The 56403-nt window shown below is 71.6% G+C and carries 51 protein-coding genes (2 of these 51 only partly in view); 25 read left to right on the top strand and 26 right to left on the bottom strand.

Annotated features, from left to right (window positions below; genetic code table 11):
• On the bottom strand, positions 1 to 831 hold the 5' portion of the coding sequence (locus ABD269_RS10270; protein ID WP_344117464.1) for a class I SAM-dependent methyltransferase. Its footprint begins 27 nt before the window's first position; only the first 831 of its 858 coding nucleotides appear in the window; its start codon is at positions 829 to 831; the stop codon falls past the left edge of the window.
• A 336-nt stretch (positions 832 to 1167) separates the two neighbouring features.
• Complete coding sequence (locus ABD269_RS10265; protein ID WP_344117463.1) at positions 1168 to 3060, bottom strand: helix-turn-helix domain-containing protein; 1893 nt, start codon at positions 3058 to 3060, stop codon at positions 1168 to 1170.
• Between the two features lie 228 nt (positions 3061 to 3288).
• Between ABD269_RS10265 and ABD269_RS10260 the strand changes: the two genes are divergently transcribed.
• Complete coding sequence (locus tag ABD269_RS10260) at positions 3289 to 3810, top strand: hypothetical protein (RefSeq protein ID WP_344117462.1); 522 nt, start codon at positions 3289 to 3291, stop codon at positions 3808 to 3810.
• Positions 3811 to 3894: 84 nt separating this feature from the next.
• Complete coding sequence (locus ABD269_RS10255; protein WP_344117461.1) at positions 3895 to 4512, top strand: TetR/AcrR family transcriptional regulator; 618 nt, start codon at positions 3895 to 3897, stop codon at positions 4510 to 4512.
• Between the two features lie 35 nt (positions 4513 to 4547).
• Here ABD269_RS10255 and ABD269_RS10250 read toward each other — a convergent pair whose 3' ends face one another.
• On the bottom strand, positions 4548 to 5768 hold the full coding sequence (locus ABD269_RS10250; RefSeq protein ID WP_344117460.1) for an FAD-dependent oxidoreductase: 1221 nt from the start codon (positions 5766 to 5768) through the stop codon (positions 4548 to 4550).
• 207 nt (positions 5769 to 5975) lie between these two features.
• On the opposite strand from ABD269_RS10250, the gene bla reads away from it, so the two are divergent.
• The gene (bla, locus tag ABD269_RS10245) at positions 5976 to 6893 is read left to right on the top strand and encodes a class A beta-lactamase (RefSeq protein WP_344117473.1); all 918 of its coding nucleotides are present in this window, start codon (positions 5976 to 5978) and stop codon (positions 6891 to 6893) included.
• Positions 6894 to 6980: 87 nt separating this feature from the next.
• Here the strand turns inward: bla and ABD269_RS10240 are convergent, their stop codons facing one another.
• Positions 6981 to 7718, bottom strand: a complete 738-nt coding sequence (locus tag ABD269_RS10240; protein WP_344117459.1) for an SAM-dependent methyltransferase — start codon at positions 7716 to 7718, stop codon at positions 6981 to 6983.
• Positions 7719 to 7915: 197 nt separating this feature from the next.
• Between ABD269_RS10240 and ABD269_RS10235 the strand changes: the two genes are divergently transcribed.
• Entirely contained in the window at positions 7916 to 9121 is a 1206-nt protein-coding gene (locus ABD269_RS10235) for a PP2C family protein-serine/threonine phosphatase (RefSeq protein ID WP_344117458.1), read from the top strand.
• On the opposite strand, the gene ABD269_RS10230 is transcribed toward ABD269_RS10235, so the two are convergent.
• From ABD269_RS10230 to ABD269_RS10215, 4 genes are all read right to left on the bottom strand, one after another.
• Positions 9060 to 10421, bottom strand: a complete 1362-nt coding sequence (locus ABD269_RS10230; RefSeq protein ID WP_344117457.1) for a sensor histidine kinase — start codon at positions 10419 to 10421, stop codon at positions 9060 to 9062. The genes ABD269_RS10235 and ABD269_RS10230 overlap by 62 nt on opposite strands.
• Positions 10422 to 10456: 35 nt before the next feature.
• Entirely contained in the window at positions 10457 to 11140 is a 684-nt protein-coding gene (locus tag ABD269_RS10225) for a response regulator (protein WP_344117455.1), read from the bottom strand.
• A 316-nt stretch (positions 11141 to 11456) separates the two neighbouring features.
• The gene (locus ABD269_RS10220) at positions 11457 to 12065 is read right to left on the bottom strand and encodes an NADPH-dependent F420 reductase (RefSeq protein WP_344117454.1); all 609 of its coding nucleotides are present in this window, start codon (positions 12063 to 12065) and stop codon (positions 11457 to 11459) included.
• Positions 12066 to 12122: 57 nt separating this feature from the next.
• Positions 12123 to 12611, bottom strand: a complete 489-nt coding sequence (locus tag ABD269_RS10215) for a MoaF-related domain-containing protein (protein WP_344117453.1) — start codon at positions 12609 to 12611, stop codon at positions 12123 to 12125.
• A gap of 148 nt (positions 12612 to 12759) precedes the next feature.
• Between ABD269_RS10215 and ABD269_RS10210 the strand changes: the two genes are divergently transcribed.
• Complete coding sequence (locus ABD269_RS10210) at positions 12760 to 13494, top strand: 3-keto-5-aminohexanoate cleavage protein (protein ID WP_344117452.1); 735 nt, start codon at positions 12760 to 12762, stop codon at positions 13492 to 13494.
• 48 nt (positions 13495 to 13542) lie between these two features.
• Here ABD269_RS10210 and ABD269_RS10205 read toward each other — a convergent pair whose 3' ends face one another.
• Complete coding sequence (locus ABD269_RS10205; RefSeq protein WP_344117451.1) at positions 13543 to 16068, bottom strand: bifunctional lysylphosphatidylglycerol flippase/synthetase MprF; 2526 nt, start codon at positions 16066 to 16068, stop codon at positions 13543 to 13545.
• Positions 16065 to 17381, bottom strand: coding sequence for an alpha/beta hydrolase (locus tag ABD269_RS10200; RefSeq protein ID WP_344117450.1), 1317 nt, complete (start codon positions 17379 to 17381; stop codon positions 16065 to 16067). Before ABD269_RS10200 ends, ABD269_RS10205 begins: the two co-directional genes overlap by 4 nt.
• A 285-nt stretch (positions 17382 to 17666) precedes the next feature.
• On the opposite strand from ABD269_RS10200, the gene ABD269_RS10195 reads away from it, so the two are divergent.
• The 4 genes from ABD269_RS10195 to ABD269_RS10180 all read left to right on the top strand — a co-directional run bounded on the left by ABD269_RS10195 (position 17667) and on the right by ABD269_RS10180 (position 21429).
• Positions 17667 to 18614 carry a hypothetical protein gene (locus tag ABD269_RS10195; protein WP_344117449.1) on the top strand — a complete coding sequence of 316 codons (948 nt, stop codon included), beginning with the start codon at positions 17667 to 17669 and terminating at the stop codon, positions 18612 to 18614.
• Between the two features lie 37 nt (positions 18615 to 18651).
• Positions 18652 to 19743 carry a PP2C family protein-serine/threonine phosphatase gene (locus ABD269_RS10190; protein WP_344117448.1) on the top strand — a complete coding sequence of 364 codons (1092 nt, stop codon included), beginning with the start codon at positions 18652 to 18654 and terminating at the stop codon, positions 19741 to 19743.
• Positions 19744 to 19748: 5 nt separating this feature from the next.
• Positions 19749 to 20399: a gamma subclass chorismate mutase AroQ gene (gene aroQ, locus ABD269_RS10185; RefSeq protein ID WP_344117447.1), complete on the top strand. Its 651-nt coding sequence runs from the start codon at positions 19749 to 19751 to the stop codon at positions 20397 to 20399.
• A gap of 94 nt (positions 20400 to 20493) precedes the next feature.
• Positions 20494 to 21429, top strand: a complete 936-nt coding sequence (locus tag ABD269_RS10180; RefSeq protein ID WP_344117446.1) for an MBL fold metallo-hydrolase — start codon at positions 20494 to 20496, stop codon at positions 21427 to 21429.
• Between the two features lie 55 nt (positions 21430 to 21484).
• On the opposite strand, the gene ABD269_RS10175 is transcribed toward ABD269_RS10180, so the two are convergent.
• From ABD269_RS10175 to ABD269_RS10155, 5 genes are all read right to left on the bottom strand, one after another.
• On the bottom strand, positions 21485 to 22501 hold the full coding sequence (locus tag ABD269_RS10175; protein WP_344117445.1) for a hypothetical protein: 1017 nt from the start codon (positions 22499 to 22501) through the stop codon (positions 21485 to 21487).
• Between the two features lie 277 nt (positions 22502 to 22778).
• The gene (locus ABD269_RS10170) at positions 22779 to 24191 is read right to left on the bottom strand and encodes a SufS family cysteine desulfurase (RefSeq protein WP_344117444.1); all 1413 of its coding nucleotides are present in this window, start codon (positions 24189 to 24191) and stop codon (positions 22779 to 22781) included.
• On the bottom strand, positions 24178 to 25560 hold the full coding sequence (locus ABD269_RS10165) for a family 2B encapsulin nanocompartment shell protein (protein WP_344117472.1): 1383 nt from the start codon (positions 25558 to 25560) through the stop codon (positions 24178 to 24180). Before ABD269_RS10165 ends, ABD269_RS10170 begins: the two co-directional genes overlap by 14 nt.
• 318 nt (positions 25561 to 25878) lie before the next feature.
• Complete coding sequence (locus ABD269_RS10160; RefSeq protein WP_344117443.1) at positions 25879 to 26601, bottom strand: DUF998 domain-containing protein; 723 nt, start codon at positions 26599 to 26601, stop codon at positions 25879 to 25881.
• An 85-nt stretch (positions 26602 to 26686) separates the two neighbouring features.
• Entirely contained in the window at positions 26687 to 27700 is a 1014-nt protein-coding gene (locus tag ABD269_RS10155) for a DUF6777 domain-containing protein (protein WP_344117442.1), read from the bottom strand.
• A gap of 417 nt (positions 27701 to 28117) precedes the next feature.
• Between ABD269_RS10155 and ABD269_RS10150 the strand changes: the two genes are divergently transcribed.
• Positions 28118 to 29392: a streptophobe family protein gene (locus tag ABD269_RS10150; RefSeq protein WP_344117441.1), complete on the top strand. Its 1275-nt coding sequence runs from the start codon at positions 28118 to 28120 to the stop codon at positions 29390 to 29392.
• A 12-nt stretch (positions 29393 to 29404) separates the two neighbouring features.
• Here the strand turns inward: ABD269_RS10150 and ABD269_RS10145 are convergent, their stop codons facing one another.
• From ABD269_RS10145 to ABD269_RS10135, 3 genes are read right to left on the bottom strand one after another with little or no spacing between them, the layout of a single operon-like run.
• On the bottom strand, positions 29405 to 30406 hold the full coding sequence (locus tag ABD269_RS10145) for a serine/threonine-protein kinase (protein ID WP_344117440.1): 1002 nt from the start codon (positions 30404 to 30406) through the stop codon (positions 29405 to 29407).
• Positions 30406 to 30978: an SH3 domain-containing protein gene (locus tag ABD269_RS10140; RefSeq protein WP_344117439.1), complete on the bottom strand. Its 573-nt coding sequence runs from the start codon at positions 30976 to 30978 to the stop codon at positions 30406 to 30408. The genes ABD269_RS10145 and ABD269_RS10140 overlap by 1 nt, the downstream gene beginning before the upstream one ends.
• 17 nt (positions 30979 to 30995) lie before the next feature.
• Positions 30996 to 33320: an ABC transporter ATP-binding protein/permease gene (locus tag ABD269_RS10135; RefSeq protein WP_344117438.1), complete on the bottom strand. Its 2325-nt coding sequence runs from the start codon at positions 33318 to 33320 to the stop codon at positions 30996 to 30998.
• Positions 33321 to 33390: 70 nt separating this feature from the next.
• Here ABD269_RS10135 and ABD269_RS10130 point away from each other — a divergent pair, with 70 nt between their 5' ends.
• The 3 genes from ABD269_RS10130 (at position 33391) to ABD269_RS10120 (ending at position 37032) form a co-directional block, all read left to right on the top strand.
• Complete coding sequence (locus tag ABD269_RS10130; protein ID WP_344117437.1) at positions 33391 to 33804, top strand: gamma-glutamylcyclotransferase family protein; 414 nt, start codon at positions 33391 to 33393, stop codon at positions 33802 to 33804.
• Positions 33805 to 34215: 411 nt separating this feature from the next.
• On the top strand, positions 34216 to 35982 hold the full coding sequence (locus ABD269_RS10125; RefSeq protein ID WP_344117471.1) for a M4 family metallopeptidase: 1767 nt from the start codon (positions 34216 to 34218) through the stop codon (positions 35980 to 35982).
• Between the two features lie 189 nt (positions 35983 to 36171).
• Positions 36172 to 37032, top strand: a complete 861-nt coding sequence (locus ABD269_RS10120; protein WP_344117436.1) for an SCO6745 family protein — start codon at positions 36172 to 36174, stop codon at positions 37030 to 37032.
• A gap of 6 nt (positions 37033 to 37038) precedes the next feature.
• Here ABD269_RS10120 and ABD269_RS10115 read toward each other — a convergent pair whose 3' ends face one another.
• Positions 37039 to 37902: a helix-turn-helix transcriptional regulator gene (locus ABD269_RS10115; RefSeq protein ID WP_344117470.1), complete on the bottom strand. Its 864-nt coding sequence runs from the start codon at positions 37900 to 37902 to the stop codon at positions 37039 to 37041.
• 60 nt (positions 37903 to 37962) lie between these two features.
• Here ABD269_RS10115 and ABD269_RS10110 point away from each other — a divergent pair, with 60 nt between their 5' ends.
• From ABD269_RS10110 to ABD269_RS10075, 8 genes are all read left to right on the top strand, one after another.
• Positions 37963 to 38967 carry a recombinase family protein gene (locus tag ABD269_RS10110; protein WP_344117435.1) on the top strand — a complete coding sequence of 335 codons (1005 nt, stop codon included), beginning with the start codon at positions 37963 to 37965 and terminating at the stop codon, positions 38965 to 38967.
• A gap of 178 nt (positions 38968 to 39145) precedes the next feature.
• The gene (locus ABD269_RS10105) at positions 39146 to 39670 is read left to right on the top strand and encodes a GNAT family N-acetyltransferase (RefSeq protein WP_344117434.1); all 525 of its coding nucleotides are present in this window, start codon (positions 39146 to 39148) and stop codon (positions 39668 to 39670) included.
• Between the two features lie 141 nt (positions 39671 to 39811).
• Positions 39812 to 40105: a hypothetical protein gene (locus tag ABD269_RS10100; protein WP_344117433.1), complete on the top strand. Its 294-nt coding sequence runs from the start codon at positions 39812 to 39814 to the stop codon at positions 40103 to 40105.
• Entirely contained in the window at positions 40074 to 40604 is a 531-nt protein-coding gene (locus ABD269_RS10095; RefSeq protein ID WP_344117432.1) for a DUF6879 family protein, read from the top strand. Before ABD269_RS10100 ends, ABD269_RS10095 begins: the two co-directional genes overlap by 32 nt.
• Positions 40605 to 40628: 24 nt before the next feature.
• On the top strand, positions 40629 to 41480 hold the full coding sequence (locus ABD269_RS10090; RefSeq protein ID WP_344117431.1) for a helix-turn-helix domain-containing protein: 852 nt from the start codon (positions 40629 to 40631) through the stop codon (positions 41478 to 41480).
• Between the two features lie 60 nt (positions 41481 to 41540).
• Positions 41541 to 41819: a hypothetical protein gene (locus ABD269_RS10085; protein WP_344117430.1), complete on the top strand. Its 279-nt coding sequence runs from the start codon at positions 41541 to 41543 to the stop codon at positions 41817 to 41819.
• A gap of 309 nt (positions 41820 to 42128) precedes the next feature.
• Positions 42129 to 43052 (top strand): radical SAM/SPASM domain-containing protein, encoded by a 924-nt coding sequence (locus ABD269_RS10080; RefSeq protein WP_344117429.1) that lies wholly within the window; start codon positions 42129 to 42131, stop codon positions 43050 to 43052.
• Positions 43053 to 43072: 20 nt separating this feature from the next.
• Complete coding sequence (locus ABD269_RS10075) at positions 43073 to 43879, top strand: protein kinase (protein WP_344117428.1); 807 nt, start codon at positions 43073 to 43075, stop codon at positions 43877 to 43879.
• Positions 43880 to 44057: 178 nt separating this feature from the next.
• Here the strand turns inward: ABD269_RS10075 and ABD269_RS10070 are convergent, their stop codons facing one another.
• Complete coding sequence (locus ABD269_RS10070) at positions 44058 to 44477, bottom strand: hypothetical protein (protein WP_344117427.1); 420 nt, start codon at positions 44475 to 44477, stop codon at positions 44058 to 44060.
• A 444-nt stretch (positions 44478 to 44921) separates the two neighbouring features.
• On the opposite strand from ABD269_RS10070, the gene ABD269_RS10065 reads away from it, so the two are divergent.
• Both ABD269_RS10065 and ABD269_RS10060 read left to right on the top strand, forming a co-directional pair.
• Complete coding sequence (locus ABD269_RS10065; RefSeq protein WP_344117426.1) at positions 44922 to 45974, top strand: NAD(P)-dependent alcohol dehydrogenase; 1053 nt, start codon at positions 44922 to 44924, stop codon at positions 45972 to 45974.
• 182 nt (positions 45975 to 46156) lie between these two features.
• On the top strand, positions 46157 to 46936 hold the full coding sequence (locus ABD269_RS10060) for a VOC family protein (protein WP_344117424.1): 780 nt from the start codon (positions 46157 to 46159) through the stop codon (positions 46934 to 46936).
• Between the two features lie 53 nt (positions 46937 to 46989).
• Here ABD269_RS10060 and ABD269_RS10055 read toward each other — a convergent pair whose 3' ends face one another.
• Together ABD269_RS10055 and ABD269_RS10050 are read right to left on the bottom strand one after the other, a co-directional pair.
• Positions 46990 to 47625: a 50S ribosomal protein L25/general stress protein Ctc gene (locus ABD269_RS10055; protein WP_301890015.1), complete on the bottom strand. Its 636-nt coding sequence runs from the start codon at positions 47623 to 47625 to the stop codon at positions 46990 to 46992.
• A gap of 230 nt (positions 47626 to 47855) precedes the next feature.
• On the bottom strand, positions 47856 to 48221 hold the full coding sequence (locus ABD269_RS10050; RefSeq protein WP_344117422.1) for a hypothetical protein: 366 nt from the start codon (positions 48219 to 48221) through the stop codon (positions 47856 to 47858).
• Between the two features lie 184 nt (positions 48222 to 48405).
• Here ABD269_RS10050 and ABD269_RS10045 point away from each other — a divergent pair, with 184 nt between their 5' ends.
• Positions 48406 to 50529: a type 1 glutamine amidotransferase family protein gene (locus tag ABD269_RS10045; RefSeq protein ID WP_344117421.1), complete on the top strand. Its 2124-nt coding sequence runs from the start codon at positions 48406 to 48408 to the stop codon at positions 50527 to 50529.
• A gap of 3 nt (positions 50530 to 50532) precedes the next feature.
• Here the strand turns inward: ABD269_RS10045 and ABD269_RS10040 are convergent, their stop codons facing one another.
• The gene (locus tag ABD269_RS10040) at positions 50533 to 51570 is read right to left on the bottom strand and encodes a hypothetical protein (RefSeq protein WP_344117420.1); all 1038 of its coding nucleotides are present in this window, start codon (positions 51568 to 51570) and stop codon (positions 50533 to 50535) included.
• A 293-nt stretch (positions 51571 to 51863) separates the two neighbouring features.
• Here ABD269_RS10040 and ABD269_RS10035 point away from each other — a divergent pair, with 293 nt between their 5' ends.
• Positions 51864 to 53093 carry a cytochrome P450 gene (locus ABD269_RS10035; protein WP_301890011.1) on the top strand — a complete coding sequence of 410 codons (1230 nt, stop codon included), beginning with the start codon at positions 51864 to 51866 and terminating at the stop codon, positions 53091 to 53093.
• 34 nt (positions 53094 to 53127) lie between these two features.
• Here the strand turns inward: ABD269_RS10035 and ABD269_RS10030 are convergent, their stop codons facing one another.
• From ABD269_RS10030 to lanL, 3 genes are all read right to left on the bottom strand, one after another.
• Positions 53128 to 54348, bottom strand: a complete 1221-nt coding sequence (locus ABD269_RS10030) for a lanthionine synthetase C family protein (RefSeq protein ID WP_344117419.1) — start codon at positions 54346 to 54348, stop codon at positions 53128 to 53130.
• A gap of 66 nt (positions 54349 to 54414) precedes the next feature.
• Positions 54415 to 54546 carry a hypothetical protein gene (locus ABD269_RS10025; protein ID WP_275898570.1) on the bottom strand — a complete coding sequence of 44 codons (132 nt, stop codon included), beginning with the start codon at positions 54544 to 54546 and terminating at the stop codon, positions 54415 to 54417.
• A gap of 50 nt (positions 54547 to 54596) precedes the next feature.
• A protein-coding gene (lanL, locus tag ABD269_RS10020) for a class IV lanthionine synthetase LanL (protein ID WP_425572866.1) crosses the window boundary here: on the bottom strand, positions 54597 to 56403 show its 3' portion. The gene runs 761 nt beyond the window's last position; 1807 of the gene's 2568 nt are visible here — the last part of the coding sequence; its start codon lies beyond the right edge, outside the window; it ends in the stop codon at positions 54597 to 54599.

Genomic DNA, 56403 nt, shown 5'->3' with positions numbered 1-56403 from the left:
GATCAGCGGGAGAGCGGGTCGGCCCTCGGGCAGCCGGTAGACGGTGGCCGACCCGGGCCGGGTGCCGCTGGTGTCGCGTTCCTTGACCATTCCCTTGACCTGCTCGAACAGCGAGAAGTCGTATTCCCGCAGGAATTCCGGGCGCAGTCCGGCGGCGGTCACCGCGCTGACGACGTCCCCGATGGTGTGCTGCCATTCCACCGAGCGGTTGTGGCGCGTCGGTGCGTCGAGGTCCGCGTACGTTCCCGGTTCGTCGTAGGTCAGCGGCCCCCGGGCGAAATAGTCCTCGGCCCAGGCGGTGCCGTCGTCGTTCAGGCACATTCCGACGGGGTGGAATTCGGCGAGGTAGAGGAAGCCGCCCGGTGCCAGCAGTCCGGCCACCGTGCGGGCCCAGCCGGCGAGGTCGGGCAGCCAGCACAGGGCGCCGAATCCGGTGTAGACGATGTCGAAGGTCTCGCCGCCCAGTGCCGACGGCGCGTCGTACACATCCGATTCCACGAAACGGGCATCGGCCTGACCCACATCCGCCGCGAGTTCGCGTGCCGCGGCGACGGCCGCCGCCGAGAAGTCCAGTCCCGTCACCACGGCGCCCCGCCGGGCCCAGGAGAGGGTGTCGGTGCCGATGTGGCACTGCAGGTGCAGCAGGCGTTTGCCGGTGACGTCCCCGACCTCGTCGAGCTCGAAGCCGCGCAGGTCGTCCCGGCCCTCCCGGAATCCCGCCAGGTCGTAGAAGTCGCTGCCCGTGTGGATGGGCACGCGTTCCTCCCACAGGGCGTGGTTTGCCTGGCGCCAGTGGTCGGCGGTCGCGCTCCGGTCGTTGTCGTTCGTCACCGTTCCGACGCTACTCAGCGGGGCGATGAATGCGCCAATGAATTCCCGGGCGTGTGGCCCCTCACGTGTTCGCGGCGGGCCGGTTCTTCCCCGGTGACTCCGGCGCCGCACGCGTGCGGCGCCGGAGTCGTGCACCGGATATCCGGACCCTCGGTGCCGGTCCCCCGTTGTTCCCCCGTGTACCGCCGCCTCACCGGCGGCGGTGGGAAAACGTTATGCCCGCACGCCCGGACGGGAATACCTCACGGGTGCACGTTCGCGGTCCCGGCACTGTCACCGGTGCACGGTCCGGCCGGGTGGCCTGCGGGAATTCCGTCTTCGGGCCGGGGGAATCCGTCAGGGGGAAGTGCCCGTGGAACAGCCGGCCAGGGCCGGGAGTTCCACCCCGTCCACGGCGGCGAGCGCGAGGACGACCTCGTAGAGGTCGCCGCCTCCGGTGAACAGCTGGCGTCTCAGCAGCGGTTCGGCGCTGCGGACGTGCTCGCGTACGGTCTGGGGGTGCAGGCCCAGCCGGTTGGCCGCCCGTTCGACACCGGTGTTCTCCGCGATCCAGACCCGCAGGGTGCGGCGCAGGTCCCGGTCGTCGGCGGCCAGCCTGCCCAGGAACTCCGTCGCCCAGCCGCGGACGCCCTCGGTGTCCAGGAGCCGGTCCAAGGGCGTGGTGCCGCCCTGTTCGGCGGGGCCGTGGCCGTGGGCCTGGAGCGCGAGGTGCAGCGCGGCCCGCGCCCGTACGTCGGTGAGGTCCAGGCGCAGCAGCCCGGCCATGCGGTCCATGCGCGCGCGTACGGTGTTGCGGCTCACGCCCAGGATCCTGGCGGCGTTGACGGCCGTGAACTCCAGGCCCAGGCCGACGGTCGAGAGCAGCGGGCCCCTGCCGGTGTAGGGCAGCGAGTCCAGCGGCCGCAGCACCTCGGCCGCCCAGCGGCCGGCCTCGGCGAGGTCGAGGATCTCGGTCAGGCGGGTCTGCGCCGCGTGCGCGGCCATCCCGTCCGGCCGGAACCGGGCCACCGCGAGGGCGCGGGACGCCTCTTGGTACGCCTCGGCCGTGCGGTCCAGCGGGTGGCGGCCGCTGCCGCCCAGGAACACGCCGTCCCGGGCGGCCACGATCCGGCGCAGCGCGGGTCCGACGCCGTCCGCGCGCTCGTCCCGGGCCGCCGCGGGTCCCTGCAGGGGCACGATGGCGATCAGGTGCTGCTCGTAGGCCGGGCAGCGGACGAGCAGGGCGCGGCCGTCGACGGCCGCGTCGCATTCGCGCGCCAGGGCGTCCCGCCGGTCCTCCGGGGCCTCCAGGATGTAGACGTCGGCGGACTCCGCGTCGAGCAGCCCGGGGTGCAGTCCGGCGGCGGTGCGCTGGGCGAGGACCACGTCGCCGCCCATGAGCAGTTGGAGCACCGCGAGCCGCAGCGCGGACACGGCCTCCTCCGACCGGCGGCGGTGCTCCTCCGCGTCGCGTGCCCTGATCAGCAGAGCCAGCACGTCGGCGGCGTGGCCGACAAGTGCGGTGCTCTGCTCGTCGAACGGGCGGTCCCGGGCGGCGACGAGGACCGGGTGCGGGCGCCGTCGCCCCACCGTGACCAGCCGCAGGTGTTCGTGGTCCTCCTGGACGGCCGCGGCGTGCAGCCGCCCTTCGGTCAGCTCGGCGATCAGCTGCGGGTCGGCCACCGTCGGCGGTGCGCCGTTGCGGCCGGTGAGTGTCACGGTGCCGCCGATGGCGTCACCGAGCCAGGCGGTCAGGCGGCGTACGGCGGCATCGGTGTCGTGCGTCCCCGTCCGGGCGTGCTCCAGCAGTTCCGTCAGCCGGGCCGAGCGGCCCGTGGCCTGGCGCAATTGCTCGTCGTCGATGGCGCGTTGGACGCGGCTCCAGGGGACGTCATCGGAGATCGTCAGGAGTGGTATCCCCAGCCGGGCCGTGACCTCGACCAGGGCCTCGGGCGGTCCGGACGAGGCCGGTACGACCAGGGCCGCGGGCCCGTCGGCGGCCAGGCGGGCGAGGTGGATCTCCGCCCGGCGCCGGTCGCGGGCCCAGTCGCCGTCGGCGGGGATCCGTACGAGCAGTCCGGCGAGACCGCCCCGGCGGCCGGTGCCGTCCATGGGACCGTACGGCGCCGCGGTCCCTGGTGGCACCGTCACGGCGCCGGTGACCGACCGCTGTGCCCCGCGCTCCCGCGATCCCGGTCCGAACCTCAGCGTCAGCTCCGGAATCCCCGCGAGCAAACCCACCGTGACCACCGGTTTCTCCCCTCGACCAGCCCCCGCAAGGCTACTTGAGCACGGCGGCGCCGGTTGCGCGAAGGGGGAGCATGATTTCGGCCGCACGCGGGGGTGCGGGCGCGACGGCACGTCGGGGCGGGCGCGCTTCGGGTGCCGGGCGCGGCAGGGCGGATCGGTGGTGCGGTGCGGGTAGGGAGGGACCGCGTGTCACGCACGGCGCGCGAGGGACCGGTCGGAAGGATGTCCATGTTCGGTGGTCGCGGTGTGGTGGTCGCGTTGTGTTCCACGGCGTTGGCCGCTTCGTCGTTCGTCGGTGCTCCGGCGACGCAGGCGGCGGGGCTGATCGTCTGCGCGGGGCAGGAGAGCACGACGTACGACCCGGGGCTGACCCTCGTGCCGCGGCTGACGCATCTCCACTCGACGAGCGAGTACACCTGCTCGGGGCGGCCGGGCGAGACGGTGAAGGCCACCGGGCACACCGTCGGGATCGCGCCGGAGGCGTCCTGTCTCGCGCTGGACTCGCCCCGGGTGCTGGAGCGGGTGCGCTTCGCCGACGGCCGGGAGTCGGAGATCAGGTACGAGGGGTCGGCCCTGCGGGCCGCCGGCGCGCACGAGATCCATCTCACGGGGCACGTCGTCAAGGGGTTCGCGGAAGGGGCGGAGGTGACGCGGGACGTGAGTCTGCTCCCCACCTCGCTGCCCACCGATTGCGCGACGGGGGGCGTGACGTCAGCGACCGGCCAGGGCCAGTTGCGCATCGCCTTCTGAGCGCCCCGGCCGGAGGAGGGAGCGGGGCGGGGGACGGTGTACGGTCGGGGTCGACCGCCGTGCGAGAAAGGCAAGGGCCTGCCGATGACCCCGCCCCGGAGCCCCGCTCCAGAGACCTTCCGGGAGCGCGCCCGCCGGCAGCAGATCGTCGAGTGCACCATCGACCTGATCTCCACCCGGGGCTTCCCGGCGACGTCGCTGTCGGCGATCGCCGAGAAGGCCGGGATCTCCAAGGCCGCCGTCCTCTACCACTTCTCGTCGAAGGACAACCTCACGCGTACGGCGCTGACCCAGGTGCTGGAGCAGTTCACCGCGTACGTCGACGAGCGGGTGGAGCGGGAGCCGGACCCGCTGGCCGCGGTCATCGCGTATGTGCGCGCGATGGTGTCGTACCAGCAGGCCAACCGCCGTCATGTGCGGGTGATCACCGAGATGCTGCTGGACGACGAGGGCGGCACCCGGCTGAAGGCCCCGGGGTCCCACGACACCCACGGCCGCCGCCAGGCGCTGGCCGGCCTCCTCGCCGCGGGGCAGGAGGCCGGCCAGTTGCGCCGGTTCGACCCGGATGCCGTGGCCCTGGCGATCGGCGGCGCGATCGACGGCGTGATCTCGCACTGGCTCGCCCACCCGGAGTTCGACCTGGACGCGGCGGCGGACGAGCTGGAGACGTTCACCCTGGCCGCGATCCGCCGCCTCGGCTGAGCCGGACGCTCACACCGGCGTCGCCGCCGCTCGCGTCATGCCCGCGCGAAGTCGGGTGCGTGCTCCGGGCGGATGCCGATGCCGCCGAGGTAGGCGGTCACGCCGCGCAGCGGCGGCACCTTCTGGAGCAGCCGCAGGGCCGGGGGCACGGTGTCGGGCGCGAGGGTGCCCTCCAGGACGGCGCGGAGCACTGCATGCTCGCCCGCCTGGGATTTCTGGACCATGGCCATCGGCAGCCAGCGGCGCTTCTGCACCCGGGCCAGGTCGTGGACGCAGACGGTGCCGTCGCGCAGGGGCCCGGCCAGGATGCGCGCGGCCGCGACCGCGTCCTGGACCGCGAGGTTGACGCCGACGCCGCCGACCGGGGACATGGTGTGTGCCGCGTCCCCGATGCACAGCAGGCCGCCGCGGTACCAGCGGCGCAGGCGGCCCATGGAGACCTCAAGCAGTTTGACGTCGTCCCAGGATCCGATGCCGTCCGTCACCGAGCCGTCCCAGCCGCACAGGGCACCGAGGCGGTCGCGGAACCACTGGATGTCGTTGGCCCGCAGCTCCTTGTCGCTGCCCTTCTTTATCAGGTAGGAGGTCTGGTAGTAGTCGCCGCGGTCCATGGTGACGGCCGCCTGGCCGTGGCCGAAGCGGGCGAGGACCCGGCCGTCCTTGAGGCCGCCGCGCGGGCCGTCGACCCTCACCTGCCATACGTCCATGGGCACTTCGAGCTCCTCGGGGTGGAGTCCGGCCTCCTGGCGTACGAGGGAGTGGCGGCCGTCGCAGGCGACCGTGAGATCGGCCGCGAGCTCTCCGGGGGTGCCGTTCTCGTCGGTGTAGTGGACGCCGGTGACCCGCCCGTCTTCCCTGCGCAGGCCCGTGACCGTGGTGCGCATCCGCAGGGTGAACGACGGCTCGGCCGCGGCGGCGCCCGCGAGGAGGTCGAGGAAGTCCCACTGCGGGACCATCGCTATGTACTTGTGCCTGCCGGGGATGCGGCGGAGGTCCGCCGCGACGACGGAGGCGGTGCCGAACTGCATCCGCATCTCCTCCATCTTGGGGAACGGCAGTTCCGCGAACTTCTCGCCGAGGCCGAGCTCGTCGAGCAGGTGCAGCGTCGACGGGTGGACGGTGTCCCCCCGGAAGTCCCGCAGGAAGTCCCCGTGCTTCTCCAGCACGGTCACCTCGATGCCGGCCCTGGCCAGCAGCAGGCCGAGCATCATGCCCGCCGGTCCGCCTCCCACGATGCAGCACGTCGTGCGCTCCATGCTTCCGCCTCTCTTCGGAGTTGCTCTCCGACCGGCCCCTGACCGATCGGTTAGTAATCTAACCGATCGGTCAGTACCTTGGTGGCGCCGGGGAACTATGCGACTGGTAGCGGCAAATGAGGTGAGTGAGGATGAAGTGAAACCATTCGAGCCGTCAGGGGCGTCATGGATGACGTACTGGCCGCAGGAGAGCAGGAGGAAGCAAACGTGGAGATCGCAGGAGCACGCCCGACCCGCCGCGCGATACTGACCCTCGGTGCCGGAACGGCGCTGGCCGCCGCCGTGTCCACGGGCGGGACGGCGTACGCCTCGACGCCCGGCGGGGACGCGCTGACCGAGCGGCTCAAGAAGCTGGAGCGGGAGTATTCCGTCCGCCTGGGGGTGTACGCCCGGGACACGGCCTCGGGCAGGACGGTGCTCTACCGCGCGGACGAGCTCTTCCCGATGTGTTCGACCTTCAAGACGCTCGTCGCCGCGGCCGTCCTGCGCGACCTCGACCACCACGGCGAGTTCCTCGCCAAGCGCATCCGCTACACCAAGAAGGACACCGTCGCCTCGGGCTACGCCCCCGTCACGGGCAAGGCCAAGAACCTCGCCCACGGCATGACTGTCTCACAGCTGTGCTCCGCCGCCGTCAGTGACAGCGACAACGCCGCCGCCAACCTCCTGCTCCACGAGCTGGGAGGCCCGAACGCCATCACCCGCTTCTGCCGCTCGATCGGCGACGGCACGACCCGGCTCGACCGCTGGGAGCCCGAGCTGAACTCGGCGGAACCGGAACGCCGCACCGACACCACCACCCCGCGCGCCATCGGGCAGACCTACGCGCGCCTCGCCCTCGGCGACGCGCTCGACCCCAAGGACCGCAAGAAGCTGACCGGTTGGCTGCTCGCCAACACCACCAGCACCGAACGCTTCCGCGCCGGCCTCCCCGCGGACTGGACCCTGGGCGACAAGACCGGCGCCGGGAAGTACGGGACCAACAACGACGTCGGCATCACCTGGCCCCCGCACCGGCCGCCGATCGTGCTGTCCGTCCTGACGACCAAGCACGACCGCGAGGCCGTGGCGGACAATGCGCTCATCGCCAGGACCGCCGCACTCGTGGCGAGCACCCTCGGCTGACGGGGGCCGGAGCGACCGGTGGGCCTGCTCCGCAACGTCCTTGGGCCGCACGGACGCGGCCGCCCTCGCCCCCGCCGGCCCGGGAGGTCAGTCGGACGTGCGGCGCAGGACCAGGGAGACGAAGCCCCAGCTCGACCGGTAGCTGTGCAGCCATTCGGCGCGGCGGGTCGCGGCTGTTGTCAGCGCCTCGGTGCTGTCGGGGTCGGTGGGGTGGTCAAGGGCCCATGAGGCGAGCGAACCCCAGCAGGCCCATTCGTAGTCGTCGAGCTCCCGGCGCGTGCTGACGTGCCCGTGGACGGGCGTCCAGCCGTCGGCGGTGACGCGGTCCACGGTGGTCGCCAGGTCGGCGAAGTCCCCGAGCATCTCGACCGCTTCCGGGGTCGGTTCGCTCTCCCAGAAACCGTCGCCGATCAGGACGCGCCCGCCGGGAGCCAGGTGCTCGCGCGCCGCCGCGAGGGTGGGGAGCAGACCGCCGAAGGCGTGGGCGGCCCCGACGCTGAGCACCAGGTCGAAGGAGTGCGGGGAGACGAATTCGGCGGCCTCCTGGTGATGGAGTGTCAGGCGCTCCCGGACGCCACGCCCGCTCGCGGCCTCGCCGGCCTGTTCCAGCGCGAGTTCGGAGACGTCGACGCCCTCGGCACGCAGCCGGGGGTAGGTGGTCAGGGCGCGGAGGAGCCATTCCCCTCCGCCGCAGCCGAGGTCGAGCACGCGCGCGTCGTCGCGGGGGATGCCCCGCTCGAGCAGCAGACGCACCGATTCGTCGTCGAGCGGCGCCTTGATGGGATGGCCGGTATGAGCGATCGCGGAAATCTGTTCACGGTTCACCGGCGCAGCGTGCCACCGCGGAAGATCCCGCGCACACGCTTTTCGGCCGGATCCGCACGCAGCGGTCGAGGCGCCCAGTGCGGGACATGTGACATGCCGCCGATGGCGTAATGGCGACGTGGGGCCGTTCGAGCGGGTCACGCTGCCAGCCTTGGCGATGGTCTCAGGAGCCCGCTGCAACCCGCTGGGAGTGACAGGTGGACCAGCAACACCGCGGCGACGTCGGCAGTGCCCCGGGCCGCCGCGCGGCGAGGTTGAGCCATGTCGGTCTGGAGGTGCCCGCTCCGCCCGCCTGGATGCGCTGGATGCCGGCCGCCTACGTCGCGGCCGTCCTGTTGCTCGAACCCGTGACGCCCGTGCAATGGCCCGTGAGCTTCCTGCTCATCGCCCTGCCCGTGGTCGCCGCCTACACACTGAGCCCCGCCAGCGTCGTCGGCATCACCGTCTTCGCCGTCGCGTTCGAGGCCGTCCTGGCCGGGACCCCGTGCTGTGCCGGGCGCGTCACGAACGACCTGTGGGAACGCCACTACGTGGGCGCCTACATCTCCACCGCCCTGGTCGGCGTCCTCGGCACCGCCCTGGCCGCGCACAGGCAGCGCCAGGAGGCCCACCTGGTCCGCGCCAACTCGGTCGCCGAGGCGCTGATGCACACGCTGCTGCCGCCGGTCCCGCACAAGGTGGGCCATGTGCTGGCGGCCAGCCTCTACCGCCCCGCCGAGGTCCGCACCCTGGTCGGCGGCGACCTCTTCGACATCCGCGCCACCGGGGCGGGCGAGCGCGCCATCATCGGCGACGTCCGCGGGAAGGGCCTCCAGGCCGTGCGCACCGTCGTCGACGTACTCGGCAGCTTCCGCCAGGCCGTCTACGACCCCGGCAGCCTGCAGCAGGTCGCCGCGAGGATGGAGGGCCGCATGGCGCACGAGGCGGAATCGATCCTCGACGACGAGCTGTTCGTCACCGCCGCCCTGATCGAGCACGACCCTGCGGCCCAGCTGGTGACGATCATCAACCACGGCCATATCGAGCCCGTCGTGATCTCCCGCGGCGAAGTCCACGCCGTCACCGGACCGCCCGCCCTCCCGCTCGGCCTGGGCGCCCTGGACGCGGAGCGCCCCGTCGCCTACACCCACCCCTTCACACGCGGCGACGTCCTGCTGCTGTGCACCGACGGACTGATCGAGGCCCGTGACCCGGCCGGGGCCTTCTACCCGCTCCTCGACCGGCTCCGCCACCGCTTCGCCGGCCGGCCCGCCCCGGAACCCGTCGACGTCGTCGACTTCCTCGACACCGACCTGCCCCGTCACACCCGTTCGCTCCACGACGACGTCGCCATCCTCGTCCTCACCCCGTGCGGGGACCCGCAGGAAGTGCCGCCCACGGCCGTGCCGCGAGGGGCAGCGTGATGGTGAACCGTGCTCCCCGCTCCGCCCCCGTGATCTCCAGTGTGCCGTTGTGGGCGGTCGCGATGTGGTGGGCGATGGCGAGCCCCAGCCCCGTACCGCCCGTGGCGCGCGTGCGGGCGTCGTCGAGCCGGGTGAAGCGCTCGAAGACCCGGCGGCGGTCGGCGGGCGGGATGCCCGGGCCGTCGTCCTGGACGTGGACGACGGCCCGGCCCAGGGCGTCGTCGCGTGCGACGTGGACGACGACGGAGGTGAGCGCGTGGCGCTCGGCGTTGTCGAGGAGGTTGCCGAGCAGCCTGGCGAGCAGTGTCTGCTGCCCGTGCACGACGAGCGGTCCGGGCACCGAATCCACCCGCAGGGCCGGCCTGCCCGGCGGGCGGCGCCGCTCCGTCTCCTCCCGCACCAGGGCGACGACGTCGACCGGCCCGCCGCCCGCCATGCCGGTACCGGCATGCGCGTCGAGGCGCGCGAGCAGCAGCAGGTCCGTGGTGAGCTGCTGCAGCCGCTGTGTGTCGCCCAGCGCCGCCCGTACCACCGCGACCCAGTCCGCCCGGTCGGGGTGTGCGAGGGCGATCTCCAGCTCCGCGCGCAACGCGGCCAGGGGGCTGCGGAGTTCGTGCGAGGCGTCGCTGACGAACGCGCGCTGCCGGTCGACCGACGCCCGCAGCCGCTCCAGGGTGCTGTTCATCGTCTCGGCGAGGCGGGAGACCTCGTCGCGTGTGGGGGGCACGGGCACCCGCTGGTCCAGGTGCTGCGCGCTGAGCTCGGCGAACCGGGTGCGGATGGCCTCCACCGGGCGCAGCACCCGCCCGGCCGTGAACCAGGTGATGCCGGCCACGGCCCCGGTCGCCGCGAGCACGCCGCCGATGAGCGACAGGACGGTGGTGTTCAGCCGGTTCTGCTCGAACCGGAGGGGGTTGGAGGCGACCAGGAGCGGATTGGTGTACGTCTCGTTCGTCCCCTTCACCATCGCGTACAGCGGGTGCCTGCTCGCGGGATCCGTCCACGGCAGCAGTGACAGCATGGAGCCCGTCGCCTGGGGCTGCGTCATCGGGTCCAGGGCGGCGCGCCCCGGATAGACCTGGTCGGACACCTCCAGGCGGTGACCGAGCACCTTCGCCAGCTCGGGGATGTCGGTGCGGTATTCCGACGAGGAGTCGAAGGCGCGGGAGGACGCGTCGCGCACGGCCTGGTCCAGGTACTGGCGCCCCGAGCGCACCAGTTCGTCACGCGTGGCCAGCACCACCAGCGCCGCGCCGACCGTGAGCGGGATCAGGGCGCAGAGGGCGGCGAGCAGGGTCACGCGCCCGCGTATCGAGCCCCGCGGCCGTCGCCGCCTCACGGCCTGGTGTCCTCGGCGGCCAGCCGGTAGCCGGCCCCGCGCACCGTGTGGATGGTGTGCCGCCCGAACGGCGCGTCTATCTTGCGGCGCAGGGCGCTCACGTACACCTCCACGATGTTCACGTCGCCCTCGAACGCCTCGTCCCAGACGTTCTCCAGCACCTCGTGCTTGGTGACCACTTCGCCACCGCGCCGGGCGAGGTACTCCAGGACTGCGAATTCCCGTGCGGTCAGGGAGAGTTCGGCGCTGCCACGGTGGCAGGTACGGGTGGCCGGGTCGACCCGCAGGTCGCCGACCCGCAGCGTCGAGGGGCGCTCGGGGCCGCCGCGGCGGACGAGGGCCCGCAGCCGGGCGACGAGGGCGACGTACGAGAACGGCTTGGTGACGTAGTCGTCCGCGCCGGTGTCCAGGCCCTCCGCCTCGTCGTACTCGCCGTCCTTCGCGGTGAGCATCAGCACGGGGGTCCAGACCCCGGCCTCCCGCAGCCGGGCGCAGACGCGGTAGCCGTTGAGGCCCGGCAGCATGACGTCCAGCACGATCACGTCGTACGCGCCCTCGACCGCGAGGTGCAGACCGCCCCGCCCGTCGTGCGCGAGCTCGACCACGAAACCTTCGGCGCCCAGCCCCCGGCGCAGCAACTCCGCGAGCCGCCGGTCGTCCTCCACCACCAGTATGCGCATGCGTTCAGCATGGCGGAGCGGCGGCGGCCGTGGCTGAAGGTGCCTTCAGCGATCCTCAGCTTCCCTTCAGCACCGTGCTGCCAGCCTTCGGTTGTCGGCCGGCGACGACCTCCAGCGCAGCGGCCGCACCGACCACAGCGCACGCCGGGAACACTCGGGGGTGGGGCCCGTACCAGCGGTCCGGGCCCGGATCACCGGCGCGGCGCATCCACACGGGCCCCGGGCACCCGGCCGCCGGGGGGCGGCCCGCCCGGGGCCCGTGGCCTCTTGATCGGAGGTCTTGCGGACTGTGTGCGGGCTGTTGTGGCCCGGAGGTTCAGAGCGCGGTCAGTGCGGTGCGCGGTCCGCTCAGCGGGCCACCCGTTTGGAACAGGGGGCCGCCCTCGGCGAGTGTTCCGGTGTCGACGGCCTGGAAGCCGGAGCTGTTGGCCAGCTCGGCCACTTTCCGTTTGGCCTCGGGGTCGTCGCCGGCGAGCAGGACGACGCGGCGCCCGCCGTTCACGGCGGGGTCCTCGGCGAGGACCTGGGCCAGGTAGGTGTTGAAGCCCTTCACCAGGTGAGCGCCCGTCACCAGCGAGGACACGACCTCGCTGGAGGGGCGGCCGCCGGTGTCGGCCACCTCGATGCCGCCCGCCGTCTCCTGCAGAGGGTTGAGCGGGTCGAGGACGACGCGCCCGTCCCAGGAGGAGACCGAGGCCGCCGCGTTCTCCTTCTGGTCCCACCGGACGGCCAGGACGACGACGTCGCCGAAGTCGGCCGCCTCCTGCGCCGTTCCGGCCGATGCCTTCTCGCCGAGTTCCCCGACGAGCGGGGCGAGGGTCTGCGGGCCGCGGGAGTTCGCCAGCATCACATGGTGCCCGGCCCGGGCGAAGTGCCGGGCCAGGGCGGTGCCGATACGGCCGGACCCGATGATTCCCACTCTCATGATCCCACCGTCGCACACGCTCCCGGATGCCGCCTCCCGGCCGGGGCCGGCCGGGAATCACCGGGCGCGGAAGAGCGTGCCGGTGAAGTGGATCATCGTGCCCTTCGCGGGGTCGACGACGGTGTCGTACGCCCGGTGCTCGGAGTAGTCCTGCACCTGGGTGACGAACAGACCGGTCTTGGGCTCGTGCCAGGTGAGGACGTACTGGCAGGAACGCAACCGCGTGCTGGTGTAGGTGATGTCCTGGGTCAGACCCTGGTACGTTCCCGGCCCCTGGACCACCTTGATCGTCGCCTGGCTCGCCGAAGCGAAGGCGATCGTGGCGACGAACGGACCGGGACCGACAGGGCTGTTGACGCCGAAGTCCAGGGTCCACGTCTGACCGACGGCAGGAACCGTCGCGTCCTCGTATCCCCGCTCCCAGGCCGTGCACTCCGAGCCGCCACGCGACGTGGGGGACGGATCCGCCTCGACCAATGGAGCACTGGTGCAGCACAAGGCCAAGGCCACAGGCACCGCCGCGCACATGGATCGGGAAAACTTCATAGAGGCTCCTTCGCCCCCACTGGCCACGAGACAGCCGCCACCGGGTCCCGGCTGCCTCCGCATTCCAGCACAGCCTCACGCAGGCGGCGACTCCACGATGAGCATGGGACGGCCTCTGCATGCCAGGCCCACCTGAGATGATCACGCCATGCTTCAAGTCTGTCTCAACGGCGCCAGAAGCCGCGCCCAGTGCGCTCACCTCCCCGTGACCCCGCAGCAACTGGCAGCGGCAGCCCGCGACGCCGTCGCCGCCGGCGCCCAGGACATCCACCTCCACCCCAAGGACCGCGGCGGCGAGGACACACTGCAATCCACCGCCGTCGCCGCGGCCCTCACAGCGGTACGGGCCGCCGTCCCGGGCATTCCCGTCGGCGTCACCACCGGCGCCTGGGCCACACCGGACCCCGAAGCCCGCGCTGCCCAGGTCCGGTCCTGGACCGTGCTGCCCGACCACGCCTCCGTGAACTGGCACGAGGACGGCGCCACCGAAGTCGCCACCGCCCTCCTCGACCAGGGCGTCGGCATCGAAGCCGGCATCTTCTCCGGAACCCCGGCAGCACAGCGCTTCCTCAACTGGCCGGAGTCCCACCGCGTCCTGCGCGTCCTGGCCGAGATCACCGACACCGGCCCGCGGACCGCGGTCCATACCGCGGCCGGCCTGCTGGACGAGCTCCGCCCCGCTACGACCTCGCCGGTGCTCCTCCACGGCGCGGACGAAGCCGCCTGGCCCATCCTCCGGCTGGCCGCCTCCCGCGGGCTGGACACGCGGATCGGCCTGGAAGACACACTCCGGCTCCCCGACGGCACACCTGCCAGGACCAACGCCGACCTCATCCACGCAGCAGACAAGATCATCCGGCAGGCATGCGGACAGTCCCGGTAGCCGACTCCACCACTCGCCCGAGGTGGCCGGGCGATCGCCTCGGCACCGCTACGTCGAGAACTGCCGCATCAACCGCACCCCCTGAGTCGGGGTCATATGGGGCAGATACGCCTTGCCGATGGCGCGGGTGATGGCGGGGAGGGCCGCCGGGTCCGGGTAGGACATGTAGAGCGCGTGGTATTCGGGCTGGAATTTGGACTTGAAGGCGAGCAGGGAGCGGAATCCGTAGACGGGTTCGAGGACCTTTCCCGCGTAGTCGAGCATGCGTTGGAGGGCCGCGGGCGGTTCCGCGGTGGCCTTGCGGGCGAGGGGGGCGCCGGAGAGGCTGAGGAAGCGGGCGCCTTCTTCCTGGAAGCCGAGGGCGGCGGAGGCGATGAGGAATTCCATCGAGCCGCGGAATCCGCCGGCCCGGCGTCGCATGAAGTCCAGGGTCCAGCCGACGGGGCGGCCGTTGTCGTGGACGGGCATCCAGCTGGTGATGCCGTGGACCGTGCGGTCGGTGTCGACGGCGAGGAGGCAGCGCACGTGGGGGTCGTCGAGTTCGTCCAGGCCGCCGAGGGTGAAGCCCATCTCGGGGAGGCCCTTGTCGGCCACCCATTCCTCGGAGATCGATGTGACCTGGTCGGTGAGGGCGATGGGTGCGTCGGGGTAGGACCACCACTCGGCGGTGATGCCCTCCTTCTTCGCCTTGTTGAGGGCGGTGCGGACGTCCTGCCACTTCTTGCCGGTGAAGGCGAGGTCGGGCAGGGGTACGACGGTGTCCTCGGCGACCTGCACCGATCGCCAGCCGAGCCGTTCTGCGGCCTCGCGGGTCCCGGCGCCGACGCTGTAGAAGCAGGGTGTCCAGCCGCGTTCGTCGCAGTGGCGGGCGAAGCCGGCGACTGCGGCCGCCCGCGCGTCGGGCGCGCCGAAGGGTTCGCCGGTGGTGAGGGCGACCGTGGCGATCACCCGGTAGGCGACGGCGGCCCGGCCGCTGTCGTCGAACCAGTAGTAGTTCCCGTCCCAGGTGGTGATGTAGGAGAGCGTGGCGCCGCCGTGGGCGACGAGGATCTCCCGGGCGCGCACGGCGGCGTCGGCGTCGGTGTGCAGGCGGGGCCGCCGGAAGGTGACGAGCAGCGCGATCAGGGCGATGAGCCAGAAGAACAGGCCGCAGTAGTGGAAGAGGGCCTGGGCGGTGCCGCCGACCGGGACGGGCCAGTCGGTGAAGACGTCGATGAGGGTGGGCGGCAGGAATTCCGAGGCGAGCCCCTGGAGGAGCCGTACGGGGGTGGCCTCGGGGTCGTACTGGTCGCGCACGGTGTAGCCGATGCCGATGTACGCGGCGCAGGCCAGCAGGAGCGCACCGCCGACGACGGCTGTGAGCCGGTGCGTCGCCGAGCGGGGCAGGCGCAGGTCGAAGCGGGCGCGGGTGACGACGAGCAGCAGCAGGACGAGCACGGGCAGCAGCATCTGCTCCGCGAACGCCTGGGCGTAGGTGGACCGTTCGGCGGGCGCGGCCCAGCCCGCGGGGTGGCTGAGGAAGTCGTGCAGCCAGTAGGAGAAGAGCGCCATCCAGGCGAGGTGGACGAGCACGGCGAGCCACCAGGCGAGCCGCAGGCCCCGGCGCAGGCCCTCGGCGAGGACGAGCATCATGGCGGGGACGAGCACGGCCATGACGGCGGCGGGTGAGTCGTAGAAGCCGCGCAGGGCGTGCACGTAGTGGCAGTCGGCCGCGGAGGCGGCGCAGGCGTCGGTGACTTCCTGGTCGGTGGGCTGGACGGCGACGTAGAGCTGGAAGGAGTTGAAGGGCCCGTACGCGTCGCGGTAGAGGATGGCGGCCATCGGTCCGATGGCGGCGGCGGCCACGACGAGGGCGACCAGGACGCGGGCCTCGGTGTGGGAGGAGTGGCGCAGCCGCCAGGTGCCCTTGCGGTGGTGGAGCAGGGCGCCGGCGACGAGGCCGACGACCGCGCCGCCGAGCCGCAGCACGCCCTGGAGGTGGCCGATGTAGAGGGCCATGACCAGGGCGAAGGCGACGATGGCGAGGCGGGTGCGGCGGCGCCAGAGGGCGGTGAGGCGGTAGCTGAGGACGCCGCCGACGGCGAGCGCGCCGACGCTGGGGGACACGGCGAGGTCGCCGGCGAGCTCCTCCAGCCACCACTCCCCCGCGAGGGCGCCGGCCTTGACGATGCCGACGCCGAGGAGGGTGCCGAGGATCTGGCCGCCGAGCAGGGCCGCGGCGGTGCGGGCGACGCCGAGGCGGCGTTCGGAGGGGGTCACCAGCAGCAGGACGATCAGGGTGGAGCCGATGTAGCCGCCGAGGCCGGAGCACCACAGCAGGGAGCTGGCCGGGGTCCACCAGCGGCCTTCGGCGAGGGCGGGGACGCCGACCGCGACGGTCTCCGTACGGTGCCTTCCGGGGCCGGAGCCGAGGCTGTGGGTGACGGCTCCGACGATCCACAGGACGGCGAGGAAGGCGAGGGTGAAGGGGGCGTGGCGGACGGGTGCGAGGAGCCTGTCGAGGGTGATGCGCCAGGGGTGCCGGGCGTCGCCGGTGACGGGTGCGTCGGGAGGCGGTGCGGTGGTGTCCGTCATGGGATCAGCCCCGTCTCGCGGGCCAGCCAGGGCAGTTGGCGCTCCAGGCCGGGGCGCCAGACCTGCCAGCTGTGGCCTCCGGGGAGCAGGACCCACTCGGCGCGCATCCCGGCCTTGAGAGCGGCTTCGTACATCTTCCGCTGCTGGGGCCGGTAGGTGTTGTCGCTGCTCCCGGCGACGAACGCGGCCTTGGTGTCGGGGAATCGCTCCCGGGCGAGGACGTCGAGGGGGTTGACCTTGGCGAAGGCGGCGGCGTCCCCGCCGAATGCCTTGTCGAGGGTCTTGCGGAGGCTGCCGAGGGTGGGGGCCTCCTGGCCGGAGATGTCGTTGACGACGCCGTAGACCTGGGGGGCGTTGACGCCGAGCTGGATGGAGCAGGTGCCGCCGAAGGAGATGCCGGAGATGATCCAGGAGGTGCGGGCGGGGGCGACCTGGAGGTGGCCGCGGATCCAGTCGGGGACGTCCGTGGCGAGGTAGGTCTGGACGTTGCCGAGCTTGGAGTCGAGGCAGAGGGTGTTGGCGAACTGCGAGCCGAGCGGGTCCACGACGACGACCACGGGGGCGAGGCCGCGGTGGTCGGCGGCGAAGGCGTTCATCATGTCGACGAGCCGCCCGGAGTTGATCCAGTCGTCGGGCGAGCCGGGCTGTCCGGCCATGAGGACGATGACGGGGAGCAGCGGCCGGGGGGTGGTGCGGTAGGCGGGCGGCAGGTAGACGTAGCCGCTGCGGGCGTCGAAGTGGGAGGTCGTGCCGGGGATGGGGGTGTGGGAGAGGGTGCCGTCCTTGGGGAGGTCGGGTGGGGGCTTCCAGACGTCGGAGACCGTTTTGCCCGCGGGGACCTGGAGAGCGGGTTCGGTGGGTCCGGTGGCGTCGGTGAGGCGAGTGGTCTTCGTCAGCCAGGAGTTGAGGGCGGTACGCGCGGTGGGGTACTGGTCGAAGTGCTTGTTGACCTCCGAGGCGCCGAGGAGCACGACGCACAGACCGGCCAGTACGGCGCCGAGGCGGCCCTTCCAGCGGAGCGTCGGCATGCGGAAGACCGCGAGGCACACTCCGAGGACGACGATGCCGGTCCAGATCACGACATCGGTGGGCAGGGGGTCGGGGAAGGGTTGCAGCCAGTCGTCGACGGCCGTGCGGAGCAGCCAGGTCAGCAGCGCGGCCAGCAGGACGGCGGCCGGGAGCAGGCGGGTCCACCAGGTGCGCCGACGGGAGAGGAGCAGGACCGCCAGCGCGCACAGCCCCACGGCCAGCAGGGTGAGCGGGATCCATCCGTTCACCAGGGACCAGTCCAGCGGGCCTGCCGCGATCCGCATGCGTCGCACCACGTCCGTGTGGGGAGTGTGGGTGAACGGGTCGCGCTGCCGTGCGCCACGGCCCCCGGTGTGGAGCCGGGTGGAGTCGAACGCACCGTCTACCCGTTCATCCAGAATGCTACATTTCGCATTTTCTCCGGCAACTCGTGCGTCCGGTGCGGCCTCAGGGCGCGGCCGCCGGGTGGCGGGATCGCGGCTCTTGTGAAAGCGGGGTTCCCGCGTTGGATACTCGGGGTCGCGGCCTTCGCTTCAGCCGAAGAGTTCTCCGTCGAAGGAGCTGCCCTCATGACGAGGAGCGGAAGAGCGAGCGCACTCGACCTGCCGAGAACACCGACCGGGGTGACGCAGGTGTTCCACGCCTTGCGGGCCCGTACTCCACGGCGCGGCGCGGGGCTGCCCGCGGAGCCGCCCTGGCGCAGCGAATTCATCGCCCATGAGGCGGGCGTGCCCCGGCTGTCCCTCGGTGAATTCGGCTATGCCCCGGACGAGCTCGGCCACTGGCGGGGGCGGGCCGACGACACCGCACTCGTCGGCCCGTGGCAGATCCTCACGAAGGAGGGCCTGGAGAATCTCACCGAGGTGTGCGAGAACCTCGAAAAGGCCGCGCGGAACAGCGGGTTCATCGCGACGCGACGGCTGCGCGGCGCGGATCTCCTCTCCCCCTTCCTCAACAACATGATCCGCGACCGGACGTTTTTGCTCACCTGCTCCCGGCTCGTGGGGGTGCCCCTGATCCCGCATCCGCTGCGGATCCCCACGGCGCAGATCAATTACGGCAGCGGGCAGGGGCGGCCGGAGATCGTGCGGTGGCATCGCGACGGCATGGACTATGTGTTCACCATTCAGCTCACCGGCCACGACGACTACGAGGGCGGCCGGTTCACCTATTTCCGGGGGCGTACGGATGAATTCGCGGGCGCGGTGCCCGGGGACCCCCGGATCCACGAGGCGCCGTGCGGGGAGCGCGGGGCGACGCTGTTCCTCCACGGCAGCCGGATCTTCCACGCGGTCACCCCGGTGACCGACGGCCGGCGGGCCACGCTGGTGATCTCCCTGTTCTGCCCCTATTTCGCCCGGCAGGACTCCAATACGTTCTGGCACCTGGCGGGGGACGACGGAATTCCGGCGACGGTGCCGAGCTGGCTGCGGCTCAAATGGCCGGTGCGCAATCCGGCGGTGGATTTCAGCCTGCGGGCCGGATGCCCGGTCATCACCTGGGACGACATCCGGTAGCAGGCGCCGCCGGTGGTGCCTATGGTGGGCAGCAATCATGACGCACCACCCAGGCCGGGACGTATCGCTCCAGGTGTCACGTCTCCCCCACAGCGCTCGCACGCTCGTCGTGGCCGCATATGTGCTGCTCGCCGGCGCCGTCACGCTGGACGTGACGACCGATCCGCAGTGGACGCTGTCCCCGGTGCTGGCCACCGCGCCCGTGCTGGCCAGCATCGGCACCCGGCGCGCCCGCGTGCCCCTGACGGTGGGGATGTCCGCACTGGTGCTCGTGCCCCTGCTGGCGCTCGCCGACCCCGACGTGCCGCTTTCCGCCCATCTGACCTCGGGCTTCACGGTCCTGGCCATCACCTCCATCAGCACGGCGAACGTGGTCCTGGTGGCGACGCGGGAGCGCGAGCTGGGGCAGTCGCGTTCGGTCGCCGAGGCGGCGCAGCGCGCCCTGCTGCGCCCGCCGCCGGAGCGGATCGGGGGGATGCGGACGGCGGTGCGGTATCTGGCCGCGGCGGCGGAGGCCCGGGTCGGCGGCGATCTGTACGAGGCGCTGGCGACGCCGTTCGGGACCCGGTTCCTGCTGGGGGACGTACGCGGCAAGGGGCTGGCCGCGATCGAGACGGCCGCCGACGTGCTGGGGACGTTCCGGGAGGCCGCGCAGGTCGAGGCGGACCTGGCCGCCGTGGCGGGGCGGCTGGACGCGGCGATGACACGGCGGCGGGCCGGTGAGGAGTTCGTGACGGCCGTGCTGGTGGGGGTGACGGAGTCCGGCGGTCCGGCCCGGATGGTCAACTGCGGCCATCTGCCGCCACTGCTGTGGCGCGAGGGGCGGGTGACGGAGATCGAGTCACCGGTGCCGGAGCCGCCGCTGGCGCTGCTGGGGCTGGTCGGGGGCCCGTACCACTGCCGTGACTTCGCCTTCGAGCCGGGCGACATGCTGTTGCTGTACACCGACGGGGTGACGGAGGCGCGGGACGCGTCCGGCCGCTTCTATCCGCTCGCCGAGCGGCTGGCCCTCATGCCGGAGGCGGCGCCGGACGTCCTGCTGGACCGCGTGGTGGCCGATCTGCTGGCGTACACGGGCGGCGGGCTGTCCGACGACGCCGCGCTGCTGGCCGTGCGCCGGGAGGGGTGAGCGACGTGCCCGCTCCCCCCGACGGACGAGGCCGGAGCAGGGCCGTCCTGCGGCGCTGCGCCGCCGCCCTGGCCCTGCTGTACTGCGTGGTGGCCTGTGTCTCGGACCAGCACGACGACACCGGCTCCGCGCGGCCGAGCACCGCCGCGGGCGCCTCGCCGGCGGCGGAGCAGGCCGTACGCACCCTGGTGCGGCTCGCCGCCGAGCGGATCGCGACGGCGGACTCGGTGGCGGCGGCGAAGTGGGGCACCGGGCGGCCGGTCGACGACCCGGTCGCGGAGAAGGCGGTCCTGGACGCCATGGACACCCGGGCCGCGCGGCTTGGCATGGACCGGGAGGTCGTACGCCGGGTGTTCGAGGACCAGATCGAGGCGAACAAGGCGGTCCAACGGGCGCTGCACGAACGGTGGGAGGAGGACTCCGAGCTGCTGCCCGCGCTCCGCCCCGACCTCGTCAAGCAGGTCGACCCCGTCCTGGACCGGCTGGGCGGGGAGCTGCTGGAGGCGATCCGGGGGGCCGGGCCGGCGCTGTCGGGCCCGCGGTGCGCGACGGTGCTGGACCGGGACAAGGCGCTGACGGCCCGTTCGGCGGGCCTGGACGCGGTGCACGGCGACGGGCTCGACCGGGCGCTGGCCCACACTTGCGACGCCCCGTGAGCCGGGCCCGCGCGCCACGGGCGCGGTGATCGCCCAACAGCCCGTGCGTTCACGCCCCTTGGCCGGGACCCCGCCGTTGTCTAGCGTCGGTGCCATGCAGACGATCACCTTGGGCGGGGTGGAGATCTCCCGCGTCGTGGAATGGCACGGGCCGTTCTCCCCCACCGCCACCGTCTTCCCCTCCGCCACCCCGCGGATGTGGAAGGAGAACGAGTCCTGGCTGACGCCGGACTTCTGGCAGCCGGAGCACGACGCACTGTTCGTCAATGTGCAGACGTGGGTGCTGCGCAGCGAGGGCCGGACCGTCCTCGTCGACACCGGGCTCGGCAACGACAAGGACCGGCCGCACATTCCGGGCTGGTCACGGTTGCGGACCGACTACCTCGACCGGCTCGCCGCCGTCGGCGTCCGCCCGGAGGACGTGGATGTCGTCGTCAACACCCATCTGCACTCCGATCACGTCGGCTGGAACACCCGGCTGGTGGACGGCGAGTGGGTGCCCACCTTCCCCCGTGCCACCTATGTGATCGCGAAGGCCGACTTCGAATTCTGCGATCCGGCCAACGGCCGCCCCTGGCGCGGGATGCTCGGTGACCTCAGTGTCGCCACGGCGGGCGGGGACATGTTCGAGGACAGCATCGCGCCGGTGCACCGGGCGGGTCAGGCGGTGCTCTGGGAGGACGGTTACCGGATCGACGCCGCGCTGAGCCTGGAGCCCGCTCCCGGGCACACCCCGGGCTCGGCCGTGCTGCGCCTCGCGTCGGGTACGGACCGGGCGCTGTTCATCGGTGACCTGGTGCACAATCCGCTGCAGATCGCGGAACCCGATTGCGACACGTGTCTGAGCGAGGACCAGCGGGAGGCCACGCGGTCGCGGCGCCGGATCCTGGAGGAGGCGGCGGACACGCGGGCGCTGGTGTTCCCGGGGCACCTGCCGGGTCACGGCGCGGCGGAAGTCCGCAGAGAGGGCGGCAAGTTCGCGATCGAGCGGTGGGCGGCCTTCGGCCCTTCGGGCCCGGAGTTCGGGTGAGGCGGCAGCCGGCCGGCGGACTCCTCGTCCGCCGGCCGGCTGTCTCGTACCGCTGCTACTTGCCCTTGATCGCGAAGGGCAGTTGCCGCGAGAAGAACGACAGGTCGCCGTTGCCCACCGAGACCCCCGCGTCCGCGCTGGTCACATCGCGGGGTGCGGAGGAGGCGACGGCCACCCGCAGGCGGTAGACGGCGCTCTCGCCGGGGGCGAGCGGCTTCTTCGAGGTGGCGGCCAGCGCGGCGCTCATGCCCGGGTCGCAGCCGCCGGCGACGAGGCCGACGCGCTCCCAGTGCCCGGACCGGTACTGCTGGAGGACGAGGTCCTTCGGGGTGAGGGCGTGGCCGACGCCCCCGCCGTAGGCGAAGTAGGAGGCGTTGAGCGCGGGGTAGGCCCGGTCGGTGGTGTTCTTGACGGTGACGGTGACGTCGCCCGCGGGGCCGCCGCGGGTCAGGGTGGTGTGCTGCTGCCAGCCGCTGACCGAGACGGCGGGGCGGGTGGCCGTGGCGGTACGGGCGGGGCTCCTGTAGGTGTGGCCCTTGCCGTCCTGGACGGAGGCGGTGACGGTGAAGGTGCCCGGCTTGTCGAGGTCCTGGAGGCGCAGGGCCACGGTGTGGGGGTGGTCGGCGCTCGCCGCCGCGGTGACGGGGAAGGTGAAGACGCCGTGCTGCGGGGTGCCGGAGCCGCTCGGGCGGGTGTCGAGGTCGACCCAGAGGTGCGTCTCGGGCACATAGCGCTGGACGGACAGGGAGTCGGTGTCGAAGCCGCGGCTGTCGACGTCGAGGCGCACGGTGCCCTTGGTGACCGGCGTGCGCAGGGTGACGCCGGAGCGGGTCCACAGCCCGATGGGCGCCTGGCCCGGGAGGCTGTAGGAGATCTTCTCCGCGGTGGAGCCGACCGCGCTCCGCTCGGGAGGGGTGGCGTCCGCGGCGGCCCTGGCGGCCTGGGCGGCGGACACCTGGGCGTCGCCGCAGCCCTCGGTCGCCTTCGTGCCGGCGGCCGGTATGGCCGCGGCCTGTCCCGCCGTCCCGGAGACGAGGGCCAGTCCCGCCGTCAGCGCCACCGCGGATCCCACGGCGGCACTCCTCGCGCCCCGCCACCGCCGCCGTGCGACTCTCTGTGTCATGTACCGCCCCCTGCGTCCGGGTTTGTACGCACACTCGTACGTCTCTGGCTTCAGAGATTGTGTTCTGTAGCTGATGGTTCCCTTTGTCGCGGGAAATACCGCGAATTCCTGCGGATGCGCGGCGTGTTGCCCAGGGGGCGGACGAGGGGCGGTCGCCGGGCGAGGGGCGCCCGCCCCGGCGCGCTGTCGGGCGCGTCGGGGCGGGCGGTGGCCGTACGGGCCGGGTTCAGCCGCTCTGTGCCTGCAACTGGTGCAGGGAGGCGACCAGTTCGTCCACCTCCTCGGTGGTGTTGTACAGCGCGAGGGAGGCGCGCGCCGCGGCGTCCAGACCGTAGTGGCGCAGCGCGGGCTGGGCGCAGTGGTGGCCCGCGCGGACGGCGATGCCGGCCTGGTCGAGCCAGTGGGCGACGTCCATGGGGTCGTGGCCCGCGAGGGTGAAGGTGAGTACGGCGATCTTCTCGGGCGCGGAGCCGAGGATCTCCAGCCCCGGGACCGTGGCGAGGGCCTGCTGCGCGTAGCCGAGCAGCGCGGTCTCGTACGCGGCGACCGCGCCGTGGTCGAACGAGGTCAGCCAGTCGATGGCGGACTTGAGGCCGACGACGCCGGAGATGTGCCCGGTGCCCGCTTCGAAGCAGTGCGGTACGGGTGCGTAGGTGACGCGGTCGAAGCCGACCGAGTCGATCATGTTGCCGCCGCCCTGCCACGGGGGCATGGCCGCCAGGATCTCCGGTTTGGCGTAGAGGGCGCCGATGCCGGTGGGCCCGTACAGCTTGTGGCCGGAGAAGGCGTAGAAGTCGGCGTCCAGCTCCTGGACGTCCACCGGGAAGTGGGCGACCGCCTGGGCTCCGTCGACGAGCACCTTGGCGCCGTAGCGGTGCGCGAGGGCGGTCATCTCCCGCACCGGCGGGACGGTTCCCAGCACGTTCGACGCATGGCTGATCGCGACGAGCTGCGTGCGGCAGGAGAGCAGGTCGGCGTAGGCGTTCTGGTCGATGCTGCCGTCCGGCAGCAGGGGGATCGGCACCACGCGGGCGCGGCGTTCCTTGGCGATCATCTGCCAGGGGACGATGTTCGAGTGGTGCTCCAGCGTGGAGACGAGGATCTCGTCTCCGGGGCCGAGGTCGGCGCGTCCCCAGGTCTGGGCGACGAGGTTGACGGCTTCGGTGGTGCCGCGGGTGACGACGACGGTGTCCGGGGACGGCGCGCCGAGGAACTCCGCGACGGCCGCGCGGCCTCCTTCGTAGAGGTCGGTGGCCTCGCGCGCGAGGGTGTGGGCGCCGCGGTGGATGTTGGAGTTGGCGGTGGCGTAGAAGGAGGCCAGGGTCTCGATGACCTGGCGGGGCTTCTGGGTGGTGGCGCCGTTGTCCAGCCAGATCAGGGGGCGGCCGTTGACGGGCCGTTGGAGGATGGGCATGTCCTGGCGGGCCGCCTCGGGCGTGAACCGCCCGCTCCGGGTGGCCGCACCGTCCGTCGGGAGCCCGGTGCCGGTGAGGGCGGCGGGCGGCTGCGGGGACGAGCCGGGGAGCGCCCCGGTGAGAGCGCCCGGCAGCTGTGGTGCCACGCCCGTGCCGGGCAGCGCGGCGGTGAGCGGGGGCATGGCGGGGGCGGGCCTGCCCCACGTCATGTCAGGAGTAGTCATGGTACTTGGACACCTCGACGTTCTGGAGCACGGCGACGGCGTCCTCGACCAGCACGGCGGCGCTGAAGTAGGCCGTCATCAGGTACGAGGTGATGCCCTTCTGGTCCACTCCCATGTTGCGCATGGACAGGCCGGGTTCGGCCTCGTCCGGCACCTTGGACGGGCGCAGGCCCACCACGCCCTGCTCGGCCTCGCCGACCCGCATCAGCAGGATCTCCGTGGTCTCCGCGCCGTTGGGGCCGGTCATCCGCACCTTGTCGGACGGCAGCAGCGGGACCCCGCGCCAGCTCAGCAGCGGGCTGCCGAACCGGGTGTCCATGACCGGGGGCACACCCCGGCGCGTACATTCCCGGCCGAACGCGGCGATGGCCCTGGGGTGGGCGAGGAAGAAGCCGGGCTGCTTCCAGACCTTGGCGAGCAGCTCGTCCAGGTCGTCGGGGGTCGGCGCGCCGGTGCGCGCCTGGACGCGCTGGCCGGGGGCGACGTTGCTGAAGAGCCCGAAGTCCGGGTCGTTGAGCATCACCCGCTCCTGGCGCTCGCGGAGCGCCTGGATGGTGAGGTTGGCCTGGGCGCGGGTCTGGTCGATGGGCTCGTTGTAGAGGTCCGCTACGCGGGAGTGGACGCGCAGCACGGTCTGGGCGAGGCTCATGTGGTACTCGCGGGGGGCGTCCTCGTAGTCGACGTAGGTCCCGGGGAGCTCCGGTTCGCCGATGTGACCGGCGGTCAGGTCGACGGGCACCTCGGCACCGGGTGCCATGCGGTCCCCGGTGGTGTACGCCTCAAGCGCCGCCCGGAGCGCCTCGTCGCGTCCGGCGGCCGTGGCCAGCGCGGAGCGGTCGAGGCAGAGCGCGGTGCCGGGGGTGAGGGCGACGACCCGGTGGGGCAGCTGACCGCAGCGGGACCAGGAGTCGAGGTCGAAGAACTGGCCGTCGCCGATGACCTCGACGAGGGCGTCCTCGCCGTAGCGGCCGGTGGCCCGCTTCTCGGCGCGGCCCTGCACGAGGACCCACAGCTTGTCGGCGGACTCGCCCTCCTGGGCGAGTAACTGGCCGGCCTCGAAGGTGACCTCGGTGAAGGCGGCGGCGAGTTCGCGCAGGAGATCCTCGCCGGCCTCCCGCAGGTACGGCACCTCCCGCAGGTCCTCGGGGACGACGTGGTGGGTGCCGTTGTCGGTGTAGCTGCTGATCCGGTCGTCGCCCAGGATGAACGACCGGCGGCGGTTGACACGGTAGACGCCGGAGTCGACGTCCACCCAGGGCAGGGCGCGCAGCAGGTAGCGCGGGGTGATGCCGCGCATCTGCGGGGTGGTCTTGGTGGTCGTCGCCAACTGCCTTGCCGCATCGGTACTCAGGCTGAGCCGGTCGTTCATGAGGGCCTCCTCGAAGACGGGCGTGATCCGGTCCGATCCGGTCCACGCGCAAGCGAGGGCGATCATGTTGTTGGACATCTTCCGTTCACAAGGGGCCATATTTTTGCAACAGGCCTGAAATAACCGCCTTGTTGGTCATCCGCATTCGCACCGGAGTGAACCATTCCTCCCGGCTGGATGCCTGACCAGGCACGGGGGACCGGCGCCCCCTCCCCCGCCCGCCTTCCGCACACCCGCCCGACCGTCGCGGCCATCACGCACATTCGGCCGAATTCATCCCAAGACGTCGAGTGGCCACGGGTGCGGAGGAGTCCTGGGTCACCGGTGGTGCGGACGGCCGCGCAGCGCCGCGGCGAGCAGCGCCAGCCACGTCCCGACCAGCATCAAGTGCGCCCGCTGCGGCACTCCGTGCCAGCCGGGTCTCCCGAACAGCGGGCCCACCGTCGCCAGTGCCGTCACCAGCGCGGCGCCGAGCACCCACGGCCCCCAGCGGCGGATCAGTGGCCATCGCCCGCCTTGCGTCCGGGAGGCGACGATGAGCAGCGCCATGGAGGCGAACAGCGCGGCGTGGGCGAGCGCGCTGGTGCCCGTGTGCCACGGATTCACCGCCTCGCAGGCCCGGTTGACGGACGGCGCGCAGCGCATCGGCAGCAGCACGTCGCCCACGGACGACGCGGCGAAGGCGACGAGCGCCCAGCGGCCGCCGGTCGCCCAGCGGTCCGCCGGGACCCGGCCGCCGCCCGGCGGCGCACCCGGGAACGCCCCGACCGCGACCAGCAGCGCCGTGACGATCTCGATCCCGCCGAAGAGCACGTGCAGCCGCTGGTCGGCGGCGAAGAGCTCGCTCACATAGGAGTGCCGGGCGTCCAGCCCGGTGGGCAGCACGAACTCCAGGACCCAGGCGTTGTAGAGGACCGACGCCGCGAGCAGCGGCCAGGTGGACCGGCCCGCGCGCCGCAGCACCGCCCGCCTCCCCGGCAGCGCCCCCGCACACGTGGGAGCGGCGGTGGCGGGCCCGGGCGCGGCGGGCGGTCGGCGCATCGGTCCGGGTCTCAGTTCGCGCGCTCGCGGGCGTACGGGCCGCACGGGTCCGTACGCCGCACCCGTCGCGCGGCCTCCGGGCCGCTCACGGCCGCGCCCCGGGGCGGGCGGCGGGCCCGTACGCCGGACCGGGCGCCTGCGGGGACGGCGGGGGCGGGGAGCTGTGGGGCGACGGCGCCGAAGGCGAGGGGGACGGGGACGGCTTCGGCGACGAGGGGCTGCTCGGTGGCGAACTCGGCTGCGCGGGGCCGGGCGACGCGGTGGTGCTGGGGCGCGAGGTGGGGCTGTCGTTGTCGCCCGTGGTGCCCACCGGGCGCTCGAACCACCGGCCGCTCTGCGGGTCGTAGACGACCATGGCGGTCATGGCCGCGCCGGCCGGCACGACGGCGACCGCCTCGCCGGAGCGGTAGGCGTGCCACGCCTTGCCCTTGGCCTGGGGGGTGCCCTTCGCGGCGACGGGCGGGCCGAGCGGGTTGCCGCAGGCGCAGCGCACGCGGGGCATGCCCCGGTCGTCGACGAGCACGGCCGTGCCCGCCTGGAGGACGGCCTGGTAGGCCGTGGCGGCGCCGCTGCGGTAGCCGTGGTTGGTGACCTTGGTGTCGGCGCGCAGTTGCAGGGGGGTCAGGCCGCGCAGGTATTCGGGGACATAGCCCGGCTCGATCCCGGCGGCGGTCGCGAAGGCGCGGGCCTTCGTCTGGTCCTCGGTCAGATAGCCGATCTGCCGCTCGACATCGCAGCTGCCCACGTTCTGGGTGCCGCCGTAGAGGCCGGGCGTCGAGCCCTGGACGGTGCGGGAGCCGGAGCCGCCCGTGGCGGCCGGGGCGGTGGGCGACGCGGTCGCATGGCCACCGGTGTCCTTCGCCGTCGACGCGGTGAAGGGGTCGGTGCCCTCGGCGGAGGCGGACTGGAGGTAGACCTCGCCGGAGCCGCTGTTGTCCGAGCGGAGGAAGAAGACGGCGAGCGCGGCGGCCGCGACGAGCGCACCCGCGAGGAGCGCGACCTTGGGGAGGGACCGCCACCAGGGGCCCCCTCCCCCGCCGGGCCCTTCGCCCGGCATGCCGTGGTCGCCCGTGCCGCCCGTCGGCGGGGCGGGCGGCACAGGCGGCCACTCCGGTTCTGACGGCCCCTCGGGCGCGGCCGGAGTGCCCGACGGCAGGTCGGCCCGGGTCGGTTCCGGAGGTCTGGACGGCCCGGACCCGGATCCCTGACCGGCGAGGGGGCCGGACGGTGGACCGGTGGGGCGGTTCTCTGACGGTGGTTCGGACGACACGGGGCCCTTCTCCTACGGTGGAGGCGATCCGGTTTTTCTGCTCTGCCCTGTTCTGCACGCTTTCGCCGCTGTTCATTGTGTGACGCAAACCGGCGCGCCCCGCAAACGGAAAGCCGGGCTCCGGCGGATGCGCGCCCGACAGGTGGCGCGGCATCTGCGGGTTTACGTTGAACGTCCCGGCTCCACCCGGCACTCACCGGGCCGGGCCGCACACCGACCACCGCCGACGACGTTTCCGGAGGCAGCGTGACCCAGCCACCGAGGGCCGCCGCCCCGGCGGCCGCGCACCATCCCCTGCGCGCCTGGTGGGACGCTCTCGCGGCCGTGGCCGCCGGGGTGGCCGCCATGGCCGTCGTCGCCGCGCTCGGCCTGTGGGCCGCCGGGGCGACCGGGCTGCCCGGCGGCGCCTTCCCGTCCGTCGTCGCGGCCACCGTGGTCACGGCCGTCGGGGGCTCGGTGGAGCTGTCGGGCGGCGCCGGCGTCTTCGGCCGTACGGGCGCGAGCCTGGACGTCGTCCCGCTCTCGGTGACCCTGGCCGGTGCCGTGGCGATCGCGGTCGTCTTCCTGCTGCCGCTGCGTCACCGGGCGGTGGCGAGCGGCGGCGAACTGCTGGGCAGGGTCGCCCGTACGGCCGTACTGTGGCTGCTCGCCCTGGTGCTGATCACGCTCGCCGCCCGGCACACGTTCCGCATCGACCTGGGCGATTCGCTGATCGGTGACATCGGCGCGGCCCTGGGGGCAACGCCGGTCGTCGGCTTCCGCGCGGCGATGGCGCCCACGCTCGGCCTGGGACTGCTGTGGCTGCTGGTGCTGCTCGCCCTGGCCGTCGCGGTGTCCCGCAAGACCCCGCTGCCGTCACGGCTGCTGCGCTTCCAGGACGCGGTGCGGCCCCCCGCGTTCGCGATGCTGGTGGTGCTGCTGGCGTACGTGGTGCTGGGGCTGGTCGTCGGCGTGGTCGTCCTGTGCACGCGCGGCCACCCCGCGCAGACCGTCGCCGTGCTGCTGCTGGGGCTGCCCAACCTCGCCTGGCTCGGCTTCGGCATGGGCCTCGGCGGCACCTGGGACGGCCGGGTCCCCGACGCCATCGGCCTGCCCGTGCCCAAGGCCCTGGCCGCGGTGCTGCGGGTGAAGCACGGCACCGCCGCCGTGAACGTCTCCTCGCTCGCCGAACAGGACGGGCGCGCCTGGCTGCTGGTGGTCCTGGCCGTGGTCGCGCTGCTCGCCGCGGGGTTCGTGACGGCCGTACGCTCCCCGGCCGGGACCGCGCCCTGGCGGCACGGCGTCCGGCTGGCGGTGGCACTGGCCGTCACACTGCTCGTCGTGGGGGCGCTCACCCGGATCTCGGCGCGGTTCGGGCTGTCGCTGCTCGGCATCGGCGACCTGGGCGGCTTCGGCGGCGAGGTCACGCTGCGGCCGCGGCTGTGGACACTGCTGGGGCTCGGACTGCTGTGGGGCCTGATCGCGGGCACGCTGGGCGGCGTCTGCGCGTGGCGGGTGCGCCGGCGGGGCGAGCTGCCGTAACCGGTCAACCGGCTACGGGGTGGGGCGGGACGGGCGAAGCACCTCCGGGAAGACCGGCGCCGCCCAGCGCGGTGGAGGCGGCGGGAGGTCGGGGCGCAGGCCCGGGTCCACGCGGGTGGGGGCGTGCGTCGGGGCGGGCGCGGCCGCCCCCGCCATCCGCAGTTCGGCCACGAACCGCAGGCAGCTGCCGAACCGTTCGGCAGGGGATTTGGCCAGCGCCCTGGCCAGCACCTCGTCCACCCCGGGCGACAGGCCCGGGAGCCGGTCGGAGAGCCGGGGCGGCGGATCGTACTGATGCGCCCACAGCAGCGCGATGTCGTCGTCGCGCCGGAACGGCGGAGCGCCCGACAGCATTTCGAACACCACGCAGCCCAGGCTGTAGACGTCGCAGCGCCCGTCCACCGGTTTCCCGGAGATCTGCTCGGGGGCGACGTAGTCCAGGGTGCCGACGAACTGGCCCACCCGGGTGTAGCCGGTCAGCGACAGCGACTTCTTCGTCAGCCCGAAGTCGGTGAGGTAGACGTGCTCGGGGTGGTCGCTGTCGGTCCCCTCCGCCACCAGGATGTTGCCGGGCTTGACGTCCCGGTGCACCAGGTCGTGCGCGTGGGCGGCGTCGAGGGCGGAGGCGACCTGGGCGGCGATCCGGCAGGCGGCGGCGAGGGGCAGCGGTCCTTCGCGGTCGAGGAGCGCGCGGAGGTCCTGCCCGGCCACGTACCGCATGGCGATGTAGAGCAGCCCGTCGGCCTCCCCGGCCTCGAACACCGGCACGATGTGCGGGTGGTCGATGGCGGCGGCCACCCGTGACTCATGGCCGAAGCGCTGCCGGAAGGTGTCGTTGCGGACGAGTTCGGGGGCGAGCAGCTTGAGGGCGACGGTGCGGCCGAGGCGCAGGTCGCGGGCGCGGTAGACGACCGCCATGCCGCCGCGGCCGATCTCGCTCTCCACCTGGTACGAGGCGATCCGGCGCCCGATCAGCTCGGAGGGGCGCTCGACGGGGTCGCGCCCGGGGGCCATCAGCCCTCCCCCGGCCCGGCGATCCGGGTGGCCTCGTCCGGATCGCTCCCGGAGGCGGACCGCGGGGCCGCAGGGCCGACCGGGGCGAGGAGCGCCGTGGCCGTGCCGTCGCAGTAGCACCAGTGGTCCGCATCCGGGTCGTAGAGCCAGACGGCGTCGCCGTCGACGACCGCCCCGATCCGCAGTCCCTCGGTGCTCCGCCGGAAGGTCTCCGCGTCGGTGCGCCCGGCGGCCAGGTCTGCCACCGCCCGGTGGTAGGCGCCCAGGGTCTCCTCGGCCCTGGCGAGCAGGCGGCGGGCGTCGGCCGTACGGGTGAGTGGCCCGCCGGCGGCGGGCGGTCCCTGGGGCAGCGGGACGAGTGGGCGGGAGTCGATCCAGGCGGTCCAGCCGTTGGAGCAGAGCACCTGCCCCCAGTCGCCCCGGCGGTCCAGGAGCCGTACGGGCAGCAGCGGGTCCAGCGGCTCCGTGGGCACCGCCGCGTCCGGGGCCGTCCAGGTGGGCAGGCCGTCCGGGGGCACGACGTGCGTGGGCCGGAAGCCCGCGGCGGCGTCCGGTGCGGCGGCTGGGTTCATGAGGCGGCTCCCACCTGCTATTTCCGCATGACGGCGGGCTCCTGGCGGCGCAGCAGCCGGGCGACGACGAGACCCAGGACTACCGACAGCACGACCATCATGCCCATGTCGAGCAGCCAGGTGCCGACGGAGTGCTGGAGGAGCGGGTCGGCGGTCAGCTTGCTGTCGACCGCGATGCGCCGCAGGTCGATCGTCCCGCCCATCGCGCCGAACGCCCAGCGCGAGGGCACCAGCCATGCCAGCTGTTCCAGGCCCGGCATGCCGTGGAGTTTGACCAGGGCCCCGCAGAAGACGACCTGGACGATCGTGAGGAGGACCAGCAGCGGCATGGTGACCTCCTCCTTGCGCACCAGGGCCGAGATGAACAGGCCGAGCATCATGGCGGTGAACGACAGCAGTGCCACGGCCATGGTGATCTCGACGAGCGGCTGCAGGAGCACGCCCTTGCCGTGCGGGGCGCCGAGTTCGACCCCGAGCAGGCCGACCAGGGTCAGGACCACTGCCTGGCAGACTGTGATCAGCCCGAGGACCACGACCTTCGACATCAGATACGCGGATCTGGAGAGGCCGACCGCCCGCTCCCGCTGATAGATGGCCCGTTCCTTGACCAGTTCACGGACCGCGTTGGCCGCGCCCGCCAGGACTCCCCCGATGCACAGGATCAGCAGGGCGTTCATCGCCGTCTCGGCGGTGAGTCTGCTGCCGGCCAGGGCCCGGGTCATCGCCCCCATGATGAACGGCAACGCGATCATGATGACCAGGAAGGTGCGGTCCGCGGTCAGTGCGGCGGTGTACCGGCGGACCAGCGTACGGAGCTGGGATCCCCAGCTCTGCGCCTTGAGCGGTGCGGGGGCGGGGTCGCGGACCGGGACGCCCGGCACATGGGGCTGTTCGGTGGCGGCGCTGATGTACTGGCGGTACTGCGGGGAGGCGCGGTACTCCCCCGCCCAGTCGCGGCCCGTGTCGTTCTCGAACGCCTCGAAGGCCTCCGGCCATTGGGAGAAGCCGAAGAAGGGCAGGGTCTCGCCCGGCGGCCCGTAGAACGCGGTGCGTCCGCCGGGCGCGAGGACCAGCAGCCGGTCGCACAGGTCGAGGCTGAGCACGCTGTGGGTGACGACGATGACGGTGCGGCCGTCGTCGGCCAGGCCGCGCAGCATGGTCATCACCGAGCGGTCCATGCCGGGGTCGAGTCCTGAGGTGGGTTCGTCGAGGAAGAGCAGGGAGGGCTTGGTGAGGAGTTCCAGGGCGACGCTGACGCGCTTGCGCTGGCCGCCGGAGAGGCTGTGGATGGCCTGGCCCGCGCGCTGCCGGAGACCGAGTTCGCCGATCACCTCGTCGACGCGCGCCCGCCGTTCGGCCTTCGCGGTGTCACCGGGGAAGCGCAGCTCCGCGGCGTAGCCGAGAGCGCGGCGCACGCTCAGCTGGGCGTGCAGGATGTCCTCCTGCGGTACGAGCCCGATGCGCGCCCGGAGTTCGGCGTAGTCGTGGTAGAGGTCGCGGCCGTCGTAGAGCACGGTGCCGCGGTCGGCGGGGCGCAGCCCGGTGAGGGCGTTGAGGAGCGTCGACTTGCCGGCGCCGCTCGGCCCGACGACGGCGAGCAGGCACTTGGCACTCACCGGGAACGAGACGTCGTCCAGCAGCGTCCTGCGGCCCTTGTCCACATGGACGGACAGGTCCTGGACGTCGAGCGAGACCTCGCCGGTGTCGACGTACTCCTGGAGTTCGTCGCCGACGAGGCAGAACGCGGAGTGGCCGATACCGACGATGTCGCCCGGGTGCACGGGGGCGCTGTGCACGAGGAGGCCGTTGAGGTAGGTGCCGTTGTGGCTGCCGAGGTCCACGATCTCGTAGCCGCCGTCCGCGCCGGCGCGCAGCTCGGCGTGGCGCCTGGAGACGACGAGGTCGTCGACGGTCAGGTCGTTGTCGGCGGCCCGGCCGATGCGGACGGTGCGGGACGGCAGGGGGCGTACGGACGTGGGCCTGCGGAACGTCCCGGTGGCACCGGGCACGGACACCGGCGCCCCGGTCCCCCTGAGCACGGCGGCCGGGCCGTCGGCGGGGTTGCCGAAGCGGATGACGGTGCCCGCGTCGACGTCGAGGGCCTGGATGCGGTGGCCTTCGGCGTAGGTGCCGTTGGTGCTGCCGGTGTCCTCGACCCTCCAGTGGTCCTCGACGGGCCGGAGCACCGCGTGGTGCCACGAGACCCGCGCGTCGTCGAGCACGATGTCGCTCGAGGGATCGCGCCCCACGCGGTAGGTCCGGCTCGGACTCATCGTCTGCGAGCCGCCGTCGGACTCGATGACGAGTTCGGGGGCGGAGGGCGCGACCGGCCGCTCTCCCATAGGGGTATTTTACGGCGGGCCCGGTGCCACCGCCTTCCGGCGGCGGCCGCGGACGGAAGGGAGCCCAGTGGTGGACCGTGAGCTGCTGCCCGTCTTTGTATACGGAACGCTGCGCCCCGGCCGGGGCAACCACGCGCGGCTCCTCCGCGGCCGCACGGTGGCGGAGGAACCGGCGCGGATGCGCGGGGCGGCCCTCTACGAGGGACCGGGCTATCCGTACGCGGTGGCGGACCCGGAGGGCGAGATCCTCGGCGAGGCGCTGTGGCTGCCGGCCGACCGCTATGACGCGCTGCTGGCGTCGCTCGACGCGCTGGAGGGCTACGCACCGGGCGGCTCGGCGAACCATTATGTCCAGGTGATCCGCCCGGTTCGCCTGACTGGTGGCGATACGGTGCGGGCCTGGGTGTATCTGGCGGAGGAGGGGCTGGCGGCCCGGCTGCGCCTGCGGGGCCGGCGCGTGGAGGGCGGCAACTGGCCGGAGTGACGCCCCTTTTCACGGGCGGGAGCCTCCGGACCGTGCCCCGCGCACCCCACTGTCTCACATAGTGAGCAGTTGCCCTCGCGCGACAACCCCCGCTTCCGCAATGCCGTCTTCACCTGCGAGTAGACACCAAGTCGCCGTCCGCTCACCTTGCGTTGACGCTTTGTTAAGACTTGATCAACTCACCGGACATCACGACTTTTCCTCTTTTCATGGGCATGCCAATGCAGGCAGAGTCCTCCGCGGGACCACAGGTTCCCGCGGTGCGCCAGTGACAGCACCGCGTGTATGCAGGCGGCCGGGCACGTCCCGAACCGCCCTCACCGCAAAGGGCGCTGAACAGTGCGTACATCCCCCACATCCCACAGACGAGTGCTCACCGCCACCGCCGTCGCGGTGGTGGCCGCGGCCACCATGGCGGGCACCGCCACCGCCACCCCGTCCTCGGGCGTCACCGACCGGGCCCGTGAGTCCGCCCGCGCCTCCGCCACCACGGCGGCCACGGCCGCCGCCAAGGCGGAGGTCGTCAAGGCCGCGCGCAGCGCCGCCGTCGCCCACTCCTCGGCGACCGGCGTCGGCAAGGCGGAGACCCTGACGGTCAAGGACACGCTGATCGACCCCGAGGGCAAGCGGCACGTCCGGTTCGCCCGCGTCTACCGCGGCGTGCCCGTCGTCGGCGGCGACCTCGTCGTCCACCTCGACGCCAAGCACAACTACCTGGGCACGACCCGGGCGATACACCACCAGATATCCCTGCCCACCGTCACCCCCAAGCTGTCCGCGCCCCAGGCGGCCGCCAAGGCCGCCTCCTCGGCCGACGGCAAGGCGGGCAGGACCGAGCTGGTCGTCGACGCGACGGCCGGGACGCCCGTCCTGGCCTACCGGGTCACCGTCACCGACAGCCGCACCACCGAGACCGGCGGCATCCACTCCGTCGTCGTCGACGCCGCCTCGGGCAAGGTGCTCAGCAGCACCCCGCTCACCGACGGCTTCATATCCCCCCAGCTGAAGTCCAAGCTGCGCAGCACGGGCCAGACGGCCACCCCGAAGACCGGCTCCAAGGTCACCGTGCCCGCGAAGGGCGGCAAGGCCCAGGGCAGCTTCCCGGCCCCTGCGACCGGTTCCGGCTCCTCCCTGTTCGTCGGCAAGGTGCCGCTGACGACCACGCAGACCGCCGAGAACTCCTTCACGCTCAAGGACCCCAGCCGCGGCGGCGCCGAGACCCGGGACGCGGGCGGCAAGGAGGTCGGGTCCTTCAAGGACGGCAAGCCCTTCGTCCACACCGGCAACGACTGGGGCAACGGGACCTCCTCGGACCCCACCACCGCCGCGGTGGACGCGCAGTACGGCATCACCAGCACGCTCGACTTCTACAAGAGCACCTTCGGCCGGAACGGCATCAAGGACGACGGCGCCGGCCCGAACGCGGTCGTGCACTTCGGCGACAAGGTGGGCAACGCCTTCTGGTCCCCCGACTGCTCGTGCATGCTCTACGGCGACGGTGATGGAGAAACGTTCAAGCAGGCGCTGGTCGCCCTGGACGTCACCGGCCACGAGCTCACCCACGGCGTCGTCGAGGCGACCGCCGACTTCCAGCCGACCCGGGTGGACGCGCGGCAGAACCAGTTCGGCGAGGCGGGCTCGCTCAACGAGTCCTTCGCCGACATCTTCGGCACGGCCGTCGAGTTCAAGACCAACAACCCGGCCAACCCCCCGAACTACCTGATCGGCGAGAAGCTCGGCCTGGACCAGAAGTTCCTGCGCCGCCTGGACGAGCCGTCGCAGGACAAGCTCGAGGGCACCGTCGACTACTGGGACTCCGGCTCCTACGACCGTGAGGTCCACGCGGGCTCGGGCGTCTCCTCGCACGCCTTCTACCTGCTGGCCGAGGGCAGCGGCAAGAAGACCGTCAACGGCGTGGAGTACAACTCCCCGACGCACGACGGCTCGACCGTCTCCGGCATCGGCCGGGACAAGGCGGAGCAGATCTTCTACCGGGCGCTGACCCGGTACATGGTCTCGACCACCGACTTCCACGAGGCCCGCAAGGCCACGCTCCAGGCCGCCGCGGACATCTACGGCGCCGACAGCACCGAGTACAAGACGGTCGACAAGGCGTGGTCCGCGGTGAACGTCACCGAGGCCAACACGCCGAAGGAGAAGCCGGCCGCCAAGCGCTGACGCCACCGGCAAGTCGCCGTGCCTCCGGGACGCCTCATCGGCGGCGCCCCGGGGGCACAGGCGCGTCCGGGCCGAGGCGCTTGCACAGTGGCGGCGGGACCACAGGCGCTGCGATTCTGGCGCTGCCCGTACGAAGCTGCCTGTACGAAGCTGCCCGCGAGAAGGGGAGCCCGCTTCCGGAAGGACACGATGGATCCGCAACGGACACCGGCCAGACGCCTCTGGGAGGCCGTCGAGCCACTGCACGCCGTGGTGTATTTCGCGCCGGAGCCCGCCGAGGCGGCCAAGGCCCTGGGTCTGCCGAGCTGGTGGATGGGCTACTTCACCGGGCGGGTAGCACCGCTCGGGCCGCTGGACGCCCCGCCCGTGACCGCGATGCTGTTCGGCTTCGCGCCCTCCATGGTGGCCCGGTCGCTGCCCGACGCCTGGGCGTACGCGTCACCCGACGCGGTGCTCGCCGCCCGGCTCGACGCGGTGCGGGCGACGCTGGAGCGGGCGCTGCCGCCCGGCTCGGAGGGCCGCCTGGAACGTCTCGCGGAACTGCTCGAACGCGCCGTGGCGGGCTGCCGCTACGACGGCAGGCCACTGGCCGCGGGCTGGTCCGGGGTGCGCAGGCCGGCATCGGCCGCCGGGCGCGTCTGGCTGGCGGCGACGGTGCTGCGCGAGCACCGCGGCGACGGCCACGTCCTCGCCGCCGTCGGCGCGGGGCTCCGGGGTCTCGACGCCACCCTCACGCTGGTGGCGAACGGAGGGGTCCCCCAGGAGACGTTCCAGGCCAACCGGGGCTGGACGGAAGCCGAATGGGAGGAAAGCCGCCACAGGCTGGTGGCACGCGGACTGCTCGACCGTACGTCACGGCCGACCCGCGCGGGCGAGGAGCTGCGACGGCAGCTGGAGGACGCCACCGACCGGCTCGCGGCGGACCCGCTCGCGGCCCTCGGCGAGTCGGGGGTCGAGGAGGCGATCGGCCTGGCCGTGCCGTTGAGCCGACACCTCGTGGACACCGGAGTGCTGCCGATGCCCAATCCGATCGGGGTGCCGCGCCCCTGACCAGGCCTACGCGGTGGGACGCGCGGCATCCGTCCGGGAATCGGTCGCGCCCAGTGTCCAACTCGCCAGCAGGCGCAGCGACTCCGCGGACGTCGAGCCCGGCTCCGCGTGGTAGGTGATCAGCTGCTGACCCGCGTCCGAGGGCAGCACCAGCGTCTCGTACGCGAGAGTGAGCGGACCCACGACGGGATGGTGGATCCGCTTCACCCCGAACCCCTTGTCCTGCACGTCGTGCGTGGCCCACAGCTCCCTGAACTCCTGGCTCTTGACCGAGAGTTCGCCGACCAGCGCGGCCAGCTGCGGATCGTCGGGGTAGCGGCCGGCGTCGAGCCGGAGGAAGGCGACGATGTCGGCGGCCTTGCGCTCCCACTCCACATAGAGCTCGCGGGAGGCCGGGTCGAGGAAGATCTGCCAGGCCATGTTGCGCTGGTGGGCGGGGGCCGCGGCGTAGTCGCCGAGGAGGGCGCAGGCCATCCGGTTCCAGGCGATGACGTCCAGCCGCCGGCCGACGACGTAGGCGGGGACGTTGTCCATGCTGTCGATCAGCTGCTGCACCGCCGGGCGCACACGCTGCGGACGCGCCCCGGCCTTGCGGGCCCGGGACGGCCGCACCAGGTGGTTGAGGTGGTCCCGCTCGGCCCGGCTCAGGCCCAGCGCGTCGGCTATGGCGTCGAGCACGGAGCTGGACACGTTCTGTCCGCGGCCCTGTTCGAGGCGTGTGTAGTAGGCGACGCTGACACCGGCGAGCTGGGCGAGCTCCTCGCGCCGCAGCCCGGGCACGCGCCGCCGGCCGCCGTGCGGCGTCAGGCCCACGTCCTCGGGGCTCAGCCGGGCTCGACGGGAACGGAGGAACTCGCTGAGTTCTGTCATTTTGGCTGTCTTCACCTCCTCTACTCTAGTTAGAGCCAATGCCTTACCCGGAGTATCAGCGTGACCAGCACTATCTATGCCGCAGGCTACGGCCGACAGCCCCAGAAGCGAGCCAACGCCAGCGAAGCCAGCCCCGCCACTCAGCGCAGCGCCAACAAGGCCGAGGCTGACCGACGCGCCGCCCTCCCCGGCGTGGATCTTGCTTGGACCCGCCACTACGAAGACATCGGGATCTCTGCGTTCACCGGCAAAGAGCGGCCCGAGTTTGATCGCCTTCTCGCCGACTGCCGCGCCGGACGCGTGAACATGATCATCGTCTATTACATATCGCGGTTCTCCCGCATGGAGCCGCTGGACGCGATCCCGATCGTTACCGACCTCCTGAACCGAGGCGTGACGATCGTCAGCGTCACCGAGGGCGAGTTCCGCCAAGGCAACATCATGGACCTGATCCATCTGATCATGCGCCTTGACGCTGCCCACGGCGAGAGCAAGAACAAGAGCGTCGCTGTCACCGGAGCCAAGAAGAAGGTCCGGGAGCTCGGCGGCTACGTCGGCGGCCGACCTCCTTACGGCCGCGAGTGCGTTCCCGAGACCCGGTACGACAGCAAAGGCAAGCCCATCGCTGTGCAGCTGCTCGCCACGTTGGTGAAGGAAGCCGAAGTCATCCAGGCATGGTGGATCGACATCAAGCGGTACAAGGATAACCCCACCATTTGCCGTGCCGAGAGGAAGGGCCTAGAGGTCCCGGGGTCGCGCGACCTGCCGCGCATGGGCCGGGGGTACGCCGTGGACATCCCGGAGAGTGCGCACAGCATCCCTGAGTTGCGCATGGTCGTAACGCGCCACACGGACGTTCTCTGTGCCGAGTGGGAGCGCTGGAACGCAGATCGTGATGAACGCACGTTCGATTACCTTCGATGTATCACCTCCCTGACGAAGGGAGGAGGGATCATCGCTTACCGAGAACTCAAACGCGACGACCACGGGAAGTGGGCCCCTCTCAAGGGTGAGGGGTGGACCACCGAGGAACGCGACCTGATCGAGCAGCTTCAAGCCGGGTGACCCTGCGCGGCAGCCGGCTGACCTCACAGTGAGACCCCTACCCAACTGGGTGGGGGTCTCTTGTGTTTGGCGCGACTGTCAGGCGAAGGGCAGCCGCTCGACAAGAGGATTTCGGTCTTCGTACGTCCAGGTCAGTCCCCCTATGGGCGGGCAAGGAACGGACTGGCACGATTGCCGGATGAACTTAACCCACGGCCTCACACCGGTCACTGTGCGGGAAGCGGACCACGGTCTCCGGCCCGTAGTGGAACGGCTGGCTCAGCTCGAACGGCACGACCTGTCGGAGTTTCGCGGATACGTACCGGGGCCTGATGGGGCGTTCGCATTCGACCAGCTCCCGTCGTTCTTCACAGACCCGGACCGTCGCGCCTACCTGATCCACCACGGGCCAACCCTCGCCGGCTTCACGCTGACCTACCGGCTCCCCGACCACACGGCGTCCATCTACTCATTTTTCATCGCCCGCGCGCTGCGCAGGCAAGGTATCGGGCAGCGGGCTGCCGAGGAACTGTTCCGCGTCTGGCCTGGGCCATGGTCCATCTGCTTCCAAGAGGTGAACAAAGGGGCAGCCCGGTTCTGGAGACGGGTGGCCTCAGCGGCTGCCGGATCGGCATGGCGGGAGGAACAGCGGCCGGTTCCACCGCCGTTCCCCGGGGGCATGCCCCCGGACACGTGGCTACTCCTTGATACGACGAAGGCGTGATCAGCAAAATGCAGGGTGAGCCAGACAGCCACAACAAGATCTTCATCGGCCCGCCAATAGCCCCCATGTGGGAGTTTGGCAAGGGCGTGTTGACCTCGTTGCACGCCCCCTTGACGTGCCCCTGGCGCTAGGACGATCGTCATGCAACTGATCGCAACGGGCTCGACACAGGAGGCAGTTATGGCACTACTGTTCATCGGGATCGACCCCAACACCACCGGGGACAAGTGCCCGGCGGCCTGGGTGGACGTTGACGTGAAACCCGAACCGGACATCCTCTTCCAAGGCTGGCTGGCCGACGAGAAGACACTGGCCGAGTGCCTGAAGAACAGCACCAACCCCGACAACGAAGCGGTCATCCGGATGCCATACCGGATGATCGACATCATCAGGAAGGCGTGCGATGCCGCAGAGGAAGCAGCAGCCAAGCTTTAAGGAACTGCTGAGCACGGCCAAGTACTCTGCGGTGCACCTGGAGATGCGGGACTCGTACGCCGTGGACTACGAGGAGTCCGGGTTCGCGGCCTGGAAGGCCGGCCACCGTCTCAACCCTGACGACCGCGGGTCGTGGTGGCGCCCCTGGTGTGACGTCGCCTCACAGGCCGTGGCGCGAGGCATCGCGATGCGGAGGGCTCGGATCGTGTCCGAGCCGGTGAGCGAGTACATCAAGTTCGAGCATTCGGAAACGTTCACCAACGTCGCAGCGGGCGAACAAGTCAGGTGGCTGCCGCGCCGCCAGGCGTCGGACCTCGCGCTTCCCGGAAACGACTTCTGGGTCTTCGATGACCACCTCGTCCGCTTCCACATCTTCAACGGTGACGGAGGAGACGAAGGGGAAGAACTCACCGAAGACCCTGATGTCATCCGACTGTGCCGGCACGCCTTCAACTCGGTGTGGGCGCGTGGCATCCCGCATGAGGAGTACAAGGTCTAACGCGCGACAACGGACAGCCAGGCCATGCCTACCATCCCCTCGTCCAGTGCTCAGGCAGCACGTGAAGCCTTGGCAGGTCGGCTCAAGGAGATCAGGCGGGACGCGGGACTCACCGGGGGTGATCTGGCTGTCCGCTGCGGCTGGCACAAAGCCAAATCGAGCCGCATCGAGAACGCCAAGACGACACCCTCTGATGCCGACATTCGAGCGTGGTGTGCCGCCTGCGGCGCTGACGACCAGGCGGCGGACATTATCGCGGCCAACCGCGCCGTCGAGTCCATGTACGTCCAGTGGCGACGAGTCCACAAGCAGAAGACGCTACGGCATCTCCAAGAGGGGCTTGTCCCGCTATACGAGCGCACTAAACTCCACCGCGTTTACAGTTCAGACGTTATCCCCGGCCTTCTTCAGACCGAGGGCTACGTGACAGCGGCTCTTGCGTCGGTCGCTTGGCTCCGGGACCTCCCAGACGACATCCCCGAGGCGGTAGCAGCTCGTCTTGCACGGGCACGTGTTCTCCGCGAAGGTGACCACCGATTCGTCATGGTCATCGAAGAGAACGTCCTTCGGCACCAGATGGGCGACGAGGAGACCATGGCCGGACAGCTCGGGCATCTGCTGTCGGTGATGTCTCTGCCCTCCGTCAGCCTGGGCATCATCCCCTTCAAGAGCCGACGGCTCCTCTGGCCCGTGGAGACGTTCAACGTCTACGACGACGAACAGGTTAGCGTCGAGCTGCTGACCGCCAGCGTCACCGTGACTGCCCCGGGCGAGGTTCGCGACTATCTCAAGCTCTTCGCCGAGTTGCAGAAACGAGCCGTCTACGGCGCTCAGGCACGGTCGCTGATCGCCGCCGCGATCGAAGCCCTCGGGTGAGATCTGCAACTCACTGCAATTTTCTGGCACTTGGCGACCCAGCGTCCCTACCGTCTCCGCATGACCACGGACACCGAAGCAGCCGCACAACAAGCCGACGTCTTCATGGAGGGCAAGAAGAAGGCCGATGACGTCGCCTTCATGCTCGGGCAGGTGCTCAAACTTATGGGCATCGACGTGGGTGATCCGGACTCCTGGCCTCAGCTGATGGGGCGCGCCTCGCTCAGTGGCGAGCCGTCCGTCTTCCTGGGGAGTGTCCCGCTGCCCACGGCCAAGAAGATCGCGAACGCGTTGGTCTACGCCGAGTCGGCACGACGGTCGCAGGACACGCAGACCTGATGATCACGGCAGCGAAGAAGGCGTGCCAGCACGAGACGCGAGAGGTTGGGCACGGGTACGTGCGCTGCCTCGACTGCGGGAAGGTCCGCCGGCTGGGACCGGTGGTACACGCGAAGCGCACGTTCGGAGCGGTCGCCTGGATCACCTTCGTGACCGGTGTTGCTCTGATCTGCGGCGGGGTGATTGCCCTCGCTGTTTCGGGGGGTCTGTAGGGCTGCGAACTCCGGCCCGGTCGTCCTCGTGGCCGTCGATGGCCGGGCGGGTCAGCAAGTGCACCTGATCCACTTCACCGAGTGAAAGGGCACGAGCATGACGACAGCGTTACCCGCCGAGCGGACCACCACTTACCTGTGGATGGACTTCACGCGGAAGTGCCAGCTCGAATGTGTGCAGTGCTACAACTCTTCCGGGCCTGACGGCGACCGCGGCACGATGACCCGGGACGACTGGTTCACGGTCTTGGATCAGGCGGCCAAGGTGGGCGTCGAGAACGTCACCTTCATCGGCGGAGAGCCGACCATGTACCCCCACGCGATCGAGATCGCAGACCGTGCGCTGGCACTCGGCATCAGGGTAGAGGCCTACAGCAACTTGGTTCACCTGTCCGACGCATGGTGGACGCTGCTCCAGCGCGAGGGAATGTCCCTCGCTACGTCGTACTACTCGGACAAGGCCGCGGAGCACAACAAGATCACCCGTCGCCCGAGTCACGCCCGGACCCGCTCCAACATCGTCAAGGCGGTCGAACGCGGTGTCCCGATCCGCGTCGGAATCGTTGGAGACAACGAGCAGATCATCGAGGCGGCGAAAGCCGACTTGGAGTCGATCGGCGTCACCCAGATCGGAACCGACCACATCCGACAGTTCGGACGGGCCTCCTGCGGCCAGACACCGGACGCGTCCAACCTGTGTGGCGGGTGTGGTGACGGCAGGGCCTCGATCGACCCGACCGGCACGGTCTCCCCGTGCGTCTTCTCCACCTGGAAGGGTGTCGGCAACGTCCGCGAAGACTCGCTGGCCTCTATCCTGAGCGGCCCCGCGCTGTCCGAGGCCGTTGACTCCTTCCGAAAGGTCTGGGGGTGGGGGAAGGACAAAGACAAGGACAAAGACGGCGGCCAGAACAAACCGTGCGGTCCCGACTGCGTCCCGAAGAACCCGTGCGACCCGAGGTGCGAGCCGAACGCTGCGTGCTATCCGGGTACGCCGCCCAGTACGTGCCGACCGAAGAACTGACGTAACTGAGGGGAACCGGCGTGACTGATCTGCCTGACGCCCACTTCCGAGCACTGATCCACCCGTACACCGGGGAAGTCTCCACGGTGGAGATCCCGGACCATGGGTACAGCTCGGACTTCGCTGCGATCATCAACAGTGAGAAGGGGCAGTTTTTCGTCAAGGCTATGTTCAACGAGCCGGGGGGACGGCGGGACTCGATCATCCGGGAACGGGAGATCAATCCCTACGTGACGCCGCTGTCTCCTGCGTTGATGTGGAGCGTTGACGGGGACGACGCCGGGTGGATCATCCTCGGATTCGAGGTCATCGAGGAGCGCGGCCTTGACTTCGAGCCCGACTCGCCGGATCTACCCCTCGCCGTGGATCTCCTCAACCGGGCGGTGGCTCTGGAACTGCCCGACGTCGCGCGGGGCTGGACGGAAGACCGGTGGGACGCCTACGTGGGCAGTAAAGAGGAGCTGGCGTTCCTCCGTGGTGACGCCCTGCTGCACACCGACATCAACCCGGACAACTTGACGGTAGGGGACGCGGGCTCGTGGATCATCGACTGGGCATGGCCCACACGCGGGCCCGCCTTCATCGACCCGGCCTGTTTCGTCGTGCAACTGATCGCAGCCGGCCACAGCCCCGAATCCGCGGAAGGGTGGGCGTCCCGCTGTACCGCCTGGGCGGACGCGAACTCCAAAGCGATCGACGTGTTCGCCGGGGCCTATCTGCGGATGCTTCGTGCTATCGCCAACCGACGTCCTGATGAGGCGTGGTTGAAGGCCATGGCCGAAGCCGCTCAGGCATGGGTGGATCACCGAGGTGTCTCCACCAGCTGAGGTGCTGGGGCCCCAACTCGTCAGCCCCGCCTGCGCGCTTCTCCCCCGAGGCGTGCGGGCGGGGAAGGAGCGCAGCGTAGGCGCGCACCCTGCCCTAGTAGGCCCGGCTGGTCGTCGGTGCTGAGCACGGCGGTGGAGGCGGTTCGAGTCCGCCCGCCCTGCGAGAATTTCGGAGGGATTACGCATCCCATCCAGGAATCTTTTCCGTCCATGCAGCTTTGTACATTCTGCCGTGGTTAATGGTTGATGCTGGCTTCACCCGATGATGAATGTCGGGAACCTTAATTGATCGGCTAGCACGGACCCACACGGACGCCCCTTCCGTGACGCCCTTAACGCCGCTGGGGATGTAAGCGGGGAGCGCGTCACCGTTACAGAGCTTGACTTTGGCGATGTGGCGTGGCTCGCCGTTTTCCATGGCGTACAGTGCCTCGATCTTGATTACAATGCCTTGCCGCGTAGCCCTGTACTTAGTGTGCTTTCGGCGCCCATCTTCGAAATTGACCTTATTTTTCCGAAGGTTTCCTTGCTTAAACTTTCGCTTAAGCGCCCGCATTGTGTGCTCTGCATCGCTTTCACGGATCATTACGATGACCATCTGATGCCCTTCCGGATGCGCGTCTGTGCTGCCTCTTGGAGACTCCACGGTCATACACTCGGCCACAAGTGCGCTTAGCCCACACGGGGTAAGCGAAACGATCCCTCACCCGCCGATTGGAGGTGATCCCCCCAAGTCCCGAAGGCCCCGCCCCCCTTGCTCGGTACCCGGGTGCCCTGGCCGCTGGGGTCGTGAGGCAGAGCGCGGGGGCTGCATCGCCCCTACCGCACCTGGGCGACTGACGCGGCGCTCGGGTTGGTCTTCCTGCTGGTCAGGCCGTGGATACCAAGTTGACAGAACTCCTCAGTTCGGTGCGCTGGTCCATGACTCCCAGTATGCGGGGGCCCTGCGCAGGCCAGGGTGGTACTGCCAGTGGTAGGCACGGCGAACGTAGGTTAAGCGGAGTGCTGGTTAGCGGATCCGGGCGGCTTCATGCTCGTGAGCATGAAGCACACCACTGTTCCCGCATACGCCGCAGCCAGCCCGAAGGCCCCGCTGGAGCGCACCACGATCACGCGCCGCGAGCCGGGCGAGCACGACGTCCTCATCGAGATCAAGTACGCGGGCATCTGCCACTCCGACATCCACACGGCGCGTGCCGAGTGGGGCGAGGGCACCTTCCCGGTCGTCCCCGGCCACGAGATCGCGGGTGTGGTGACCGCGGTCGGTACGGGTGTCACGAAGTACGCGCTCGGCGACCGCGTGGGCGTCGGCTGTTTCGTGGACTCCTGCCGCGAGTGCGACAACTGCAAGGCCGGTCTTCAGCAGTACTGCACCGGTGCGTCCGGCATGACCGGCACGTACGGGGCGACGGGCCGTGACGGCGAGATCACGTACGGCGGCTACTCCACGCACATCGTCGTCGACGAGAACTACGTGCTGCGCATCCCCGACAGCATCCCGCTGGACGCGGCGGCACCGCTGCTGTGCGCCGGGATCACCCTCTACTCGCCGCTCGCCCACTGGCAGGCCGGGCCCGGCAAGAAGGTCGCCGTCGTGGGCCTGGGCGGCCTCGGCCACATGGGCGTGAAGATCGCGCACGCGATGGGCGCGGAGGTCACCGTGCTCAGCCAGTCGCTGCGCAAGAAGGACGACGGCGAGCGGCTGGGCGCCGACCACTTCCACGCGACGTCCGACCCGGCCACCTTCGCGTCGCTGGCGGGCACCTTCGACCTGATCGTCAACACGGTCTCCGCCGACCTCGACCTCGGCGCCTACCTCTCCCTGCTGAAGACCGACGGCACGCTGGTGCAGGTGGGCGCCCCGGAGAAGCCGCTGCCGCTGGCCGCGTTCGCCCTCCTCCAGGGCCGCAGGTCCCTCGCCGGTTCGATGTTCGGCGGCATCCCGGAGACCCAGGAGATGCTGGACTTCTGCGGTGAGCACGGCCTGGGCGCCGACATCGAGGTGATCAGCGCCGACCGGATCAACGAGGCGTACGAGCGGGTGCTCGCCAGCGACGTCCGGTACCGCTTCGTGATCGACGCCGCGACGATCTGAGGCGCGTCCTCGGCGGACCCCCGGCCGCCCTCGCGTGACTCCGCGCGCCGGGGGCGCGGTGCGGCCGGGCACCGCGCGATTGTCAGTGGCCGGTGCCAGACTGAAAGGCGGCCGGGGACGAGCGTTCTCCGCGTCCGCGGCGACCGGGCCCCGGCGACGATCCGTCGAAGGAGCACACCACCATGCTCACCACTGACTTCGTGACCGGCGCGCCCAACTGGCTCGATCTCGGCAGCCCGGACACCGCGGCGTCCGCCGCCTTCTACGGCCCGGTGTTCAGCTGGGACTTCGCGTCGGCGGGGCCGGATGCCGGGGGTTACGGCTTCTTCCAGAAGGACGGCAAAACCGTCGCGGCCCTCGGACCCCTCACCGAGGAGGGCGCGTCACCGGCCTGGACCGTGTATTTCCAGACCCCCGACGCAGATGCCACCGCCAAGGCCGTCGAGCAGGGCGGCGGCACGGTGCGCGTCGCACCGTTCGACGTGATGGAAGCGGGGCGGATGGCCTGTCTCACCGACCCGTCCGGTGCCGAGTTCTCCGTGTGGCAGCCCGCCGCGGTCAAGGGCCTGGAGGCCGCCTCGGAGGGCAACACCCTGTGCTGGGCGGAGCTGCACTCCGCCGACCCGACGGCCGCCTTCGCCTTCTACCGCTCGCTGTTCGGCTGGCGGAGCCAGGAGATGGAGGCCGGGGGGATGGCGTACACCGTGCTCTCCACGGCGGAGGGCGACCAGCAGGACGCGTCCTTCGGCGGCCTCGTGGCCGCGGACGAGGACAGCGAGACGCGCTGGATCCCTTATTTCTCGGCCGACGACACCGACGCGATCGTCACCGGGGTGCAGGAGCACGGCGGCTCGGTCCTGATGCCCGCGGCGGATGTGCCGGACGTCGGCCGGATCGCCTGGCTCGCCGATCCCTTCGGGGCGCCGTTCGCCGTCATCAAGCCCAACCCGCCCGCGGCCTGACGGCGGCTGCCGGTGTGTGGTCCCCGGCGGGGAAACCACACACCGGCAGGGCGTCAGCTCTCCTCCGCCTCGCCTTCGCCCTCGGCCGCGCCCTCCGCCGCGGCGGCGCCCTCCTCGGCCTCCTCCTCTTCTTCCTCTGCCGGCTCCTCGGCCTGCGCCGCGACCACCTGGAGGACGGCGTCCTCCCCGTCGATGGCCAGGGAGGTGCCGCGCGGCAGCGGGATGTCCTTGGCACGGATGGTGTGCCCGGCCTCCATGCCCTCGATGGAGATGGTGAACCCCTCGGGGATGTGGGTGGCCTCGGCCTCCACCGGCAGGGCGTTGAGGATGTGTTCGAGGAGGTTGCCGCCGGGGGCGAGCTCGCCCTCGGTGTGCACCGGCACTTCGACGGTGACCTTCTCGCCCTTCTTCACGGTGAGGAGGTCGACGTGGACGAGGAAGCCACGGAGCGCCTCGCGCTGCACGGCCTTGGGGATGACCAGTTCCTTCTTGCCCGCGACGTCCAGGTTGATCAGCACGTTCGGCGTCTTCAGGGCCATCATCAGCGCGTGGCCGTCGATCGCCACGTGTTTGGGGTCGGCGCCGTGGCCGTAGACGACCGCCGGGACCTTGTTGTCGCGGCGGATGCGACGGGCATAGCCCTTGCCGAATTCGGTACGCAGCTCGGCGGTCAGCTTTACCTCGGCCATGACTGCACTCCTCGTGTTCAGACTGTCGGTACCTGTCGAGTGGCCGTCACCCGGGCCACGACAGACCTGGTACGAGGGGTGCGCCGATGACGGATCGCCGCACCCCATGAGTACGGCCTCCCTCGCCGAGCAACTCCGGGAGTTTATCCAGCGCGAGGGGGACGACTCTCCGCCACTGCTCCGTACGGCCCAGCACCCGCCCCGATCGTGCGGGTTTCCCGCCGCGGCCGTTACCTCGGCCCCGCCCCGCGCGGCGGGGCCCCGTCACGGTGATTCAGTGGGCGCAGCACGCGCGCGTCCGGTAAGGACTCCGTGCAGGGCCCGCACAGCGCGGCCAGGCGCCACACCCGTCCCGCCTCGCTGTGCGTGATCACCCGGTGGACGGCCTCGGCCCGGCACACGCACCGCGCCCCCGCCGGTGCCGCCTCCAACCGCCGCCCGTGCCAGGCGAGATGCCCGGCCGCGGCCGTCCGCGCGGCCGAGGGCGCGGGCAGCGGCACGGGGTCCGGCCGGCAGCCCGGCTCGGAGCAGTGCAGTTCCATGCGCCCCGGTGCCGGATAGCGATCGGAAACAATGGTCACTGTCCACAGCTGCACCACAACTCGCTCCTGGGGTCGGGGACACACGGCCACCACTCCAGGGTGCGGTGCGGCGTGCATATACGGAATCCACCCGCCGCGACTGAGGCGATCGGGCAGACTTTGCGGGCACCGTGCAGACACCGTCGCGCAGACGAGGGGAAGTCCTATGAGCGGAATGCGAAGATTCAGCCGCAGAGGCATGTTACGGGCGGGCCTGGGGGCGGGTGCCACCGCGCTGGCAGCAGGGCTGACACCCCGGCTCCCCGGCCCGTTCGAGCTGTACGAGAGTCCCGCCTGGGCGGCGTCCGCGGCCCGCCAGGGGGCGTCCGGGGCCTTTCCGGAGTGGAGCCGCTTCGCGCGGCTGGCGGACGGCACCTTCGACGAGGACGCCGACCCCACCCGTGACATGAAGCCCGTGATCGCGGCGCTGAAGTCGCAGAACGTCAACGCCATCGAGCTCGACACCATCATGTCGAACTGGATCACCGAGGCGGACTTCACCCAGCACCTCGGGAAGATCAAGAGCTTTGTGGAGCTGGCGCACGCCGCCGGGATCCGCGTGGTCATGTACTACCCCTCGCTGGAGATCATCAGCGTCGGCGGCGAGAAGGGCCGTTCGTTCTACAAGAACGGTGACGGCAAGTCCTGGGTGCAGCGCGGCCTCGACGGCAAGCCCAACGTCTTCTACGGCAGCCTCGTGGTCTGGGTCGACCCGGGCGACGAGAGCTGCTGGGTCAGCCCCAACTCCCCCTGGCGGGACTTCTACCTGGGCCGGATCAAGGCGCTCGCGGGGACGGGTCTGGACGCGGTGTGGCCGGACGTGCCGATCTACTTCGACGGCGCGATCAGCTGGTGCGACACCTCGACGTGGGCGGCGGACGCGTTCCGCGCCGACACCGGCCTCGCGCTGCCCACCAAGGCCGACTTCGGCAGCCTCCCGTTCCGCCGCTACGTCGAGTGGCGGCACCGCAATCTCCTGCAGTGGCAGCTGGACATCGCCGCCGCCGGACGGTCCGTCAACCCGGACCTGGTGACGTTCGTCGAGACCGTGAGCATGGACTACCAGTACGCCACGCTGGTCGGTCTCGACGGAGCCTATCTGCGGAAGGCGGAGGGCGTCAGCCATGTGTGGGAGGTGGACATCCTCGGCAACTACGACGGGATGCGCCACGCGACCGCCACCGACTGGACGTGCCTGATCTCGATGTACAAATACGCCCGCGCCGCCAGCGGCACCAAGCCGGCCTGGGCGTTCTCCTACGGCTGGCAGGCCGACGACGCGTCGCTGGTGATGGCCGAACTGCTGGCCGCGGGCTGCAATCCGTACGAGGTGAAGAGCCCGTTCAAGAACGACACCACCGACGCGGCGATGCGCACCCGGATGTACGCCTTCGTGGCCGCCAACCAGGAGAAGCTGTACAACTCCGCTTCCACGGCGGCCGTCGGCGTCTACCACTCCTCCGCCTCGCGGGACTTCGTCAGCCCCGCCGTCGGCACGGGGATGTATGTGAACACCCGGAAGCCGTCCGGGGTCAAGGAGTGGTGGGCCTCCGGCAGCGCGGAGGAGAGCTGCACCAACCAGCAGTGGCTGGGCGAGTTCCGCGGCACGGTGAAGGCGCTGGTGTTCGCGCACATCCCCTTCGACACGGTGACCAGTCCGGGCCTGGCGGCCGCCGATCTGGCGGGCCTGCGCGTGCTGATGCTGCCGAACCTCCAGGCCGTGTCGGACGCCGAGGCGGGCGTGCTGCGCGACTTCGTGGCGGGCGGCGGCACGGTGGTGATCACCGGTCCGGCACCCACCGCCCTCGACGAGCTCGGCTCGGCGCGGAGCGAGTACGCCCTCGCCGACGTGCTCGGCTTCCGCAAGGCGGACCCGCTGCCCACGACCAAGCAGAACCGTTTCGGTTCGGGCACCTGCTGGTATGTGCAGAAGCTCGTCGGCAAGAGCTACCTCGCCTCGACCGACCAGGCGAGCGCCGATCAGCTGCTCGGGCCGGTCACGGCCGCGGCACCGCCGGAGGTGACGCTCTCCGGTGACCGGCGGATCCATCTGGAGGTGCGCGGGCTCGGCGCCGACACCGTCGTCCAGCTGGTGAACTTCACCGGCTTCGGCGACACCCCGGCCGCGTTCAAGACGGCGCCCACCAGCTGCACGGTCTCGCTCGCGCTCCCCGCGGGCCGGCGGGTGCTGGCCGCCACGGTGAGCTCGCCGGACGGCCCCTCCCCCGCGCCGCAGCCGGTCGACTGGCGGCTCGTCGGGAACACGGCGAACGTGACGCTGACGGTGAATCAGTACGCGCTGCTGACCGTCACCACCGGCTGAGCCTCACGGCTTCGCCTGCCCGGGGACGGGGATCCGCCACAGCGACGTGGGCCGGTCCTCGTCCCCCGAGCGGGCCTCGAAGGCGATCCAGCGCCCGTCCGGCGACCAGCTGGGCGCGCCGTCGTAGCCACCGCCGCTCCTCGTCACGCGGGTGGGCCTGCCCCCGTCCGCCGGGATCACGAAGATCTGCGGGGTGTCGAGCCCGCCCGCGGTGGAGGAGAAGACCACGGACCGGCCGTCGGGCGACCAGCTGGGGTCGGTGTGTTCGCCGGGGCCGTCGGTGAGCCGGTGCAGCCCGGTGCCGTCGGCGTTCATCACATACAGCGCCCAGTTCTCGCTGTCCGCCGCGCGCCGCTGGAAGACCAGCCGGTCGCCCTTCGGCGACCAGTTGGGCTGGCGGTTGTCCGTACGGGTGGCGGGGCCGTCCAGGAGGCGGGTGGGCTCGCTGCCGTCGCGCCGGACCTTCCAGAGGGAGCCGAGGGCCGAGGGGTCGTCGTCGCTCTCCTTCGCGGCGTTCTCCTTCTCGACGCTCTCCTGGAAGACGATCCAGGAGCCGTCCGGCGAGAAGCTGGGCTCCAAATAGCCGGTGTCACCGTGGTGTTCGGTCACCCGGGTGGGCCGGTGACCGCCCGGGGGCAGCACCCACACCTCGTCCCGGCCCGCGCGGTCGGAGGCGAACGCGACCCCGGCGGAGGGGTGCCAGCTGGAGCCCGGGAGGTTGACGGCGGCCCGGTCGCTCTCGTCGAGCAGCGTCCCGGGCCGCTCCGGCGCTCCGTTCTTCAGCGGCAGCACCCGCAGGGCGGCGGCCCCTTCGTTGTAGCCGTCGTGGAAGAGGGTGAAGAGGACGGACTTCCCGTCGGGCGAGAACGCGGGATTCTGGGCACTGGTCCGCCCCTGCCCCCGGTAGAGCAGCTGGGCGCCGTCGCCGCGGGCCGCACGGCCGTCGGACGGGGCGGGCGGGCGCGGCGATTGCCCGCCGGATCCGCACGCGGTGAGCACGAGAGCGGCCAGGAACGCGACAACTGCCAGGCGACTGCGCACCGCACCGACCCTAGTGGGTCGCTCGCACTGGTGGGCGGGAATCGGCGTTCCGGGGGACCGCGTTCCAGGGGCGCGCCCCTCTTCGCGTACACGGACCGCATGCCGCACTCCACAGACGTCGTCGCCATGTGTAATCACCCGGACACCCTGGGTAGGCTCCCGGGCGTCGCGCCACCCCGCCCCCCTCAACTCCCATCGCACCCAGGGTCGTCCAGCGCAAGGAACGAGCCACGCTCCTCGACACCGAGAGCCTGCCAGCGGCCCCTGTCCACCCTTGTCCGAGGAGGCTCGCTGTGACCACCGACCGGACCGCCGCCCCGCCCGGGATCTTCACCCCGGCCTTCTTCCAGGACGCCCACCCCGTCTTCGACACCCTGCGCTCCCGTGCGCCCGCCACCCTGGTGACGGGGGTGAGCGGCACCCGCCTGTGGCTGATTCCCCGTTACGAGGAGGCCCGCAAACTGCTCTCCTCCCCCGCGGTCCGCAAGGACGACTGGAAGCGCCCCGACCTGAGGGAGCAGCACCTCGTCCGGACCGAGCGGCGCCGCGAGATGAGCACCCGGATCCGGGCCAATATGATCAACACCGATCCGCCGGAGCACCAGCGGCTGCGCCAGGGCACCCAGCAGGCGCTCAGCCGGGGCCGGATCGAGTCCCTGCGCCCGCGCATCGACCTCTTCGCGGACGAGACGCTCGGCGCGCTCGCCGCCGCCGAGGACTTGGGGCCGGTCGAGTTCCGCGCCCGGGTCGCCTACCCCTTCACCGTCGCCGTGGTCTCCGAGCTCCTCGGCCTGCGCGAGGACGAACAGCCCGGATTCCCCGCCTGGTTCGACACCCTGATGTGCCGGCGCGGCACCGAGAACGTACGGCAGACCTCGCTGATCCTCGCCGACTTCAGCGAGCGGCTCGACCACCGCAGGCGCGCGCACCCCGCCCGGGGCCTGCTGTCCACCCTGGGCTCGAAGCCGGAGAGGCGGCGGCCGCTCAGCCGCACCGAGCTCGCCTCGACCGCGTTCCTGCTGCTGATCGCGGGGATCGAGACGGCCAACGCCATCGCCAACGGGATGTTCGCGCTGCTGAGCCACCCCGAGCAGTACGAGGCGCTGCGCGCGGACCGGTCGCTGCTCACCGGCGCCATCGAGGAGTGCCTGCGCCACGACGGGCCGTTCCGCGCGGTCGGCCCGCGCTACACCGCCGAGCGCGTGGACCTGGAGGACGGGGTGTCCATCCCCGCCGGGGAGTTCCTGCTGATCGCCGTCTCCGCGGCCAACCGCGATCCGCGCCGCTTCCCCGACCCGCACCGCTTCGACATCACCCGCACCGATCATCAGCACCTGGCCATGGGGCACGGCGCGCACCGCTGCGTGGGGGCGCTGCTCGCCTATACGGAGATGGAGATCCTCTTCGACAAGCTGCTGGACCGCTTTCCTCGGTTGCGGCTCGCGGTGCCTGCGCCGGAGATCCGCCGTCGGCCGAGCATGACGATGAACTGGCTCCAAGATCTGCCGGTCCTGCTGCGGTGAGGGGGTGGGGCCGGGGGACGAATCCCGGGGAGGGCTACGCCAGCAGCAAGGCCCGGTCCCACACCGGCTCCACATCCGTCGCCGCCGCGAGCAGCGCGAGCACCACCCCGGCGGCACCGTCCAGAAACCCGGGCCCCGCGCTCGGAAGCACCGCCCGGCACCCCAGAAGCCGCCCCGCAGACCCCGCCGCCGCTCGGCGCAGCTCCGCATCCCCCGTGTCCCGTACAAAGCGCGCGGTGACGTGGAGCAATCCGGCCGTCCCGTGGCACAGCCCCACCGCGACCTCGGCGTCCGGCCGCGCCGCGAGGCGCCGGTGCGCGGCCAGCAGGGCCCGTACGGCGAGGTCGCGCAGGGACGCGTCCTGGAGCGCCGTTCCCGCCAGCCACAGTGCTCGCGCGATGCCGGGTCCTCCGTAGCACCACGTCGCCGGGGCGCGCCCCTCCGCGGCGGGGCGACCGTCCGGCCCCACCCGGCACGGCCAGTGCGGCCCGCACTCGTCGTCGGTCCGGCCGGAGACCAGCCGGGCGGCGAGCCGCTCGACGGCTTCCCGCTGACCGGGCACGGTGACGCCGACGGAGATGGCAGCCGACAGCAGGGCGAGCGGCCCGGAGATTCCGTGTGCCATGCCGAAGTTGAGCACTCCGCTCGGGAACAGGGCTCGTGTGGCGGGGTCGGTAATGTGCTCGGCGGGGGTCCAGCAGTGCGGCGTGCCGTCCCGCTCGCCGCTCAGCGCCACCAGCCCGGCGAGCACGGTGTGCAGTGCGGCGCGGGAGGCCGGTTCGTGGTGCCGGCACAGGAGGTACGCTCCGGTGCCGGTGAGCCCGGAGATCAGGTCGAAGGCGCGGACGGGCACGCCGTGGGGCGTGTCACCAAGTGCCTTGATCCGTAAGGATGTCGACCTCAGCACCTCGTCGTGCACCCCGGGAAGCAGGTCCGCTCCGGGCCGGGCGAGCGTCCAGGCGGCGAAGGCGATGCCGCCGAGCCCGCCGTGGAGCCCCGGGGAGGCCGGGCCCTTCCGCTCGGCGCCGCGGACCGCCGCGGCGAGGTAGCCGCCGGCCATGGCGCCCCATCCCCGCCCCGGCAGGCAGCGGTCCAACTGATGGTAGGCCAGGGCGAGTCCGGGCCCGCCGGCGGCGAGGTCGGGGCGCACCCTACGGGGTACAGGGCGCGGCCGTCCGGCGAGGGCGGCGGCGAGGCCGAGGGCCGCGTCCGCCGTCGTCCCGCGCAGCACCGCCGTCCAACGGGCGTCGGCCACGGCACCTCCTCTGCCGGATCGGTTGGTTCCGGGTGGCGCGCGGCCACCCGGAACCGGTCGGCACGGTCAGGACGGGCGACAGCGCGGCGGATCCGTGCACTGGCCGCTGGTGTGGTCGGTGTCGCAGCACATCATCGGCTCCAGCTCGCGCTCGTCCGTCTCCGGCAGCTCCTGGAGCTGAAGTACCTCGTTCTCCATCGCTCTCACCTCCTTCCGGGGCTCCTTTCCCTTCGCGGCGGGCCGGTCCGTCAGTGGCCGCAGTCGACCAGCCAGGACCGGGGGCCGCCGTGCTTGAGGCGCAGGAGGAAGTCGAGGGCGCCGGACATTCCGACGTTGTAGCTCGCGCAGACCTCGCGCAGGGTGTCGTCGGGGACGACCAGCCGGCCGTCGCGTTCCGCGGCCCTTGAATACAGGCAGTTCGCGGCCTCCGCCGCCCAGGTGCGGTAGCGCTCCTCCCCCGTCGCCCCGGCGAGGTCGAGCAGCAGCTCGGCGTTGCCCGCGACGCCGTGGCAGGTGCCGGGGCCGACCCGCCAGCGGTCGCGGTGGGCCGCGACGGCCGCCAGCTCGGCGTACGTACGGAAGCGCGCGTCCCCTGTCGCCTGCCACAGCCGGACCAGGAACGTCCCCACGCCGGAGGTCCCGTTGCACCAGAAGTCGAGGCCGGTGCGGTCGGTGCGGCCCGGCCCCTTGGGCCAGTGCGCGGCGTCGCCGTGGCGTTCGGCGACGGCGCACAGGGCATGGCCGCCGCCGACCGCGATGTCGACGAGTTCGGGGCGGGCCAGGTCCCGTCCGGCGGCGAGCAGGAAGGTGGCGTTCCCGGCGATGCCGTGCCCGAAGCCGTAGAACGCGGAACCGGCGAGTTCGGCGCGGTGTCCGGGACCCGCGGCCCAGTCCACCCCGCGGTCCGCGTGCGCGGTCAGCCGGAGCAGCCCGTCCGCGCACTCCGAGGCGCGTTCCGCGAACCGCCGGTCCCCGGTCGTGTGCCACAGGTGCAGCTGTGCCAGGCCCGCGCCCGCGAGGCCGTGGCAGATGTCGGGGTTGTGCCAGTCGAGGGGGATCCGCAGGGCGTACTCCCGCGCGCGCTCGGCCAGGAGGGTGTCGCCCAGGGTGCGGGCGGCGTCGTGGAGGGCCCATACGGCGCCGGAGCGGCCGAAGTAGAGGCCGGGCAGGATCCGGCTGGGCAGGGTGAGCCGTTCGTCGAGCCACTGCGCCGTGGTGCGCAGCAGGGGTTCGGCGGGCATCTCGCCGGTGCGGACGGCCCGGTCGAGCACGGCCAGCACCCCGGCGGCGCCGAGTTGGACGTTGCAGGGGTCGCCGTGCGGCAGGGAGCGCGGCCCGGGCCAGAGGTACTCGCCGGAGGGTTCCACGGTGGCCGCCAGGTGGGCGAGTCCGTCGCCGACGAGCCGGTCGGCGCGGCGGGGCGTCAGCGCGGGTCCGGCGGTCACGGGCCGTACGACGGGGTCGGCGCGCAGGAAGGCCGCGGCCTTCTCCAGGGGCCAGCGGGAGGGACCGTCCGCGGTGAGGCCGAGGACGAGGGGGGCGAGCGCCCGGAGCGCGGGGAAGGCGGGGGCTGCCGCGTCGACGAGGGCCGCGAGGCGGTCGCCGGCGGTGCGGCCGGGTGGTGTGTCGGGGGCGAGCACGGGGCTGATGCCGGTGGTGGCGTGGAGCAGGGTGGCGCCCAGGCTGTACCAGTCCGCTTCGGGGCCGGGGGCGGGCGGCGGGGTGTCGCTGTCGCGGCCGGGCCCTTCGAGGTATTCGGGTGCGGTGAAGCCGTGGGTGCCCGCGACGTACGCCGTGGCGTCGGTGCGGACCGCGCATTCGAGGTCGACGAGGACGGGGGCGCCGTCGGGTCCGATGACGACGTTGCCCGGTTTGAAGTCGCGGAGGACGAAGCCCGCCGTGTGCACCTCGCCCATCAGACGGGTGAGCCGGCGCGCGAGCTCCCATGCCGTGGGAACCGGCAGGCGGCCGCTGTCGCGCCACGAGTGCTCCGCGGCCCACTGCTGGAGGCTCTTGCCGTCGATCAGGTCCTCGACGAGGAAGACGTGCCCACCC

The organism is Streptomyces blastmyceticus (assembly GCF_039521185.1).
Lineage (GTDB): Bacteria > Actinomycetota > Actinomycetes > Streptomycetales > Streptomycetaceae > Streptomyces > Streptomyces blastmyceticus.
The sequence above is the reverse complement of the archived record's forward strand: the minus strand, read 5'-3'. Positions and strand labels throughout refer to the sequence as shown.

Bases quoted from the DNA above. Each gene is read 5' to 3' on its own strand.
- ABD269_RS10170 (WP_344117444.1), bottom strand. From the start codon at position 24,191: ATGACTACTCCTGACATGACGTGGGGCAGGCCCGCCCCCGCCATGCCC.
- ABD269_RS10215 (WP_344117453.1), bottom strand. From the start codon at position 12,611: ATGAAGTTTTCCCGATCCATGTGCGCGGCGGTGCCTGTGGCCTTGGCC.
- ABD269_RS10070 (WP_344117427.1), bottom strand. From the start codon at position 44,477: ATGGTCATCGTAATGATCCGTGAAAGCGATGCAGAGCACACAATGCGG.
- ABD269_RS10135 (WP_344117438.1), bottom strand. From the start codon at position 33,320: ATGGGAGAGCGGCCGGTCGCGCCCTCCGCCCCCGAACTCGTCATCGAG.
- ABD269_RS10180 (WP_344117446.1), top strand. From the start codon at position 20,494: ATGCAGACGATCACCTTGGGCGGGGTGGAGATCTCCCGCGTCGTGGAA.
- ABD269_RS10210 (WP_344117452.1), top strand. From the start codon at position 12,760: ATGCTTCAAGTCTGTCTCAACGGCGCCAGAAGCCGCGCCCAGTGCGCT.
- ABD269_RS10060 (WP_344117424.1), top strand. From the start codon at position 46,157: ATGCTCACCACTGACTTCGTGACCGGCGCGCCCAACTGGCTCGATCTC.
- ABD269_RS10140 (WP_344117439.1), bottom strand. From the start codon at position 30,978: ATGAACCCAGCCGCCGCACCGGACGCCGCCGCGGGCTTCCGGCCCACG.
- ABD269_RS10055 (WP_301890015.1), bottom strand. From the start codon at position 47,625: ATGGCCGAGGTAAAGCTGACCGCCGAGCTGCGTACCGAATTCGGCAAG.
- ABD269_RS10260 (WP_344117462.1), top strand. From the start codon at position 3,289: ATGTTCGGTGGTCGCGGTGTGGTGGTCGCGTTGTGTTCCACGGCGTTG.
- ABD269_RS10145 (WP_344117440.1), bottom strand. From the start codon at position 30,406: ATGGCCCCCGGGCGCGACCCCGTCGAGCGCCCCTCCGAGCTGATCGGG.
- ABD269_RS10115 (WP_344117470.1), bottom strand. From the start codon at position 37,902: ATGACAGAACTCAGCGAGTTCCTCCGTTCCCGTCGAGCCCGGCTGAGC.
- ABD269_RS10200 (WP_344117450.1), bottom strand. From the start codon at position 17,381: ATGCGGATCGCGGCAGGCCCGCTGGACTGGTCCCTGGTGAACGGATGG.
- ABD269_RS10100 (WP_344117433.1), top strand. From the start codon at position 39,812: ATGCAACTGATCGCAACGGGCTCGACACAGGAGGCAGTTATGGCACTA.
- ABD269_RS10085 (WP_344117430.1), top strand. From the start codon at position 41,541: ATGACCACGGACACCGAAGCAGCCGCACAACAAGCCGACGTCTTCATG.
- ABD269_RS10205 (WP_344117451.1), bottom strand. From the start codon at position 16,068: ATGACGGACACCACCGCACCGCCTCCCGACGCACCCGTCACCGGCGAC.
- ABD269_RS10080 (WP_344117429.1), top strand. From the start codon at position 42,129: ATGACGACAGCGTTACCCGCCGAGCGGACCACCACTTACCTGTGGATG.
- ABD269_RS10190 (WP_344117448.1), top strand. From the start codon at position 18,652: ATGACGCACCACCCAGGCCGGGACGTATCGCTCCAGGTGTCACGTCTC.
- ABD269_RS10025 (WP_275898570.1), bottom strand. From the start codon at position 54,546: ATGGAGAACGAGGTACTTCAGCTCCAGGAGCTGCCGGAGACGGACGAG.
- ABD269_RS10250 (WP_344117460.1), bottom strand. From the start codon at position 5,768: ATGGAGCGCACGACGTGCTGCATCGTGGGAGGCGGACCGGCGGGCATG.
- ABD269_RS10225 (WP_344117455.1), bottom strand. From the start codon at position 11,140: ATGCGCATACTGGTGGTGGAGGACGACCGGCGGCTCGCGGAGTTGCTG.
- ABD269_RS10255 (WP_344117461.1), top strand. From the start codon at position 3,895: ATGACCCCGCCCCGGAGCCCCGCTCCAGAGACCTTCCGGGAGCGCGCC.
- ABD269_RS10095 (WP_344117432.1), top strand. From the start codon at position 40,074: ATGCCGCAGAGGAAGCAGCAGCCAAGCTTTAAGGAACTGCTGAGCACG.
- ABD269_RS10160 (WP_344117443.1), bottom strand. From the start codon at position 26,601: ATGCGCCGACCGCCCGCCGCGCCCGGGCCCGCCACCGCCGCTCCCACG.
- ABD269_RS10045 (WP_344117421.1), top strand. From the start codon at position 48,406: ATGTTACGGGCGGGCCTGGGGGCGGGTGCCACCGCGCTGGCAGCAGGG.
- ABD269_RS10125 (WP_344117471.1), top strand. From the start codon at position 34,216: ATGGCGGGCACCGCCACCGCCACCCCGTCCTCGGGCGTCACCGACCGG.
- ABD269_RS10195 (WP_344117449.1), top strand. From the start codon at position 17,667: ATGACGAGGAGCGGAAGAGCGAGCGCACTCGACCTGCCGAGAACACCG.
- ABD269_RS10120 (WP_344117436.1), top strand. From the start codon at position 36,172: ATGGATCCGCAACGGACACCGGCCAGACGCCTCTGGGAGGCCGTCGAG.
- ABD269_RS10165 (WP_344117472.1), bottom strand. From the start codon at position 25,560: ATGAACGACCGGCTCAGCCTGAGTACCGATGCGGCAAGGCAGTTGGCG.
- ABD269_RS10065 (WP_344117426.1), top strand. From the start codon at position 44,922: ATGAAGCACACCACTGTTCCCGCATACGCCGCAGCCAGCCCGAAGGCC.
- ABD269_RS10220 (WP_344117454.1), bottom strand. From the start codon at position 12,065: ATGAGAGTGGGAATCATCGGGTCCGGCCGTATCGGCACCGCCCTGGCC.
- ABD269_RS10090 (WP_344117431.1), top strand. From the start codon at position 40,629: ATGCCTACCATCCCCTCGTCCAGTGCTCAGGCAGCACGTGAAGCCTTG.
- ABD269_RS10105 (WP_344117434.1), top strand. From the start codon at position 39,146: ATGAACTTAACCCACGGCCTCACACCGGTCACTGTGCGGGAAGCGGAC.